The sequence below is a fragment of the Pseudocitrobacter sp. RIT415 genome (genome assembly GCF_003057695.2).
In the GTDB taxonomy this organism is placed as follows: domain Bacteria; phylum Pseudomonadota; class Gammaproteobacteria; order Enterobacterales; family Enterobacteriaceae; genus Pseudocitrobacter; species Pseudocitrobacter faecalis.
In genome coordinates this window covers 1-57,331 of the sequence record NZ_QBJC02000028.1, presented here as the reverse complement: position 1 = coordinate 57,331, position 57,331 = coordinate 1, and the positions used below count along the sequence as shown (strand labels likewise).

Here is a 57,331-nt window from a genome sequence, read left to right as displayed (position 1 = left end):
CGCGTTGTTACGAGCGCGCGGTGTGATTAAAGAGTAAAAGGTTGTAAGCACAGCCACTGAAAGCGCTACGAAATGATATCCTGAACTCTTCGTATAGTTAGTCGGATTGGCAGGATGAACGACAAGGCTTTCACTTTTCAGACATTGCACCCGGATACCATTATCGATGCGTTATTCGATCAGGGTATTCGGGTGGATTCTGGCCTTACCCCGTTAAACAGCTATGAAAACCGGGTTTATCAATTTCAGGATGAAGATCGCCGCCGTATGGTGGTGAAGTTCTATCGTCCCGAACGCTGGTCGGCTGACCAAATCCTGGAAGAGCATCTCTTCGCCCAGGAACTTCTTAATGATGAAGTGCCTGTAGCCGCCCCCATCGCTTTCAACAACCAAACGTTGCTGACCCATCAGGGATTTTACTTCGCCGTCTTCCCAAGCCTGGGTGGCCGCCAGTTTGAATCCGATAATCTGGATCAAATGGAGTGGGTTGGGCGTTATCTGGGTCGTTTGCACCAAACCGGCCGTAAGTCTCGCTTTGTCGCCCGCCCGGAAATTGGCGTGAAAGAGTATCTTATTGAGCCACGCGCCATTTTTGAACATTCCGCTCTGGTCCCCGCCGCGTTGAAAGAACGTTTTCTGAGAGTGACCGACGATCTTATTGATGCCGTGATGGCACAGTGGCATGGCCGCTCTAACACGCTGCGCCTGCATGGAGATTGCCATGCCGGGAATATTCTCTGGCGTGATGGGCCGTTGTTTGTTGATTTGGATGATGCGCGTACCGGCCCCGCGGTACAGGATCTGTGGATGTTGCTGAATGGCGATCGTGCCGAGCAACGGATGCAGATGGAAATGATTGTTGAAGCCTACGAGGAGTTCAGCAATTTCAATCTGGATGAATTAGCCCTGATTGAACCTTTACGCGCGATGCGATTGGTTTATTATCTGGCGTGGATTATCAGGCGCTGGGATGACCCTGCGTTTCCTCAGAATTTCCCCTGGCTTACCGGGGAAGATTTCTGGCTGCGGCAGATTTCGATATTTATTGAGCAGGTGAAGGTTCTGCAGGAACCCCCTCTTCAGTTAACGCCAATGTATTAATTTGACATATTCAGGAGAGAATTCGTTATGAAAAAGATTTGGCTTGCGCTGGCAGGTATGATTCTGGCATTCAGCGCTTCCGCTGCTCAGATTACCGACGGCAAACAATACACCACCCTCGATAAACCGGTTGCCGGCGAGCCGCAGGTGCTGGAGTTCTTCTCGTTCTACTGCCCGCACTGCTATCAGTTTGAAGAAGTGCTGCATGTTTCCGATACCGTGAAACAGAAACTGCCGGAAGGCACCAAAATGACCAAATACCACGTTGAGTTCCTGGGCCCATTGGGCAAAGATCTGACTCAGGCGTGGGCGGTAGCGATGGCGCTAGGCGTGGAAGATAAAATCACTGCGCCAATGTTCGAGGCCATTCAGAAAAAACAGACTGTCCAGAACGTCGCTGATATCCGCAAGGTCTTCGTCGATGCTGGCGTGAAAGGCGAAGAGTACGATGCTGCATGGAACAGCTTTGTCGTGAAATCCCTGGTAGCACAGCAGGAAAAAGCGGCCGCTGACCTGCAATTGCAGGGAGTGCCGGCAATGTTTGTTAACGGTAAATATCAGCTGAATCCACAGGGTATGGATGCCAGCAACATGGAAATCTTTGTTCAACAGTATGCGGACACTGTAAAACAACTTATTGAGAAAAAATAAGTTTAACTAATAATATATATGGCTCGCAAATTATTGCGGGCCTTTTTTTATCTGCTAAATAAACACATTCTGATAATTCGCTTTTTCGCCTGATAAATATACAGCCCCCAGATATTCTTTTATATAATGCCCGCACACATTAATTAGGGATGATTGTTATGAAAAAGAGTGTCGTGGCGGCGGGCGTGGTAGTGGCTTTAGGTGTATGTTGGATGGGGAGCGCATGGTATACCGGTAAACAGATCGAACCGAAAGTTGCTGATTTTGTCTCTTCATTTAATCAGGCCAGTAAAGCGAAGTCATCAAAAAATGGGGATGACATTAAGTTACAAGGAATTCACCAGCGGCTTGCTGAGTTCTCATTTTCAGGTGGTGCTGACATTTGAACATGGTGCCGAAGCCAGCGGCATCAAAGCCGGGCAAAACGTTGCGTTTGACGTTGATGTTGACCATGGCCCTTTCCCGCTTTCCTCGCTGGCGAAAGGTAGTCTGGCCCCGGCAATGGCAGCAATGAAGGTGTCGCTGGTTAACGGTGAGATCACCAAACCCCTCTTTGATGCGGCCAAAGGACACTCGCCAATTGATGCAAATATTCGTGCAACTTATGATAAATCTATCGCGACCCAGGTTGTAGTGGCGCCAGCCTCTTATTCCGATACCAAAACCACGTTTGCTTTTGACGGCGGTGAATTTAATGTCTCAGGCGAAAATTCACTGCTCACGGATGCACAGATTAATGGGCAGTTAAAAAACATTGTTATTAGCCAGGATAGTAATGATGTGAAAATTTATTCAGACTCCATGACTATTACGTCAACGGGTAATAAGGTTGATGATAATATCACTGTTGGTCATGCTGATGTATCACTGAATAAGATACGAGTAAACTCCAGGGGCAAAGATTTAATACAGATTAATACCTTCACCGGAACAGGCGCTTTGGCATTATCCAGTGATAAAAAGCACATTAACTATACTCAGGAGTATGCCATCAAGGATTTGATTCGGGAAAAACAGAATCTGGGAAGCGGTAAAATTGCTCTGGTGTTAGAGAATCTCGATCCTGTTGCGGTTCGCGAGTTGTTCACTAATTACAACGCGGAACTGAGTAAGTCTATCGTGGCGAATCCTGCACCAGGTAAAGATGAAGACGCGATGGGTGAGGTCAGTTTGAAACTGCTCACGAAGTATATCGCCAACATCCAGAAAAGTGAGCCAGTCATCAAACTCCCGATTAGCTGGAAAAATGACAAAGGCGAAATGACGGCTAATGTTAATATCGCCATTGCCGATCCGGTTAAAGCAAAATTCACGCCTGGGTCCTTAACCGAATCCGTAGACCAGAATGTCAAAACCATCACGGCAAACGTCATGCTGCCTGTGGATGTTATCACCTATACCGCTAAGCAAGTTAAGCTAGCAGAAGGTAAGGATGATGCCTCCGCACAAAAACAAGCAGAGAAAGACGTTAACAACTTCACGACGCTTGGCAAAATGATGGATCTCATCAGCGTGGACGAAAAAGCGGCGAAGCTTGATTTCGAATATCAGCAGGGCAACGTTGTCTTTAATGGCAAAGAGATGACGGCGGAAGAGTTTATGGCGCGGGGCGGTCGTTTCCTGCAATAAGCTGATTATCTCGCCTCCTGTTATTCAGGAGGCGAGATAAAGACATTATTTCTTCTGCGGGTGCGGCGTAATTAGCGATGTCAGCAGCGTATCTTTCTCTTCCCACAGAGCATTCAACCACTGCTGGAAACGGCGCTTAAAGTTCTTGTCCGAGACATAATCACCGTGTAATTCATCCGCTACTGGCAACAGATTCACGCGTACCACAATGCGCGTCAGCTTGCCACTCAGCATGTCAAAAAACGGGCTGTCGTTGTTTTCCGGGTAACACAGCGTGACGTCGAGCAATTTATCAAACTGCGCGCCCAGTACGCTCAGCGCCATCGCAATACCAGCCGCTTTTGGCGGCAGCAAATTTTTATACGGCGAGCGGGTCTGGCGGCGCTTCTCTTCGGTAAAGCGTGAGCCTTCGACAAAATTCACGATAGTGGTGGGATGTGTACGAAATTTCTCGCAGGAGCGGCGCGTGGTTTCAACATCTTTTCCACGACGTTCCGGATGGCGGATGAGATAGCTGTGCGAATAGCGGCGCATAAACGGCATATCCAGCGCCCAACAGGCGAGCCCGATAAAGGGAACCCAGGCCAGTTGCTGTTTCAGGAAATACTTATTCATCGGGATGTGCTTACGGAAAATCACGCACAGCACCACGATGTCGGCCCAGCTGTGGTGATTACAGATAAGCAGATACCAGTTCTTTTTGTTCAGCTTTTCCAGCCCCTCAATTTCCCACTTCAGATGCGGGTTGAGATGCAGCAGTGCTGCCAGGCCTTCGCACCAGCAGTACATCATGAAATTGCAAAAAACGGAGACAGAGCGCCAGATTGCCGGGATGGGCAAAATAAGCTTAACAAGCCCGGCGATGATGATCGGCACCGAACACAATATGGTGAGTAAAATAGTAAGCGCGATACTTATGGGAAGCGTTATCGCCGCGAGAAATCTCGACATAATTTGTTTATTCAGATAGTTAGTCATTAAACGCGCGCAGGCAAAACGCACAAGAGGCTGATTTTATCAGAAAACACACCAAATGATGGGTCTTACCAGAACAGAAAAATAACCTCTGCTTATATCCACACAGGATAAATTGTCACCACAGCGTGTTTTTCACGGCAGATCCATTTTCAAGTAATTGAAAAATATAGGTTATTAATGATTTTCATAAATGCAAAAGATCACACGTTATTAGCATCATAAAACTATGCACAAAGTTATCCACAGATTTGTTTTGCGAGTGATCCAGAAGATCTGCAAATCTTTTCGCGTAAATGGGGCGAAAAACTCATGTTTTCATGCTGTCTGTGGCATCCTTTAACCATAATCTGATAAACAGGCACGGAAATTATGGTTCAGATCCCCGAAAATCCCCTTATCCTCGTTGATGGCTCCTCGTATCTTTACAGGGCGTATCATGCTTTCCCACCGTTGACCAATGGCGCAGGCGAACCGACCGGCGCGATGTATGGCGTGCTGAATATGCTGCGCAGCCTGTTGCTGCAATATCAGCCGACACACGCTGTTGTGGTGTTTGATGCGAAGGGTAAAACCTTCCGTGACGAACTGTTTGAGGATTACAAATCTCACCGCCCACCAATGCCTGATGATCTGCGTGCGCAGATCGAGCCGCTGCATGCAATGGTGAAAGCCATGGGGCTCCCGCTGATGGCCGTATCGGGCGTCGAAGCGGATGATGTGATCGGCACGCTGGCGCGCGAAGCGGAAGCGGCGGGTCGCCCGGTGTTGATCAGCACCGGCGATAAAGATATGGCGCAACTGGTCACGCCGGGTATAACCCTGATTAACACCATGACGAATACCATTCTTGGCCCGGAAGAGGTGGTGACCAAGTACGGTGTGCCGCCGGAACTCATCATTGACTTCCTCGCGCTGATGGGCGACTCCTCGGATAATATTCCGGGCGTGCCGGGTGTGGGAGAAAAAACAGCCCAGGCGCTGCTTCAGGGACTGGGGGGGCTGGATACCCTTTATACCGAGCCGGATAAAATCGCCGGGCTGAGCTTCCGTGGCGCGAAAACGATGGCCGCAAAGCTTGAGCAAAATAAAGAGGTGGCCTATCTCTCTTACAAACTCGCGACCATCAAAACCGACGTTGAGCTGGAGCTGACCTGCGAACAGCTGGAAGTGCAGCCACCTGCGGCTGAAGAGCTGCTGGCTCTATTCAAAAAATATGAGTTCAAACGCTGGATAAGCGATGTTGAGTCAGGAAAATGGTTACAGGCGAAAGGCGCGAAGCCGACGAAATCCGCTGACAAACCGGCGGACACTATCGTGGTGGAGGAAGACGTCGAAACCAACGCCACCCTGAGCGCCGATAACTATGTCACGATCCTGGATGAAGCGACGTTAGTTGAATGGATTGAGAAACTGAAAAAAGCGCCTCTGTTTGCTTTCGATACGGAAACGGACAGCCTTGATAATGTCTCTGCCAATATGGTTGGCCTGTCGTTCGCAACTGAACCCGGCGTTGCCGCGTATGTGCCTGTCGCGCACGATTATCTTGACGCGCCAGAACAGATTTCCCGCGAACGCGCGCTGGAACTGCTCAAACCGGTGCTGGAAGATGAAAAATGCCTGAAAGTCGGGCAGAACCTCAAATATGACCGCGGGATCCTTGCGAACTATGGCATTGAGCTGCGCGGGATTGCTTATGACACCATGCTGGAATCCTACACGCTGGATAGCGTTGCGGGCCGCCACGATATGGACAGCCTTTCTGAGCGCTGGCTGAAGCACAAAACGATTACCTTTGAGGAGATCGCCGGCAAAGGCAAAAAGCAGCTCACCTTTAACCAGATTGCACTGGAAGAAGCGGGCCGTTATGCGGCGGAAGACGCTGACGTCACGCTGCAGTTGCATCTGAAAATGTGGCCGAAGCTGCAAAAGGAGAAAGGGCCGCTGAGCGTCTTCGAAAATATCGAAATGCCGCTGGTGCCGGTGCTGTCGCGTGTGGAACGCAACGGCGTCAAGATTGATCCGGCAGTGCTGCATGCACATTCACAGGAGATTGCGAAACGGCTGGTGGAGCTGGAACAGAAGGCCTTTGAGGTCGCCGGTGAAGAGTTTAACCTCTCCTCACCGAAGCAACTGCAAACGATTCTGTTTGAAAAACAGGGGATTAAACCGCTGAAGAAAACCCCGGGCGGCGCGCCGTCTACGTCAGAAGAAGTGCTTGAGGAGTTGGCGCTGGATTATCCGCTGCCAAAAGTTATTCTCGAATATCGTGGCCTGGCGAAGCTGAAGTCCACTTACACCGACAAACTGCCGTTGATGATCAACCCGAAAACCGGGCGCGTGCATACCTCCTATCACCAGGCTGTCACCGCAACGGGGCGTCTCTCCTCGACGGATCCCAACCTGCAAAACATTCCTGTACGTAATGATGAAGGGCGTCGCATTCGACAGGCATTTATCGCGCCGAAAGATTACGTGATTGTCTCTGCGGACTACTCACAAATCGAACTGCGCATTATGGCGCATCTATCGCGTGATAAAGGCCTGCTGACCGCATTTGCCGAAGGGAAAGATATCCACCGTGCGACGGCGGCGGAAGTCTTTGGCCTGCCATTAGAGAGCGTCAGTAGCGAACAGCGTCGCAGCGCGAAGGCGATTAACTTCGGTTTAATCTACGGCATGAGCGCGTTTGGCCTCTCTCGCCAGCTCAATATCCCGCGTAAAGAGTCGCAGAAGTACATGGATCTCTACTTTGAGCGCTATCCCGGAGTGATGGAGTATATGGAGCGCACCCGTGCTCAGGCGAAAGATCAGGGTTATGTTGAAACGCTGGATGGTCGTCGGCTTTACCTCCCGGACATCAAATCCAGCAACGGCGCGCGTCGTGCCGGGGCTGAACGCGCCGCAATCAACGCTCCGATGCAGGGCACTGCCGCAGATATCATCAAACGAGCGATGATTGCTGTGGATGCCTGGCTTGAAAGCGAAAAACCGCGCGTGCGCATGATTATGCAGGTGCACGATGAGCTGGTGTTTGAAGTGCACAAAGATGATGTGGATGCCGTGTCGAAGAAAATCCATGAACTGATGGAAAATAGCACCAAACTGGATGTGCCTTTGCTGGTGGAAGTAGGCAGCGGCGAAAACTGGGATCAGGCGCACTAACCGTTCGGCGACTAAGCGCTTTTTTGGTAAGTAAGCAACATAACTTATAGCGTTTTGTGATGAACATTAGAATTCGCTATGTAATGAGTGAAAAAAAACTACAAAAAGTGCTTTCTGTGACCCAAAAAAAAGAGTAGAGTTAGTCGCGTAGGGTACAGAGGTAAGATGTTCTATCTTTCAGACCTTTTACTTCACGTAATCGGATTTGGCTGAATATTTTAGCCGCCCCGGTCAGTAATGACCGGGGCGTTTTTTATTGGGCGAAAGAAAAGCCGCCGGATGGCAGCTTTGCGTGAAATCAGGGTCGGGCAATCGCGCCCGACGGCAGAATGATTACTCTTCAGCTTCTTCAGCCGCCACTTCCGGCGGGATCTCACTAAACCAGGTGTCCAGCTTCTGACGCAGCTTATCTACACCCTGTTTTTTCAGTGATGAAAACGCTTCAACCTGCACATCACCGTTGAAGGCGAGCACAGCTTCGCGCACCATGTTGATCTGCGCTTTTCGTGCGCCGCTGGCAAGTTTATCGGCTTTGGTCAGCAACACCAGCACCTCAATCTCACTGTCTACGGCCCACTGAATCATCTGTTGATCAAGATCTTTCAGCGGATGGCGGATGTCCATGAGGATCACAATCCCCTTCAGACACAGACGTTTTTCCAGGTACTCACCCAGCGCACGCTGCCATTTGATTTTCATCTCCTCCGGCACTTCTGCGTAACCATAGCCCGGTAAGTCGACCAAACGTTTACCGTCAGCCACTTCAAACAGGTTAATCAACTGCGTACGGCCAGGTGTCTTGGAGGTACGGGCCAGGCTTTTCTGGTTCGTCAGCGTATTGAGTGCGCTGGACTTCCCGGCGTTGGAGCGGCCTGCAAATGCCACTTCGATTCCAGTATCAGAAGGTAAATGGCGGATATCTGGCGCACTGGTCACAAAATGCGTCAGTTGATAATTCAGGTTAATCAAAACGGTCGTCTCCGTTAAATCGGGCAATGCTGGCGATTATACCCGATCGGTAAAAAAAGGCTGATTTTCCTCAGCGAGTCTACAGGATGTAAGCAAAACCCCTACACTTTGTGAGATATTGCCCATAGTCCCTATGCGAATTTTCAGAGAAGTTTGAGAAGAAAAAATCGCTAAAAATAGATAAATCATAGAGTTAATGTTGGGGAAAACTCTGATTTTATATTTATGTGCCGTTTCGCTGCTTGTTAGTTTAGCTCAACAAGGTAAAGTATCACTCATTGGCGAGGACGCCGGAAGGATTTCTAACTCAGGATGAGGGTCAGGAGCGCCAGGAGGCGAAGACTTAGGATTGTCAGGATGACAAACGTCCGGAGACGTAGCGAAAGGAAATGGAGCAGTACAGGGATTGTTCCAGGCTAAAGGAAAGACAGGGTGTGTCGGTAGCTAACATGGAATGTAGCGCCCGTTGAGGGTGGAGAGTCAGAAAAAGGCGACAGATTACTCTGTCGCCTTTTTTCTTTGTTGGTATTCTGCTAGATTCCGCCTCAATTCTATACTGAATAAAACGGCCATAAGACAACACCATGAAAAAACCAACATCTGCACCGCGTGCCAAAACGCGCCGCAAAACCCGTGAAGAACTGGACCAGGAAGCGCGCGATCGTAAGCGCCAGAAGAAGCATCGTGGCCATACGCCGGGCAGCCGTGCAAATGGTGGCGGTGAATCGGGTCGCGCAAGCCAAAAAGGTCAGGAAAAAGATCCCCGTATTGGCAGTAAAAAACCTGTTCAGCTGGGCGTTACCGCTGCGCAGACAACAACCCCTCGTCAGCAAAAACCAAAAAGTGAGAAACCTATGCTTTCACCGCAGGCTGAGCTGGAGCAGTTAGAAACGGATGAGCGTTTGGATGCGCTGCTGGAGCGCCTGGAAGAAGGCGGAAAACTGAATGCTGAAGAGCAAAGCTGGGTCGATGCCAAACTGGACAGAATCGACGAACTGATGCAGCAGCTTGGCCTCTCCTACGACGATGACGAAGAAGAAGAGGAAGAAGAGGGCAAGGAAGACATGATGCGTCTGCTTAAGGGCGGAAACTAACGTTTGCACGCAGTTGGTTTCCCGGTTCTGCTTATATACACAAAAGCATTCACAGTGCGTCCAGGCGGCAAGCGAGTGAGTCCCCAGGAGCGTACAAAAGTACGTGACGGGGGCGAAAGCACGCAGCCAACACAGAGGCAATGTGAATGGTGACGTGTATAACCCTTCTGGTTATATGTTATCTGGTGTGGTTATTCGTTAAACTACAACGGTTGTCGCGGCGTCAAAAACGGCTGCGCAACCGGCTAATGGCTCAACAAGGAGCCAGGCCGGCACGCCGTCGTCGTTAGCGACGTCACTGGAAGGAGTAAGCATGTCTGTGCAGTTAATCGACTGGGATCTGGCCCTGATCCAGAAATATAACTATTCCGGGCCTCGTTACACTTCGTATCCCACCGCGCTGGAGTTTTCCGACGCGTTTGGCGAGAGCGAATTTCTGAATGCGGTTGCGCGATATCCTGAGCGGCCGCTGTCGCTGTACGTGCATATCCCGTTCTGCCACAAACTCTGCTATTTCTGCGGCTGCAATAAAATTGTCACACGCCAGCAGCATAAAGCTGACCAGTATCTCGACGCGCTGGAGCAGGAAATTCGCCATCGCGCACCGTTGTTCACCGGGCGCAATGTCACCCAGTTGCACTGGGGCGGCGGCACGCCAACCTATCTAAACAAAGCGCAAATTACGCGCCTGATGACGCTGCTGCGTGAGAACTTCCATTTTGCCGCTGACGCTGAGATCTCTATTGAAGTTGATCCGCGTGAAATCGAACTGGACGTGATCGACCATCTGCGTGCCGAAGGCTTTAACCGCCTGAGCATGGGCGTACAGGACTTCAACAAAGAGGTTCAGCGTCTGGTGAACCGCGAGCAGGACGAAGCGTTTATCTTTGCACTGCTGAATCACGCCCGTGAGATCGGCTTTACCTCAACCAACATTGACCTGATCTACGGCCTGCCAAAACAGACGCCGGAAAGCTTTGCCTTTACGCTTAAACGCGTGGCGGAACTGAACCCGGATCGCCTGAGCGTCTTCAACTACGCGCACCTGCCGACGCTGTTTGCCGCGCAGCGTAAAATTAAAGATGCAGATTTACCGACTGCTCAGCAGAAGCTGGATATCCTGCAGGAAACGATCGCGTCGCTCACTGACGCCGGTTACCAGTTTATCGGCATGGATCACTTTGCCCGCCCGGATAACGAGCTGGCCGTTGCTCAGCGTGAAGGTGTGTTGCATCGTAACTTCCAGGGCTACACCACGCAGGGTGATACCGATCTGCTCGGTATGGGGGTATCCGCCATCAGTATGATTGGCGACTGCTACGCCCAGAACCAGAAAGAGCTGAAGCTCTACTATCAGCAGGTCGATGAACGCGGCGATGCGCTGTGGCGTGGGATTGCTTTAACGCGTGATGACTGCATTCGTCGTGATGTGATTAAAGCGCTGATTTGTAATTTTCGCCTGGATTACGCCGCGGTTGAGCAGCAGTGGGATTTGAATTTTGCTGACTATTTTGCAGAAGATTTAAAACTGTTGGCACCGCTGGCGAAAGATGGGCTGGTGGATGTGGATGACAAAGGAATTCAGGTGACGGCAAAAGGTCGTCTGTTGATTCGTAATATCTGCATGTGCTTCGATGCTTATCTGCGGCAGAAAGCGCGGATGCAGCAGTTCTCACGCGTGATTTAAGCTATTACCGGGCCTACAACGCCTCGTTGTTTGTAGGCCCGATAAGCGAAGCGCCATCCGGCGCAACGCGGCGCTACTCCATCCCCAGCTCTTTCAGCTTGCGCGTCAGGGTATTACGCCCCCAACCCAGCAACCGCGCCGCTTCTTGCTTATGCCCCTGAGTATGACGCAGGGCAGTGGTGAGCAATGTACGCTCCATTTCCGGCTGTGCTTCCGATAACAGATTTTGATGACCGGATCGCAACGCGCGATCGGCCCACTGCGCCAGCAGCGTCGCCCAGTTATCCGGCTGTGTGTGGGTCGTGCCATCCGGAACGGTGGTTTCAAACAGTTCGCTCGGCAGATCCTGAATCAACACTTCCTGGCCTGCGGCCATCACCGTCAGCCAGCGGCAGGTATTTTCCAGCTGGCGCACGTTGCCCGGCCACGCCAGACGCGTCAGTGCCGCCTCGGTTTCCGGATGCAGCAGTTTGACTTCTACGCCCAGTTCGCGTGCGGCAATTTGCAGGAAGTGACGCGCCAGGCGCGGAATATCTTCCCGACGCTCGCGCAGCGGCGGCAGGTGCACGCGAATCACGTTCAGGCGGTGGAACAAATCCTCGCGGAATTTCCCCTCCTGTACGCGCAATTCCAGGTTCTGGTGGGTCGCCGCGATGATGCGCACATCCACTTTTACCGGCGCATAGCCGCCGACGCGATAAAACTGCCCATCGGCTAGCACGCGCAGCAGACGTGTTTGTACATCGTTGGGCATGTCGCCAATTTCGTCGAGAAACAGCGTGCCGCCGTCAGCCTGCTCAAAACGTCCCTGACGGACGGTGTTCGCGCCCGTAAACGCGCCTTTCTCGTGGCCAAAGAGTTCAGATTCAATTAAATCTTTCGGTATCGCCGCCATATTCAGAGCGATAAACGGCGCTTTTGCACGTGGGCTGTGGCGATGCAGCGCATGCGCGACGAGCTCTTTACCGGTACCGGATTCGCCGTTAATCAGCACGCTTATTGATGAACGGGAGAGTCGCCCGATAATGCGAAAGACGTCCTGCATCGCCGGTGCTTCACCGATAATATCGGCAGTAGGCCCGAATGCGGGCACGTCGCGCGGCTGCTGTTGTTCCTGATAGTGGCTGATGGCACGTTCAACCAGCGCTACAGCCTCATCGATATCAAACGGTTTGGGCAGGTAATCGAACGCGCCTTGTTGATAAGCGCTGACCGCCGCATCGAGATCCGAATGGGCGGTCATTATGATGACCGGGAGCATCGGATGGCGCTGTTTAATCTGCTTGAGCAGCGCAAGGCCGTCCATGCCTGGCATACGAATATCCGACAGCAGCACGTCAGGCGTTTTGGTGGTGAGCGCGTCCAGCACCTCGTTGCCGCTTTCAAATGTGGTACAGCTTAAGCCCGCCCCGGTGAGTGCGCGTTCAAGCACCCAACGGATGGAGCTATCGTCATCTACGACCCAGACTATCCCTCGTTGCATAAACACACCTTATTTTCGAATTGGCAGGTAAACCGAAAACTCGGTATGGCCTGGCCAACTGGTAAATTCAATTTTGCCGGAATGCTGATCGATCAGGCTGCGGGCGATAGATAAACCCAGCCCGGTGCCGCCTTCGCGGCCACTCACCATTGGATAGAACAGCGTGTCCTGTAAATGGGACGGAATACCCGGCCCGTTATCTTCAACGTCAATGCGTGCCGCCAGGCGATAGCGCTCGCCGTGCAGCGTTAGCTGGAACGCGGTGCGCGTGCGCAGAATGATTTCGCCGCCTTCTGGCCCTAACGCCTGCAACGCATTGCGAACAATATTCAGTAATACTTGTTCAATCTGGTCGGGATCGTGCGGTAACTCCGGCAAACTCGGGTCGTAATCACGCACCAGCCGCACGTTATCCGGCAGCTCCATCGACACCAGCGAAAAGACGCGTTCGGCCACTTTGTGGATACTTTCGGTTACGTGCATCCCCGGCTGTTGCGGCCCCAGCAGACGATCGACCAGGTTGCGCAGGCGGTCAGCCTGCTCAATGATCATTTTGGTGTATTCAGTGAGCGACGGGTCGGGCAGTGCTCTGCTTAAAAGCTGCGCCGCGCCGCGTAAGCCACCGAGTGGGTTTTTTATCTCATGGGCTAAGCCACGGACTAAATCGCGCGCCGCAATCTGTTGCGCATGCTGGAGCTGCTCCTGGCTCAGGCGACGTTGATTATCCATCGGGGCCATCTCCAGCAAAATAAAGCCGTCAGGCAGCCGCTGGGCCGTCAGAGAGAGGATATGTGAACGTCCGTCGATCACCAGCGTCACTTCGTTATCCGTGAAGCCCTGGCCTGTTTGCAGGCTCTCCTGCATCAAACCGATATTTAATGAGAAATAGCTCAGCAGTTCCGGTAATGGCGTACCGAACAGTTTTCGTGAGCTTTGCGCCAGCAGTTGCTGCGCCGCAGGATTAGCGTAATGCACCGCCAGGTCATCATCGACCAGCAGAATGCTATTAATTAAAGAATTGAGGATCTGCCCAGCATCGGGCAGCGCGCCGGTTGCCATTTAGCAGTCTCCTTTGATTGCACTGTTTTAGTGCATTATAGCTGGATGGACGGGAAAAAGGCGCTAACTACGCGTTTTCGTGGAGAAAAAAGCCCATCCAGAGATGGGCTAAACGTTCCACGGCAACAACTTACTCAGCTTGTTCTTGCCGCCAGGCGGCGACAAGAAGTGGGCGGAGAATGACTAACGTAAATTAAACGCTGTAGTACAGCTCGAACTCTACCGGGTGCGGCGTCATACGTACGCGGTCATCTTCTTCACGGCGCAGCGCGATGTAAGCATCGATGGATTCGTCAGTGAACACACCACCGGCTTTCAGGAACTCGCGGTCCAGATCCAGTTCTTTCAGTGCTTCTTCCAGAGAACCAGCAACCTGTGGGATCTCTTTCGCTTCTTCCGGCGGCAGGTCATACAGATTTTTGTCCATTGCTTCGCCCGGATGGATTTTATTCTTGATACCGTCAAGGCCAGCCATCAGCAGTGCTGCGAAGCACAGGTACGGGTTAGCTGCCGGGTCCGGGAAGCGCACTTCGATACGACGCGCTTTCGGGCTGGTAACAACCGGAATACGGATGGATGCGGAACGGTTACGCGCAGAGTAAGCCAGCATAACCGGCGCTTCATAACCCGGAACCAGACGTTTGTAGGAGTTGGTAGTCGGGTTCGCCAGGGCGTTGATCGCTTTCGCGTGTTTAATAACACCGCCGATGTAGTGCAGCGCCTGCTCAGACAGACCTGCGTATTTGTCGCCAGAGAACAGGTTTACGCCGTTCTTAGACAGAGACATGTGGCAGTGCATACCGGAGCCGTTATCGCCAAACATTGGTTTTGGCATGAAGGTCGCGGTTTTACCGAAACGGTGCGCAACGTTGTGAACCACATATTTGTAGATCTGAATTTCGTCCGCTTTTTTGGTCATGGTGTTGAAGCGGGTGGCGATTTCGTTCTGGCCCGCCGTTGCCACTTCGTGGTGGTGAGCTTCAACAACCAGGCCCATTTCTTCCATGATCATACACATGGTAGAACGGATGTCCTGAGAGGAATCGACCGGCGGAACCGGGAAGTAACCGCCTTTCACGCCTGGACGGTGACCTTTGTTACCACCTTCGTATTTGGTGGAAGAGTTCCACGCGCCTTCGATATCGTCGATAGCCACGTGAGAACCGGAAATGGATGCGCCGAAGCGGATGTCATCGAACAGGAAGAATTCTGGTTCTGGCCCGAACAGTACGGTGTCGGCGATGCCAGTAGAGCGCAGGTATTCTTCCGCGCGTTTCGCGATGGAGCGCGGGTCACGGTCATAGCCCTGCAGGGTACCTGGTTCCAGGATATCGCAGCGGATAATCAGTGTCGGTTCTTCGTAGAACGGGTCAATGAGTGCGGTAGATGCGTCCGGCATCAGAACCATGTCAGATTCGTTAATGCCTTTCCAGCCGCCGATAGAGGAGCCGTCAAACATTTTGCCTTCTTCAAAGAATTCAGCATTAACCTGATGGGAAGGGATAGTGACGTGCTGTTCTTTACCTTTGGTATCGGTGAAGCGCAGATCGACAAACTTCACTTCGTGCTCATTCAGCATCGTCAAAACGTGTTCAGCGGACATACTTTACATCTCCCGGATTTGTCATTGTCGTCGTGGTAACGAGGTCTTCAAACACTTCTTAAAAGTGGCGTTGTTGCCCTGAAATATATAAAGCGAAATCTGTGCCAACTTTTAAATTACCCCCAAAAGGCGCTATCATGCGCATCATAGTGCAAAAGGGCTGCACCACGATGGTGTCATTGCACCAGTATAGTGCTTGTATGTGAACATAAAGCACCATATTGGTGCAATTTGCGTTAAGGTGCCCTTTTTTCGCTCCGTGAAAGCGATCACAAAGGAACTCTGCAATACTTGTTTGCGGAGGATGTTTGTGATCCTGTTTTGTACTGCGATTAATCCGTGTACAATAACGCGCTATTTCTAATGCCCGAGGCAAAGTTGTGATCGAAAATTTGCGTAACATCGCCATCATCGCGCACGTTGACCATGGTAAAACTACCCTGGTTGATAAGCTGCTGCAGCAATCCGGTACGTTTGATGCACGTGCCGAAACTCAAGAGCGTGTGATGGACTCCAACGATTTGGAGAAAGAGCGTGGGATTACCATCCTCGCGAAAAACACCGCTATCAAATGGAATGACTACCGTATCAACATCGTTGATACCCCAGGGCACGCCGACTTCGGTGGTGAAGTTGAACGTGTAATGTCCATGGTAGACTCCGTGCTGCTGGTCGTTGACGCATTTGACGGCCCGATGCCGCAGACGCGCTTCGTGACCAAGAAAGCCTTTGCCTATGGCCTGAAACCTATTGTTGTTATCAACAAAGTTGACCGTCCTGGCGCGCGTCCTGACTGGGTTGTTGACCAGGTATTCGACCTGTTCGTTAACCTGGATGCGACCGACGAACAGCTGGACTTCCCGATCGTTTACGCCTCTGCACTGAACGGTATCGCGGGTCTGGATCACGAAGACATGGCAGAAGACATGACCCCGCTGTATCAGGCGATTGTTGACCATGTTCCTGCACCGGACGTCGATCTCGACGGCCCTCTGCAGATGCAGATCTCCCAGCTGGACTACAACAGCTATGTTGGTGTTATCGGTATCGGCCGTATCAAACGCGGTAAAATCAAACCGAACCAGCAAGTCACCATCATCGATAGCGAAGGTAAAACCCGTAACGGTAAAGTCGGTAAAGTTCTGACTCACCTGGGTCTGGAGCGTATCGACAGCGATATCGCTGAAGCGGGTGACATCATTGCGATCACCGGTCTGGGTGAGCTGAACATCTCTGACACCATTTGCGACACGCAAAATGTGGAAGCGCTGCCGGCCCTGTCCGTTGATGAACCGACCGTTTCTATGTTCTTCTGCGTAAACACCTCTCCGTTCTGCGGTAAAGAAGGTAAATACGTCACGTCTCGCCAGATCCTTGATCGTCTGAACAAAGAACTGGTTCACAACGTGGCGCTGCGCGTGGAAGAAACGCCGGATGCTGACGCATTCCGCGTGTCTGGTCGTGGTGAACTGCACCTGTCTGTTCTGATCGAAAACATGCGTCGCGAAGGTTTCGAAATGGCGGTTTCCCGTCCGAAAGTTATCTTCCGCGAAATCGATGGCCGTAAACAAGAGCCGTTCGAGAACGTAACGCTGGACGTTGAAGAGCAACATCAGGGTTCTGTAATGCAGGCTCTGGGTGAGCGTAAAGGCGACCTGAAAAACATGAATCCAGATGGCAAAGGCCGCGTACGTCTCGACTACGTGATCCCAAGCCGAGGCCTTATCGGTTTCCGTTCAGAATTCATGACCATGACTTCTGGTACCGGTCTGCTGTACTCCACCTTCAGCCACTACGACGATGTTCGTCCGGGTGATGTGGGTCAGCGCCAGAACGGCGTACTGATTTCCAATGGTCAGGGTAAAGCGGTTGCATTCGCACTGTTCAGCCTGCAGGACCGCGGTAAGCTGTTCCTGGGTCACGGTGCAGAAGTTTATGAAGGCCAGATCATCGGTATTCACAGTCGTTCTAACGACCTGACTGTAAACTGTCTGACCGGTAAGAAACTGACCAACATGCGTGCGTCTGGTACTGACGAAGCAACGGTTCTGGTTCCGCCGGTTAAAATGACGCTGGAACAGGCTCTTGAGTTCATCGATGACGACGAACTGGTAGAAGTTACCCCAACTTCTGTCCGTATCCGTAAACGTCACCTGACCGAGAACGACCGTAAACGTGCAATGCGCGGTGCGAAAGAAGAGTAATTCTCCTCTTTCACGCATGAAAAACCTGCCAGCGATGGCAGGTTTTTTTTTGCCTTCACGTCACGGCAAGCGCATTTATAATCCCCTTTTGAAGGCAAGGGCTACTGTCTCTGGTAGAGGCGTGATTACACGCTGAATGTTCATTATTTTTTAGGATAATGGCCTCACACTTATCCTGTATACGCCATAGTCAAACTACTCCTTTCCCGCTACAGTTAATTTTCCACGGCGAGAAAGGAGGCAAAAATGCTCTATATCTTTGATTTAGGTAATGTGATTGTCGATATCGACTTCAACCGCGTTTTTGGTGCGTGGAGCGATCTGACCCGTGTGCCGTTGGCCACGCTCAAGCAGAGTTTCACCATGGGCGAGGCTTTTCATCAGCACGAACGCGGTGAAATCACTGACGAAGCTTTTGCACAGGCGATTTGCCATGAAATGGATTTACCGTTGAGCTATGAGCAGTTCTCCCATGGCTGGCAGGCGATTTTTGTTTCGCTGCGCCCGGAGGTGATTGAGATCATGCATAAACTGCGCGAGCAGGGGCATCGCGTGGTGGTTCTCTCTAATACCAACCGGCTGCATACCACGTTCTGGCCGGATGAATACCCGGAAATTCACGCCGCGGCGGACCATGTTTATCTGTCGCAAGAGATGGGGATGCGTAAACCGGAAGCGCGTATCTACCAGCGGGTGCTTGAAGAAGAAGGGTTTTCTGCCGCCGATACGGTCTTTTTTGATGATAATGCCGATAATATAGAGGGAGCCAATCAATTGGGGATCACCTCTATCCTGGTAACGGGGAAAGAGACAATACCTCGCTATTTTACGAAGCAGTTATGTTAAAAACCGTTCATCAAAAAACGATTCATCATACCCGGTCACTGGTGGCGTGGGGGAAGTTCCTCTGGCGGCGCATTGACGAAGATAATATGACGACGCTGGCCGGGAATCTGGCCTATGTGTCGTTGCTCTCACTGGTACCGCTGGTGGCCGTCGTGTTTGCGTTGTTCGCCGCTTTTCCAATGTTTTCTGAAGTCAGCGTTCAGATTCGGCACTTTATTTTCGCCAATTTTATTCCGGCAACCGGTGACGTTATTCAGCGCTACATTGAGCAGTTTGTCGCCAATTCCAACCGTATGACAGCGGTCGGGGCCTGCGGGCTGATTGTCACGGCGCTGCTGCTGATGTACTCCATTGATAGCGCGCTGAATACCATCTGGCGCAGCAAGCGCGTGCGGCCAAAGGTCTATTCGTTTGCGATTTACTGGATGATCCTTACGCTTGGGCCATTGCTGGCAGGGGCTAGTCTGGCGATTAGCTCATACCTGCTATCGTTGCGCTGGGCGAGCGAGTTCAATAGCGCGGTGGATAACGCACTGCGTATATTTCCGCTGCTGCTGTCGTGGATCTCCTTCTGGCTGCTCTATAGCGTGGTACCGACGACGCGTGTGCCGAACCGCGATGCGGTTATCGGTGCGCTGGTGGCGGCAGTGCTTTACGAGCTTGGCAAAAAAGCGTTTGCGTTATATATCACCGCGTTCCCTTCCTATCAGCTAATTTACGGCGTGCTCGCCGTTGTGCCTATCCTGTTTGTCTGGGTCTACTGGACCTGGTGTATCGTCTTGCTTGGGGCGGAAATAACTGTCACTCTCGGGGAATACCGAAAACTTAAAACAGAACAACAAGAAGCAGACCAACCATGATTGCATTGATTCAACGCGTAACCCGGGCCAGCGTCACCGTGGCGGATGAAGTGACGGGCGAAATCGGGCCTGGACTTTTAGTGTTATTAGGTGTCGAAAAGGATGACGACGAACAAAAAGCCAACCGCTTGTGCGAGCGTGTGCTGGGTTATCGCATCTTCAGTGATGCGGAAGGCAAGATGAATCTCAACGTGCAGCAGGCGGGCGGAAGCGTGCTGGTGGTGTCGCAGTTTACGCTGGCGGCCGATACCGAACGCGGTATGCGTCCGAGCTTCTCTAAAGGCGCAGAGCCGCAGAGAGCGGAAGCGCTGTATGAATACTTCGTTGAGCGTTGTCGCCAGCAAGAGATGAACACCCAAACCGGGCGATTCGCTGCCGATATGCAGGTTTCGCTGGTCAATGATGGCCCCGTTACCTTCTGGTTGCAGGTATGAACCAACTTCCAGTGAGGTTACGGGCGACAAAAGAGAGTGCAGCTATGTATCACCTTCGAGTGCCGCAAACGGAAGAAGAGTTAGACCGCTACTATCAGTTCCGCTGGGAGATGTTGCGTAAACCCCTTCATCAGCCGAAAGGTTCTGAGCGTGACGCCTGGGATGCGATGGCTCACCACCAAATGGTAGTGGATGAAGAGGGCAATCTGGTCGCGATCGGGCGGCTCTACATCAATGCTGATTTTGAAGCCTCGATTCGTTTTATGGCGGTGCATCCGTCCGTGCAGGATAAGGGCCTCGGCACGCTGATGGCGATGACGCTGGAGTCCGTCGCACGTCAGGAAGGTGTGAAGCGCGTAACCTGTAGCGCGCGTGAAGATGCGGTTGAGTTCTTTGCCAAACTGGGGTTTGTGAATCAGGGCGAAATCACTACGCCCACCACTACGCCCATTCGCCATTTTCTGATGATCAAACCGGTGGCTTCGCTGGATGACATTCTGCATCGCGGCGACTGGTGTGGGCAGCTTCAGCAGGCCTGGTATGAGCATATCCCCCTCAGTGAAAAAATGGGCGTGCGCATTCAGCAGTATACCGGGCAGAAATTTATCACCACCATGCCGGAGACGGGCAATCAAAATCCGCACCATACACTGTTTGCCGGAAGCTTGTTTTCGCTGGCAACGCTTACCGGTTGGGGCCTTATCTGGCTGATGCTGCGTGAACGACACCTGGGCGGCACTATCATCCTTGCCGATGCGCATATCCGTTACAGCCATCCCATCAGCGGTAAACCGCAGGCGGTGGCCGATCTCGGTTCACTGAGCGGCGATCTGGACCGATTAGCGCGAGGCCGTAAAGCGCGCGTGCAGTTGCTGGTGGAGCTGTCCGGTGATGACAAACTCGGGGCCGTGTTTGACGGGACTTTCATTGTGCTTCCCGCGAAGCCGTTTGGTGCGTATGAAGAAGGGGGGAATGAGGAGGAGTAGCCTTAATCGATAAAGGTTTCGGCAGGGAGTTTAAAGCGTTCTGAAAGTGCTTTTATATGCCGGACGGTTAGCGATCTGCGTCCATTAAGGATATTGCTGATATTGGATTTTGAACCTAACTCGCGGGTTAAATCAGCGGGTTTAAGCCCGTGTTGATCCATCAGCGTACGTAGCATCGCAACACCGGTAAGCGTATTGTCCAACATTTCATTGAGATGGGAAAATTCAGGGGCACTCCGCTCGTACTCACCTATTCTTGACGAAAGTAGCTCAAATAAAGGGGTATCGATCTGGTCTTGATCAACAAGAAACTCTATGAGTTCTAACGCCTTAAGGTATTCCCTCTCACTACAGGTCTCTCCCATTAAGGGAATGGACTGTAATGCCAGCATAAAGGCGTTCACCAGTTCCTCGGCATGTTGTTTATTCAGCATCTGAGTATGTCTCATCTTCATTCTTTATGACCTCGGTAGAAGTGATTCAGTCTTTCATATTCCAGATGGGTGACAATATGCTTTACGAAAAGCTTCTGAAACCTGAAATCAATGTAGGCAATGAGTCTCAGATGATTACCGGCGATATCAATGACCCACCATTTGTTTCTGTATTTAAAGTTATCCAGTGAAGTGAGCTGCTCACGCATTTCGAGCGGTGTACTGAAGGTTCTTTTTTCGAGCACATTCAGTAAATCAGCGATCGATTGAGCGCAATGCGGAAAATGCTCTATTGCCTCATTGAAAGGCTTTCGGCTGATGACGTGCATGCTTCAGTTTCCCTACTGAAGTTTTCAACCTGAAAACATTTTAGCGCAGAGTGCATAGTTTTCAAGATGAAAACAGAATGAAGTCTGTATCCGGAATTATCTCCCCACACGATACGCCACATCCCTTACCGCATCCCTCGCGGCACGACTTACCCCACCCAGCTGGAAAAAGCCATGAATCACCCCAAGATACTGCTGACAGGTGCACACCACGCCCTGTTCCGTCATTCGCTGGTACAGCGCTTTTCCTTCATCACACAGCGGATCAAATTCCGCCGTGATGATATGCACGGGCGGCAGGCCGCCGAAATCGTCTCGCCACAGCGGGCTGGCCTCCGGATGGCGCCGATCCACTCCCGGTAGATAGATTTCATAGCCGCTAAGCAGTGTATCGCGGGTGATGATGTAATCCTTTCCGTTGCGAACATAGCTTTCGAAGTGCGCTGTTGCATCCACCATGGGATAAATCAGGATAAGCTGCCTGGGTCGCCAGCTACCGGCTGCTTTGAGTCTCAGCGCCGTGACCAGCGCCAGATGCCCGCCAGCGCTGTCGCCAGCAAGGGTAACGCGGTCTTTATCAATGCCAAATAACCCGGCATGTTCCCACACCAGCTCCGCTCCCCGCTGTGCGTCATCATGCGCAGCGGGAAAGGTGTACTCAGGCGCTAACCGATACTGAACGGCAATCACCCGGCATCCACCAAGCACCGCCAACTGGCGCAGTTGATTATCGTGAGTTGCAAAGCCACCGCTGATAAAACAGCCGCCGTGGTAGTAAATAACCGTCGGGAGATGGGCCGGGCTTTGTAGTGGTGAATAGACACGAAACGTCATCGCTTCCAGCTCAATGGTTTGGATAGAGACGAATGACTCTGTTTCACCCGCCAGGGCCGTACTGGCGAGATAGCCCGCCCTCCGTTCATCAATACTCTGCTGTCGAGCAGACGGGCGGCCCGCGGCAATAAACGCCTCAACCTGCTCAGCGATACCTTTTTCCAGCACCATGTTGAAATCCTTTTTGCTGTATGAATGTACAGTTTATACGCTGGCTTTTCGCTGATGGGAAGAGGGGAAAGGCGATAAGTATGAATTTTGGAAAGCGGCTCGCAGAAGGGAAATAGTGAGCGCGGGAATGTGGTTTTGCTGGTTCCAGGGCGGTAGGCTATTCAATGAATGGTGTGCGTCAATGGCGTACATTAAATGGTTGTCACTCTAAGCCAATGGCGTATTATTATGATCTTCATCGAAACGGATTTTTTTACTGAAGATGTTCAAAAGCTATTGAATGACGATGAATACGGTCGTCTCCAGATTTTTCTTACATTGAATCCTCATCATGGCGACATCATTCCAGAAACGGGCGGTTTGCGAAAAATTCGGTGGGTAGCGGAGCGAACAGGAAAGCGGGGCGGCGTGCGCGTTATTTATTATTATCGCGCTTCAGAAAGTGAGATCCGATTCCTCCTAATCTATAAAAAAGGAATTAAAGATGATCTTACCGCCCAGGAAAAGGCGATGCTGCGAATGTTAAATGCGAGGTGGTAGATGGATAAAGCGTTGTTTGAGCGGTTAGCCCAAAGCATGGCTCAGATGAATGAGATTGTTGCTGGTGAGCGTAAACCTTCCAGGGTTTTTCACATTGATGCGCTTAAAATTAAAGAGATTCGTCATGCATCTGGTTTATCTCAATCTAAGTTTGCTGAACTGATATCCGTCAGTGTAGATACTCTGCGTAACTGGGAACAAGGTCGCCGTTCGCCTACCGGGCCCGCGAAAGCATTGCTGCGTGCGATTGCTAACGATCCACAGCATGTTATTCAGGCGCTGAGTCGATAAGGAAGTGAAAGATATGGCAAGCAGAAAACAGAGGCATTCAGAACTCATGTGAAAGCGGTATTGTGCCGCCTGTACAGGAGTTTCGTGATGGTCCGAAATCGGGCGACTTTCGCCGCCCGATAATGCAGAAAGTTTACTCTCCCTCTCCCGGGAACAGGAACGGGTTAATAGAGCTGCGGGCGAACCCTTCTTGCTCCATTCGCGCATCCAGTACCAGTGAGGCGAGGTCGTCGGCGACGGCTTCCACTTTCGGGTCTTTTTCCTGGTACAGAATCTTCAGGTAAGTGCCGCAGTCGCCACAGCTTTCCGCTTTGATCGCTGCCTGTTCGTTATCAAGAGACCAGTAGTGCAAATCGCGGCTCTGCTCGCAGTTGCTGCATTTCACGCGCACCACATGCCACTCGGTTTCACACAGATTGCAGTGCAGATAACGCAGGCCCTGCGTCGTGCCAATTTGCACCACGCTGGAGACCGGCATTGAGCCGCATACCGGGCAGTATTGGCGCTGTTCGCCATATTCTGCACGGGCTTTACCGGGGATCAGGCTGGCCATTTGCGCCCAATAGAGCGACAACGCCGCCCAGATGAACGGCGCTTTATCGCTGCTCACGGACGCAAAGTCAGATGCAAACAGCGCGCTGGCCATCTGCTCCAGTTCTTGCTCAGACGCTTTTTCCAGATTCTCGATCACCGCTAATGCGGGCCCGGTCATTTCCGGTTTCAGCTCAGCAATCATTGAGCGAAGCAGGGTATGCCAGTGCTTATCGCGCGGCAGAACGTGAATATCCAGCGGCGGCTTGCCCTGGTCGTTCGCTTCTTTAATGCGCGCGGTAAGATCCATCTGTAACGGATGGTCGTACAGCACCACTTCCTGCGCGTGGGCAATCAGCGCCGCGAAGCGCAGGTAATCACCCAGCGGATTGTTCTCGGCCAGCTCGCGCAGACGATCGGCGCGGCGATTGTAGAGGTTCTTGAGTCTGGGGAATAACAACGGCGGAATATACTCCGCCGTGCGTTTCTCGCTCGAACCCAGCTCATCTTGCGGGATTATGCGAATACTCATTCAGATGACTTTTCCTGTTTCTGGCGGACTTCACGGTACCAGCGCGGGTGATGTTTCTTCGCCCACGTACGGGTAACCCATCCTTCCACCATCGCGGTAATGGTGCCTTTCACCCAGAGGGCGGCGTAGATATGCACCATGATAACCACAATTAACGCGACTGCGGCAAATGAATGCAGCATTAACGCAAATCGGATCACCGGGATTGAGAAAGCAGGCGCAAAGTACGGACGCCAGATAATCACACCGCTTACCAGCAGCAGGACCAGGAAGATAATCGCCGCCCAGAATACGCATTTCTGGCCGAAGTTATAACGCCCGGTGTCACCCACTTCCTCGTTGACGACGATCTTACGAATATTCTTCGCCCAAAAGATATCATCCCGATTGATTAGATTGTGGTGCCAGTAACGGAAAAACATGATGATAAACGAGGCAAACATGATGACGCCCACAAACGGGTGCAGAATACGCGCCAGTTGCGGAGTCCCCATAATTTGCATCAGCCAGTTGAAGGAGGGGAAAAAGAACCCCAGCCCGCTCACCGCCGCCAGGATGAAACAGAAGGCGGTGACCCAGTGGTTGATACGTTCCGGCGCGGTGTAGCGCACGATGGTGTCACGTCGTTTCATTTGCGCACCTCGTCTTTCTCTTCATGCAGATTGTCTTCTTCCTCTTCCGCACGGTTCGGGCCGACACCGACGTAGTGGAAGATGCTCGCTGCAAACGTTGCGGCAAAACCGACCGCCGCCAGCGGTTTCCAGATACCTTTCCAGAATTTCACCGTGGCGCTGATTTCCGGGTTTTCCGGCAGGCCGTGGTACAGATTCGGCTTGTCGGCGTGGTGCAGCACGTACATCACGTGTGTACCGCCAACGCCTGCCGGATCGTACAGGCCGGCGTTGTCATAACCACGGGTTTTCAGCTCGGCGACGCGTTCGCCCGCCAGCGTTTTCATATCCTCTTTGGAACCAAAGTGGATAGCGCCGGTTGGGCAGGTTTTCACACAGGCCGGTTCCTGCCCGACGTTCACGCGGTCAACGCACAGCGTACATTTGTAGACGCGGTTGTCTTCCGGGTTCAGTCGCGGCACGTTGAACGGGCAGCCCGCGATGCAGTAGCCGCAGCCAATACACTGTTCAGACTGGAAGTCGACGATGCCGTTGGCATACTGAATGATAGCGCCTTCCGCCGGACACGCCTTCAGGCAGCCCGGATCCGCGCAGTGCATACAGCCGTCTTTGCGGATAAGCCATTCCAGTTTGTCGTTTTGCTCCACTTCCGAGAAACGCATCACCGTCCAGGATTTGGCGGTCAGATCCGCCGGGTTGTCGTACACCCCGACGTTACTGCCGATCTCATCACGGATGTCGTTCCACTCTGAGCACGCCACCTGACAAGCTTTACAGCCGATGCAGGTGGTCACGTCGATAAGCTTCGCCACTTCCTGCTGGTGGTCCCGCGCCTGAGGCGCGGGGGTGAAACCGTTAGTCGCGGAACGACGGATAATATCTTGCGATTGATAAGCCATAGGTCGTCTCCGTTACACCTTTTCCACGTTTACGAGGAAGGACTTAAACTCCGGCGTCTGCGTGTTCGCATCACCGACGAATGGCGTTAACGTATTGGCGATAAAGCCTTTCTTCGCAACCCCTTCGTAGCCCCAGTGGATTGGAATACCGATGGTATCGATATCTTTCCCGTCCGCTTTCAGCGTGCGAATACGTTTGGTCACCACCGCCTTGGCCTTGATGTAGCCACGGTTGGAGGAAACCTTCACGGTATCGCCATGGGCAATGCCGAGTTTATTCGCCAGCTTCTCGCCAATCTCCACGAACTGTTCCGGCTGTGCGATGGCATTGAGCAGCGCATGCTTGGTCCAGTAGTGGAAGTGCTCGGTCAGGCGATAAGTGGTACCCACATACGGGAACTTATCGGCTTTACCCAGCGCTTCAGCATCGCCTTTAAAGATACGTGCGGCAGGGTTGGAGATAACGTTCGGGTGCAGCGGGTTGGTTCCCAGCGGCGTTTCAAACGGCTCGTAGTGTTCCGGGAACGGACCTTCTGCCATCTTATCGAGGGCAAACAGGCGACCCATCCCTTCCGGCTGCATGATGAACGGCCCAACGTTGCTGCCAGGTGCGGCGGCACTGTAGTCAGGAATATCCATCCCGCCCCATTTCGCGCCATCCCATTTCAGAATCTGACGTTTTGGATCCCACGGATTACCCTGCGGGTCAGCGGATGCACGGTTATACAGAATGCGGCGGTTGAGTGGCCACGCCCATGCCCAGCCTAGCGTATTACCGAGGCCTGACGGGTCGGCGTTATCGCGACGCGCCATCTGATTGCCTTCAGGCGTCCAGCTTCCGGCGAAGATCCAGCAACCGCTTGAGGTGGTGCCGTCATCGCGCAGATGCGCAAACGTGCTGAGTTGCTGGCCTTTTTTCACCAACACCGCACCGGTTGCCGGGTCGATAATATCGGCCAGCGCTTTACCGTTGCTTTCCATCGCCACTTCTTCGGACTTCGGCTCGTGCGGCGTGGAGTAGTTCCACGTCATGCTCAGCACCTGTTCCGGGTTCGCGCCGCCCTGTTCGGCATACATCTTGCGCAGACGCAGGAAGATACCGGCAAGGATTTCACCATCGGTGATGGATTCGCCCGGGCCGTCTGCGCCTTTCCAGTGCCACTGCAACCAGCGACCAGAGTTGACGATCGAGCCGTTCTCTTCCGCGAAGCAGGTCGATGGCAGGCGGAACACTTCGGTCTGAATCTTCGACGGATCGACATCGTTCGACTCACCGTGGTTCTGCCAGAAGGTAGACGTCTCAGTATTGAGCGGATCGATGGTCACCAGGAACTTCAGTTTCGACAGTGACGCGACCACTTTATTTTTGTTCGGGAACGACGCCACCGGGTTGAAGCCCTGGCAGATATAACCGTTCACCAGACCCTGGTTCATCATTTCGAAATATTGCAGAACGTCGTAGCCTTTGTCCCACTTAGGCAGCAGGTCGAAGCCCCAGTCGTTCTCTTTCGTCGCTTTGTCGCCAAAGAAGGCTTTCATCATCGAGACGAAGAATTTCGGATAGTTGCCCCAGTAGTTCACCTGACCTTCCAGCAGCGGTTTCGGCGTGTTGGCGGCAAGGTAGGTTTGCAGGTCGGTTTGTTTCTCGCTTGGCAGCGTCATGTAGCCCGGCAGGCTTTGTGACAGCAGGCCAAGGTCGGTCAGACCCTGAATGTTGGAGTGACCGCGCAGGGCGTTCACGCCGCCGCCTGCCATGCCCATATTGCCGAGCAGCAACTGGATCATCGCCATGGTGCGGATGTTCTGCGCGCCGATGGAGTGCTGTGTCCAGCCAAGGGCATACAGGAACGACGCGGTTTTATCATGCGCGCTGGTTTCTGCGATGTACTCACACACTTTCAGGAAGTCGGCTTTCGGCGTACCGCAAATCTGCTCAACCACGTCCGGCGTATAGCGGGAAACGTGCGTTTTCAGCAGGTTCCACACGCAACGAGGGTGTTGCAGGGTGGTATCACGTTTGGCGAAGCCGTTTTCATCCAGCTCATAGTTCCAGCTGGTTTTATCGTACTTGCGTTTTTCCGCGTCGTAGCCAGTGAACAGGCCATCTTCAAAGCCAAAATCTTCACGCACGATCAGGCTGGCGTTGGTATAGGCTTCGGTGTATTCGCGGTTGAATTTTTCATTGTTCAGCAGGTACAGCATCACGCCCGACAGGAACGTAATGTCAGTACCGGAACGGATCGGCGCATAGAAGTCGGCCACCGACGCTGTACGCGTGAAACGAGGATCGATCACAATCAGCTTCGCGCCGTTGTGAATTTTCGCTTCCATCGCCCAGCGGAACCCTACAGGGTGAGCTTCAGCGGCGTTACCGCCCATCACCACGATCAGGTTGGCGTTCTTGATGTCGACCCAGTGGTTGGTCATCGCACCGCGACCAAATGTTGGAGCAAGACTTGCTACCGTTGGTCCGTGTCAGACACGCGCCTGGTTGTCGACCGCGAGCATACCCAGCGCGCGGGAGAATTTCTGTGTTAAATAGCCGGTTTCGTTGCTCGACGCGGATGCACACAGCATCCCGGTGGAGAGCCAGCGGTTAACGGTCACGCCTTCGGCGTTCTGCGCAACGTAGTTGGCGTCGCGGTCTTCTTTCATCAGCTTCGCGATGCGGTCAAATGCCTCATCCCAGCTAATTTTCTGCCATTTATCGGAGCCTGGCGCGCGATATTCCGGGAATTTCAGGCGGCTTTCGGAGTGGATGAAATCCACCAGGCCTGCGCCTTTCGGGCAGAGCGCACCACGGTTTACCGGATGATCCGGGTCACCTTCGATATGGAAAATGGACGCTTTAGCGTTTTTTGCGCCATCGCCGAGGCTGTACATCAACAGCCCACAGCCGACGGAACAATATGTGCAGGTGTTACGGGTTTCACGGGTGCGCAGCAGCTTATATTGCCGCGTTTCCGCCAGTGCAACGCTTGGGGCAAATCCCAGCGCTGCTGCCGTGGTGCCTGCCATACCGCCAGCGCAGATCTTAAAGAACTGCCTTCTGCTGACCTGCATGGTTCGCTCCTTGTTTCGACATTGTCATTGCTTGTAATTTTTCTTCGCCGCGTGCGCCGCAAAGATGCTGAATAGTTAGCGTCCTCAGCTCCTGGAGGGCGTTGACTCAGAATACCACAATTTCGGTAGGCTTGTTCCAATGCGGTTAACGGCGAGTGAACAGAATTTGCGCGCATTAACATTGAATTGTGATGTTGATCGCATTTAAAGCGAATTGCGTGCAAAAAATACCATGCGTTTAACGTGGTTAACTCATTGGTGGTAATTATTTTTTCACGGCGTTTTTGCTAAGAAAGGATGAGCGAAACTGAAGATTGAGTGTTATTGCACCAGAAACTTGATCCATAATAAGCCCTGATTCCCTCCGGATGTGATGGAATAGACGCCTCTCCTTTTCCGTCGTTGTTCAGAGTAATTGCCGTGTTTAATGTTAAAGATGAAGTCAAACCATCGTCGCAACTTATCGGTGCCGTCGAGCGTTCTGTCTTCAGAAGGCCACAGATTATGCAACCTACTCAGGATATTCTTGCTGAAGAAATTCCCGTTGCCCTGGTCTACAACGGCATCTCTCACGTCGTGATGATGGCGACGCCGAAAGATCTGGAAGCTTTTGCCATTGGGTTTTCGCTTTCAGAAGGCATTATTGAGCACCCACGGGAAATTTTTGGAATCGAAGTCACCCAGGCTTGCAACGGCCTGGAAGTGCAAATCGATCTCTCCAGCCGCCGTTTTATGGGTCTTAAAGAACGTCGCCGCGCACTGGCCGGGCGCACCGGCTGTGGTGTCTGCGGCGTTGAGCAGCTCAACGACATAGGCAAACCCATCAAGCCGTTGCCATTTACCCAGACGTTCGACCTTTCACATCTCGATCACGCACTCAAACATTTAAATGATGTGCAGCCGGTGGGCCGCGAAACCGGCTGTACCCATGCCGCGGCGTGGGTTATGCCATCGGGTGAGCTGGTGGGCGGGCATGAAGATGTGGGCCGTCATGTGGCGCTGGATAAACTGCTGGGCCATCGTGCGAAAGAGGGCGATCGTTGGCAGCATGGCGCCGCACTGGTTTCCAGCCGCGCCAGCTATGAGATGGTGCAGAAATCCGCCATGTGTGGCGTCGAGATCCTGTTCGCCGTCTCTGCCGCGACGACGCTTGCTGTGGAAGTGGCCGAACGCTGCAACCTGACGCTGGTGGGTTTTTGCAAACCGGGCAGAGCGACGATTTATACGCATCCGCAGCGATTAACGGGTGAATAATAATCAATCAAAAATTTTGACTAAGACTGGCAAATCCTTCCGCTTTTAGTTGGTGATGAATCGACCTATCATTTATCACATCAAGGCACGGTGCCTTACTCAAACACCTAAGTGAAAGGGTTTATATCATGAAAAGCATCAAAACTTTTGTCGCTGTTATCGCTCTGTCTGCTTCTTTTGGTTCTTTCGCTGCACAGACTGTTACCGCAACGGCTTCCACACTCGACGGCGCTGAAGCAAAAATCGCTGCAAAAGCTGAACAGGCTGGCGCATCGTCTTACAAAATTACTCAGGCTTTTACCGGTAACCGCGTGCACATGACCGCAGAACTGAATAAATAAGCCAACGTTATTGTCGAAAGAGCGCCCTCGGGGCGCTTTTTTTTAATGTATTCCCGCCAACCGCAGCAACCCCGTGACGATCGCCGCCGCGAAAATCACCACGATTAACGGGCACTTTCGCCACGCCAGAAATACCGCAAATCCCACACCCAGAACGCGTGCCAGACCGGCAAAATGTTCCCCTTCATAAAAGGTCGTCGCCAGCGCCACGGCAAATAACAACGTGGTTGCGGCATCGGATAACAATGCCTGAGAACGCTCAGAGAACTGCAAACGTCCACCCAGCTTCGCACCGCCCAGGCGCATTAAATAGGTGCCCGCAGAAAGTAGAGCGATCCCAAGAATAATCAGCGTGGTGTCACCCATTATTTTTTCCTCGCCAGTAAGCCGAGCATTGAGAGCAGGACGGGTAAGCCGACCGGCGCGAAAGGGACGGAAGCCAGCGAAATAGCTGCTCCGCTGGATGCGCGAATAAGCGACGTTTTACTTTTCTTCAGTGCCGGAAGCACTAACGCCAGCAGAATCGCCGGGAATACGGCATCGAGGCCGATAGTCTCCGGAGAGGGAAGGAGTTTGCCGACACCCGCGCCCAGCAACGTTCCTGCCGGCCAAACGAAAGCGACGCCCAGCCCGCATAGCCAGAACGCGGCTTTACGCTGTTCTGGCGTCGGTTGTGACAGGCCGAAAACGACGCTTTCATCATTCATAATGTGGCAGCCGAGAAAGCTCAGTATGCGTTTACCCACCAGATCGCGTACGGTGATACCGAACGGGAAATGACGTGCGTTGACCAACAATCCCGCCACGGCTGCTGCAAGTGGGTTGCCGCCGCTGGCAACGATGCCGATAAACATAAATTCAGATGCGCCCGCCAGTACGGTGAGCGAAAGAATGAGCGGCACCCATAGCGGAAAACCGTATGCCATTGCCAGTGAGCCGTAGGAAACCGCGACGATCCCGACGGCAAGACAGACCAGGAATATGGCTTTTAAGGTGTCGCTTTTCAGGCAACCGAAATGTTTTTTAAACATGATTGTTGGCTATATCGAACGAGTTTCCATTATAATGAACGCAACGAAGGGGCTTTTCAAGATAATCAATCCGTTCGATCAATAGGATAAGGAAGTGGCATTATGACGCAGCCAATCAGCGTGATCGCAAAGAGTCTGGTACGCGAGCGTATGAGAACAGGGCTGTCTTTGGCGGAAATCGCTCGCCGTGCCGGCATTGCGAAATCGACGCTCTCCCAGCTCGAAGCAGGGAATGGTAATCCTAGCCTGGAAACGCTGTGGTCGCTCTGCGTGGCGCTGGATATCCCCTTCAGCCGCCTGCTGGAACCACAGGTGCAGAAAACGCAGGTCATTCGTCGGGGCGAAGGAGTGAAAGTGCTGGCAGAGCAGGCGAACTATCAGGCGACGCTGTTGGCGACCTGCCCACCGGGCGCGCGTCGCGATATTTACCTGCTGACGACGCAGCCGGGCGCCGATCGTATCTCGCAACCCCATCCTGTCGGTTCGGTCGAACATATCATTGTGACGCAAGGGCGTGCGCTGGTGGGGCTAACGGACGCTGCGGAAGAGTTAAGCGCTGGCGATTACATCTGTTACCCCGGCGATCAGGAACATATCTTCAAAGCGCTGGAACCTGATACCCTGGCGATTCTGGTCGCCGAGCAAAATTAACTCGTCGTGCGTACGTCTGTGCGCACAATTATATATTTCACCTATTATAGTAAAATAATAATTCATTTTATTTATATGAGTTATTTATTGAATTTTAAAATTAATAAATTTAGAAAATATTAATAATCACTCGCTTATTTAAATTTGTTTTCAGTGTTATCTCGCTCACGATCTCAACGTTCTTTGCGTTTACTTAAGGAACTATTTGACTAATATTTATTAGCTCTTGAGACGTGGAAGGCCTAATCAAAAGAATTGATGTAGTTACGTTATTTCGCGTCCGGGACTCTAATAAAAGAATATTCATCACTGTGATATAAAATAGATGAATAAAATCGCGCAGAGTTTTGCTAATTATTAGTTATCTCAAGGAAAGCGAATAATGAAGAAAACAACATTATCTATCGCCATTGGGCTGTTGTTGGTGGCAAATGCAGGTGTAGCAAAAACCCATTCTATGACGCTGGAACAGCGTCTGGAGATGTTGGAAAACCGTCTTGAAGCGGCCGAAAACCGTGCGACGCAGGCAGAAAATAAAGTTCAGCAGCTACAGGTACAGCAGGCCGCTGAAATTAAAGAAATCAAGGCCGCTCAGGGAAATACTCCTGTAAATGGGCAGCAGCCTGCGGAAGAGACGGCAAAAAATGCGTCTAAACCAACGCTGACGTTGACAGGGTATGGCGACATCAAATTCTACGGCGACGTGGAATTCAACATGGATGCTGAAAGTAAGCACGGCGTGTTGGCGGCAACTAACGGTAATTTTAAGCCAGACGACTCCAACGAACAGTGGAACCTGAATGGCCGTATTCTGCTTGGCTTTGACGGTACTCGCCAGTTAGGTGATGGTTACTATGCTGGCTTCTCGGCTCAGCCTTTGGGTGATATGGAAGGTGTGGTCAATATCGATGATGCGGTCTTCTTCTTTGGTCGTCAGGACGACTGGAAAATTAAAGTTGGCCGTTTCGAAGCCTACGATATGTTCCCCCTCAATCAGGATACCTTTGTTGAGCATTCAGGCAACACCGCCAATGATCTGTACGACGACGGTAGCGGCTATATCTATATGATGAAAGAAGGTCGCGGTCGTTCTGATGCCGGTGGTAACTTCCTGATGAGTAAACAGCTTGATAACTGGTACTTCGAGCTTAACACCCTGTTTGAAGATGGTACGTCTCTGTATAGCGAAAATGATGGGAAACATTCCTACCATGGCCGTGAGATGGTGCAACAGAAAAACGTTATCTATATGCGTCCGGTTGTCGCTTATACCCAGGATGAATTTACGGTTTCTGCGGCGATGGAATCCAACGTTGTTGATGGCGCATATGGTTATGAAGGAAAAAATGGCGAGATTATCGACCAGTCTGACCGTACCGGCTATGGCTTAACCATGACCTGGAACGGTCAAAAAACCGATCCAGAAAATGGTATTGTGGTTAACCTGAACACCGCATACCTGGATGCCAACAACGAAAAAGATTTCACTGCGGCGGTTAACGCCCTGTGGAGAAACTTTGAGTTGGGTTACGTTTATGCGCATAACACCATCGATGATTATGCTGGCCTGATTAAACACGATGATGACGACTGGATTTATAACGAAGGTACCTACGATATTCACACTATTCACGCGTCTTATTTGATTCCGAATGTGATGAATATGAAAAACTTCAACGTTTATCTCGGCGCATATTACTCAATGATCAATAGCGATAATAGTAATGCTGACGGCTACACCGAAAACGACGATCGTTACGGCGCACGCGTTCGCTTTAAATATTACTTCTAAGTTTTATTCCCTAAAAAGCGCCTGCTCGCAGGCGCTTTTTACTTACCCACCCAGTTATTTTTGACTCTGAATTTATCGGCGCGATTATAGCTGCACGAATAATTAAACAAACTCCCATCATCCAGTTTTGTCGTTCCCGTGACTTTAAGCATGGGTGAATTCACGGCAACATCCAGCAGCGATGCCAGGGTTTCATCAAAAAGACTGGCCTCAATCACCGAATTATAGAATTTAATCTTCTTGTTGGTGAGTTGCTCAATATATTCATACAATGAACCTTTATCCAGCACCGACGCGGGAATAACCGGAATAACAGCCTGTACGATCCAGGAGTCTTCCACTAATACCGGAACCGCATCGATCAGGCGAACGCGGCGTATCGCGTGAACCTGCGCATCTCGGGTAAGATTCAGGCCGTTAATAACATGTTCTGGTGCGGTGATTAGCTGCTGGCTCACCAGGCGGCTGGTGATATTCGCTTTGCTGCCAAATTCGCGTGAGAAACCCAGAAAAGCATCGCTCGGGCCATCGTTAAGGAAATAGACATTCTCGGCGAGGGTATTTGCCACAAACATGCCTTTACCGTGGATCCGCTCGATGAAGCCTTCCTGTTCCAGCATATGCATCGATTTTTGAATCGTCACGCGGGTCACGCCATAGACCGGCGCCAGTTCTCGCTCGGAGGGCAATTTATCCCCGACCTGATATCGTCCGCTGAGAATATCGTCTTTGATACTGTTTTTTATTTCAATGTATCGGGCAGCCATGGAATGCGCAGTCATCGGTGAATAAGAGGCTGCCAGTGTATCACCAGAAGTCGTAAGGGCGCGTGCTCGCGCCCCTGTTTTCACTGTTTTTACTGAGAGACTTCGGCACTTTCCTGTGCCAGTTGTTTTTTCTCCAGCATCTTAAAGAACGGGAAGTACATCACCGCCGAGATGATAACCATACAGCCCGACCAGATGGCGGCAGGGATATTGCCTCCGGTAGCGAAATAGCCGTTGAGGATCGGTGGCATCGTCCAGGGGACAAGCTGCACGGGTTTGCCAATAATACCGTATGACATCAATAGCCAGGAGCAGGTACAGATGACCAGCGGCGTGGCGATAAGCGGAAGCATCATCAGCGGGTTTAACACCATTGGCACCCCGAATATCACCGGTTCGTTGATGCAAAACAGCGCCGGGCCGATGGAGACGCGGCCAATGGATTTGTAATAGCGGCTTTTTGACAACAGCATTGCCAGCACTAACCCCATCGTCGCGCCGGAGCCGCCCGAGCAGATAAAAATGGTATAGAAACCTTCCGCGCTGATATGGGGTACGGGTTGATGCGCCAGCCACGCTTCCGTGTTTTCGGCGATGAACTTGAGGAAAATCGGCCCTGTAATCCCTGACAGTACGTTAGTGCCATGAATGCCGCAGCACCATAACAGAGAGATCAGTGCAACCAGCGTCAGCATGCCCGGCAGCGTATCCAGGCCCATTACCAGAGGGCTCAGAATCGCGGTAAAGAAGGCATTGATGTCGAAATTTAATACCACTCTTACCACCCAAATTAGCGCCAGGCACACACAGGCAGGCGCCAGACTCACAAAAGATTGCAACACGGCAGGAGGAACGCCGTCTGGCATCTTTATGTAGAGTTTGTGGGAAATAAAAAAGCGGACAATATAGACCGTTAGCACCGACAAAATGATGGCGGAAAACAGACCGGACGCACCGAAATTGTTGACGTTAATCTTATGGTTTTCATCAAGTTGAGACAGCAAAAATACGGCAACGGTAATGCAGGTACAGCTCAACCCATCCAGCTTATAGTGTTTGGCTAAATCGTAGCTGATCCCGATGGCGGCAATCAGTCCAATGGCGCCAAAGGTCGCCTGTACGGGGATACCCAGTAGCGTGGCATAGTTGCCCAGAAAATCGCTCCAGCCGGGAATCGGCAAGTTGGCGATGATCAGAAAAACGCTACCGGCAATGATAAACGGCAGGGTAAAAGCGATGCCGTTGCGCACAGAAACCAGAATGACGTTATTGCCAATACGCATTAAAACGGGGACAAGTCGTGCTTCCAGAAAAGTATTCATATTTACTCCCTGTAAATAGCCATGTGATTTACAGCGTGTATTGCGGAAGGAAGTCGCGATTTGCCGCTAAATAATCGAGCAGAATTTTTTCAGCAATCTCTACCGATGGCACCAGCGGGTGCGCCGCCAGCGCCAGCAGCGCCGTGTGCTGATTGCCGGTTATCGCCGCTTCTACCGTTAACTCTTCAAAGGCTTTTACGCTCTGAATAAGCCCTTTCACGGCAACGGGCAGGTGACCATAGGCCAGCGGGTGCGCGCCGTTACAGTCGATCATCGCGTTGGTCTCGATCACAGCGTCATCGGGGAGATCCGGGGTCGATCCCTGGTTAGGCGTGTTCACCACGTGGATCTCACGTTTGTTGTTATAAATTGAGCTGATTATTGAGCAGGCTGTATCGGAGTAAAGCGCGCCACCGCGTGCTGAAAGCGCAGCGGGTTTTTCACACAGATTGGGGTTGCAATAAAGCTCAAAGAGCGATTTTTCGATGGCCAGCGATTGTTCTCCACGCGTCCCCACGCCGCGTTCGAGGTCTTCCAGTTCATGCGCTACCATTTCCCGATCGAGATAGAAATATTTCAGGTAAGAGAGGGGGTAGAGTTTCAGTGAGCGAATAAAATCAGGCGGTAAGCCGACATCAGGAATATTGTTAAGCTGGTTCGCCCCCACGCCCTGCGCGAGCTTTTCAATAAAATCGTCACTCACGTCTTTGCCCTGGACTGTTATCTGGTCGGCGAAAATCAGATGATTTAAGCCCATCACCCTGGCGTACACGTCTTCGCGTTCAACGCCGTAAGCGCCTGCGATATCACGCATCATGCTGTTCGCGCCGCTGCAAATACCTAATGAGCGAATGGGGCTGTGTTTCGCAATGGCTTCGGTCACGATACCCGCCGGGTTTGTAAAGTTAATAAGCCACGCATCCGGGCAGTATTTTTCCATTTCACGACACAGGTCTAGCAGTACAGGAATGGTGCGCTGCGCTTTCATAAATCCGCCTGGGCCGGTGGTCTCCTGGCCCAACACGCCATAGCGCAACGGGATTTTTTCATCCTGAATGCGTGCCGCCAACTGGCCTACACGAATTTGGGTGGTCACAAAATCCGCCCCCGCGAGCGCTTCGTCGAGCCGTGTTGTCAGATGAACGGTCATCGCGATACCCGCCTTTTTGACCATTCTCTGCGCCAGCGCGCCGACAATTTCCAGCTTCTCTTTCCCCGCTTCAATATCCACCAGCCAGTATTCACTCACCGGTAATTCCTGGTGACGGCGGATAAAACCGTCAATTAATTCAGGGGTGTAACCCGATCCTCCACCGAGGGTGACCACTTTCAGTTTTTTCATTTCTCGCTCTCCGTATTAACTGGCGTATGCCAGTTTTGGCGAAACATAGCACACACCCTAAAGTGAGCTTCGCGAGATTTGTCACATAATTGATTATTTCGTTCGCATATAAAAAAGCCCCGCGCAGAAGGCGCAGGGCGGGGGAAAGGCGGCAGGGTTAATCGAGATAGAATACCTCTTTCAATTCTGTGCTTACCGGGCTGTTGTCCGGATTCGCTGGCATTACCTCGGTCATATATTTCCACCAACGCTGACACACATCGGTGTTTGCCACCGCGTTCCAGCGCTCTTCCGATTCAATCTCAACAGTCGCGAAAAGCAGGTTACGCGCTTTATCGAGATAAATGGCGTAATGGTGCGCACCGTGGGATTTCAGCGTCGCTTCCAGTTCCGGCCAGATAGGATTATGACGGCGCTGATACTCTTCATGTGCGTCGGCATGCACCTGCATCACAAAAGCTTTGCGGATCATAATGCCTCCAGATACAGTTCGCGCACCTCATCACGGCTGGCGGTGCGCGGGTTACATGGGGCGCAAGGGTCAGCCAGGGCTTTGTCCAGCCAGCCTTCGATATCCGCTTTGGTAACGCCCAGCTTGCTGAAACCTTCCGGAATGCCAACACGCGCGCTCAGTTTACGAATCGCGTTGATAGCTTCCATGCTGGCTGCTTCATCACTCATCCCGCGGGTTTCAACACCCATTGCCTGCGCGACGCGTGCAAAACGCGCGACGGCGTTCGGGCGGTTAAAGTTTTCGATGATCGGCAGCAGGATGGCATTGCATACGCCGTGCGGCAGATTGTGCGTTGCGCCCGGCTGATGTGCCAGCGCATGCACCAGGCCGAGCCCCGCACTGTTAAACGCCATCCCCGCCAGATACTGACCAAACGCCATCTGCTCGCGGGCTTCCAGGTTATGACCATCATCGACCGCTTTCGGCAGCCAGAGAGTGATCAGACGAATGGCTTCCAGCGCGTTGGCGTCAGTCAACGGATGCGCGCCAACGGAAACGTAAGCTTCAATCGCGTGGGTTAGCGCATCCATACCGGTGGCGGCGGTGACGGACGCGGGAATGTCCAGCATCACGCTGGCGTCATCTACGGCGATATCCGGGATAATATTGGAATCGATAATGACTTCTTTCACCTGGCGCGCGGTGTCGATGATCACGGCGTTGCTGGTCATCTCGGCGGCGGTGCCTGCGGTAGTGTTAATGGCAACCAGAGGCACGCCCGCATTTTTGACTTTTCCCACGCCTGAGTAGGCGGTAGACCGGCCAGGGTTGGCGGTCAAAATTTTGATCGCTTTGGCGGTATCGATAGGGCTGCCGCCGCCAAAGGCGATGATGAAATCACAGTTCGCGTCCTGATATGCCGCAAAGCCTTTTTGCACCAGCTCTTCAGTGGGGTTAGGGAACACTTCATCGAAAAGATGGTAAGACATATTCTGCGCATCAAGTGCGGTAAACAGGCTATCCAGCAGACCCAGCTTCACCAGTTGCCCGTCGGTGACCACCAGCGCTTTGCCCCACTGTTTGCCAGCGACCAGGTTGACCATATCGGCAATCGCGCCCGCACCGTGCAGGCTGATTTTGGGAAGCGCCAACATAAAGCTCATGATATTTCTCCTTAAATTAAAAGCCCTATGTCCGGCGGCAGCCACTGTCGCCGGGCGTGAGCGGATAGGTTAGAGCGCGAGCGCGCTGGCGAGCGGGGTGACGCCAAAGCGTTTGCCAAGCGCAATCAGTTCTTCACGCGTGATGGTCTGTTTCATGCCGCCCATGGAATAGACCTTCACCAGCACTTCTGCGGATTTCTCGGCGGTATCGATCAAACCAAACGCCTCGTCCAGCGTCGGCCCACTGCCGAATACACCGTGGAACGGCCACAGCACCAGCGAGTGTTTCTGCATTTCGACGGCAGTCGCCTGGCCGATTTCGTCCGTGCCCGGCACCATCCACGGCAGAATGCCCACGCCGTCCGGGAATACCACCAGACATTCGGTGCTGCCTTCCCACAACTGGCGGGTGATCACGTCGGTGCGGTTTTCCAGCACGTAGGTCAGGGCGATCAGGTTGGTGGCGTGGCAGTGCATGATCACGCGATCTTTACCGCCAGTCGCTTTGATGCGCTCGCAGTGTGACAGGAAGTGAGCCGGTAATTCAGACGTCGGCACTGCCTCATGGGTTAAGCCCCACAGGATGTGATAGCCCGCACCGTCGCTGTCCACTTTCACCACGCCAATATTGGCGGCTGGATCGAGCTGAACATTGCGGAAGAATTTACCGGAACCGGTGACGATAAATGGCGTGTTCGCCAGCAGCGGCATCGGTTGGCTGAGCGCGATATAGCGCGGTTCTTTGTGGAAATCAGCCTCGTAAGGGGCGATATCGGCATCGTCCAGACGCAGCGTCAGGTTGCCGCCGTTACGTTCGTCCCAGCCTTTCAGCCAGGCGTCAGAGGTGGCTTTGATCATGCCCTGGACGAACCAGGATTGAGTGATGGATTGCATAGTATTCGAGTTCCTGTTCAGGCGGGGCGGGGTTTACCCCTCACCCTAACCCTCTCCCACAGGGAGAGGGGATTGTCCGGTTTCGGTATTCACCCTCTCGCTAAGGGAGAGGGGACTGTTTGGTTTTCACCCTCTCCCTCAGGGAGAGGGCCGGGGTGAGGGTTGTTTACCCGCGTTTACTCAAAATCTCTTTTTCGTACGCGCGCACGTTTTCCAGCCACTGGCTGCCCGCTGGCGTATCGTGACGCTGGCAATACATTTCCCACACCGCCTGCCACGGCAGGGATTTCTGCTCTTCCAGCAGCGCCAGGCGTGCGGTGTAATCGCCTTCCGCTTCCAGCTTACGCAGCTCATCGACGGGCTCCAGCAGAGCGCGCAGCAGGGCTTTCTTCATGTTGCGGGTACCGATAACCCACGCCGCGATGCGGTTGATGGAAGCATCGAAGAAGTCGAGGCCGATGTGTACGCGGTCGAACAAATCGTTGCGCACGATTTCGCTCGCGATAGCCTGGGTTTCGTCATCCAGCAGCACCACGTGGTCGCTGTCCCAGCGCACCGGGCGGCTGACGTGCAGCAGCAGACGCGGCACGTAAAGCATGGCGGAGGAGATTTTGTCGGAGATCACTTCCGTCGGGTGGAAGTGGCCTGCATCCAGACACAGCGCGGTCTGACGGCTGGCGGCGTAGCCCATATAGAATTCGTTAGAGCCCACGGTGTAACTTTCCGCGCCAATACCAAACAGTTTGCTTTCAACCGCATCGATGTGGTGCGCCGGATCCAGTTTTTCGCTAATCACTTCATCCAGCGCGTTCATCAGACGCTGACGCGGTGCCAGACGGTCGACGGTAATGTCTTTCATGCCGTCCGGGATCCAGATATTCATCACCGATGGTGTGCCCAGTTGCTCACCGAAGTAAGCGGAGATGCGGCGGCTGGCCTTGCAGTGGTCAATCCAGAACTGACGAATTTTCGCATCCGGATGAGAGAGCGTGAAACCGTCAGCGCTCAGCGGGTGCGAGAAGCAGGATGGGTTAAAATCGAGTCCCAGTTGATTCGCTTTCGCCCACTCTACCCAGTTTTTAAAGTGTTCCGGTTTAATCTGGTCGCGGGAAACCGGGGTTTCGGATTCGAGATAGATCGCATGCAGATTCAGGCGTTTTGGCCCCGGGATCAGGCTCAGCGCCTGCTCCAGATCGGCACGTAATTCCGTCGCGTTGCGTGCTTTGCCAGGGTAATTCCCTGTTGCCTGAATCCCGCCGGTCAGGCTACCTTCCGGATTTTCAAAACCGGCGACATCATCGCCCTGCCAGCAGTGCATGGATACCGGCAGGCGATCGAGCTGACGCAGGGTCTCTTCGACGTCGATGCCAATGGCGGAATAACGCTGTTTCGCCAGTTCCCAGGCTTGTTCAAGTTGAGTGGTCATGCGCAAAGCTCCTTTGTCAGTCGTTTTTGCTGAAACTGCGCAACGTAGCGGGCAATTTCATGTTCAGAGTTAGGGGTAAAGGTGGTCAGGCCATAGTTACCGGTCACCACCTGACGGAAATCATCTACGGTGCCCAGCTCTTCGAGCGTCATCAGCTGTACGCCGATATTGCCGAGCGTGGAGGCCTCAATTGGGCCCGCCACCACTGTCACACCGCAGGCGTCGGCACAAAGCTGGTTGAGTAAGTGGTTCTGGCAACCGCCGCCAACGACGTGTAGCTGGCTGAACGGTTTGCCGCGCAGTTGCGCCAGTTCGTTCAGAATGTCGGCGTAAAGCAGGGCAAGGCTGTCGAAAATACAGCGCGCGAGTTCGGCAGGGCGCTGCGGCACCGGCTGTGCGGTTTCGCGGCAGGCAGCCTGGATTTCCGCGCTCATATTGTCCGGGTTAATAAAACGGTCGTCATTGGGGTTGATCAGGAAACGGCAGGCGCCGAGTTTTTCCGTTTCGGCAATCAGTGCGGGCAGGTCACTGATGTTCTGCTCTTTAATCACACGCTGAAGCAACCACAGCCCCATGATGTTTTTCAGCACGCGGTAACGCCCTTCCGCGCCGCCTTCATTCGTGATGTTGGCTGCCAGTGCATATTCGCTGGTATACGGCGTGGTGCTTTCAAAGCCCATCAACGACCAGGTGCCGGAAGAGAGATAGGCGGCGTCTTTGTTCGCCAGCGGCGAAGCAATCACGGCGCTTGCCGTATCATGGCTCGCGACGGCCACCACCGGGATTTTGTTGCCCAGCGGGCAAATCCAGTGACCGATCACGTTGCCAGGGTGCGTTGGTGTACCGAACCATTTTGGCGATGCGCCGGTCCAGTTAAGCAGGTCTTCATCCCAGTTATCGGTCTGAATATTGACCAACTGCGTGGTGGTCGCGTTGGTATATTCCCAGTTCATGTTGCCGGTGAGGCGATAGCTGAAGTAATCGGGGATCAGCAGGGCATGTGCGACCTCAGCGGCAACTTCTGGCTGCTGTTCTACCAACGCGCGTAGCTGATAGAGCGTATTAAACGGCAGGAACTGAATGCCGCTGCGGCGATAGATTTGCGCTTTACCGAGCTGTTCAATCGCCCGCGCCATCACGCCATCGGTGCGGCTGTCGCGATACGAGACCGGCAGGCCAACGCGCTGACCGTCGCGGTTAAGCAGCACGTAATCCACGCCCCAGGTGTCGATACCGATGCTGTCGATCAGGATGCCCTGCTCGCAAACTTTGTTCAGGCCGATGCGAATTTCCGCTTCAAGCCCGTCGATATCCCAGGTATCAAACCCATCCTGCTTTTGCAGGCAGTTCACAAAACGGTGGATCTCGTGCAGCGAGAGCGTGTGTTGTTTATTGTCGTAGCGGGCGAGCATCACGCGACCGCTGGATGCCCCCAAATCGACGGCCACACAATGGCGAAGAGTCATGGCTGGAGTCCTTCTTAATGTCATTGGACCCAGTCTAAGAAGCGCGTGCGAGTGTGACCTTCTCATCACTGACAGCAAAATGGGCGGCTGGCAAGAAAGCAAAGGTAGACGTGAGAGAGGTCACAATTTCCGCTAATCCCCCCGTATTTCGTGGGTGTGACGCTCTCCGCAATTCCCAATCTTTCCCAGTATTTCTTGAAAAAACGACTGGATTTGCGCTCTTTACTGTCGAAATTTTAAGGTGAGGTCAGCCACCCCCGATTACTATCCTGATAACTTTTCTCATTTAGTGGGGGCGTTATGACCGTATTGCACAGTGTGGATTTTTTCCGTTCAGGTCGTTTACCTGTGGCGATTGAACCGCGACTTCCGCAGCCCGCTTTTCCTGAGCATCATCATGATTTTCATGAAATTGTGATCGTTGAACAGGGAACCGGTATTCACGTATTTAACGGCCAGCCGTATACCATTTGTGGTGGCACTGTCTGTTTTGTTCGCGATACGGATCGCCACCTTTATGAGCACACCGATAACCTTTGCCTGACCAATGTTCTCTATCGTTCACCGGAGGCGTTCCAGTTTCTTTCCGGGCTCGATCAATTATTGCCGCAGGAAACGGAAGGGAATTACCCCTCCCACTGGCGCGTGAGCCAGAGCACGCTGCAACAGGTGCGTTTTATCCTCGAACAAATGGCGCAGGTGGATGACAGCATGGACGCGGCAACGCTCGCCAATCGCGAAATTCTCTTTATGCAACTGCTGGTGCTTCTGCGTCGTGGGACGCAGGTTGCAGGCGGGATGGATAGTGACGCACGTCTGAACCAGTTAATGGCCTGGCTGGAAGAACATTTTGCAGAAGATGTCTGCTGGGAAGCGCTGGCGGAGCAGTTTTCGTTGTCTCTTCGCACGCTTCATCGCCAGCTTAAACACTCGACGGGCCTGACGCCGCAGCGTTATCTGAATCGGCTGCGTTTGATTAAGGCCCGCCATCTGCTGCGCCATAGCGACGAAAGCGTGACGGATATTGCCTATCGCTGTGGCTTTGGCGACAGCAATCATTTCTCTACTCTGTTTCGTCGGGAATTCGACTGGTCACCGCGCGATATTCGCCAGGGGCGCGATGCCACCTTGCAGTAACGCGGCGGCTATCAACGTTTTCGCAACGTAGAACTGCGACAATGGTGCGTTATAAGTCGTGAGGTATGGCAGTGTCGGGTCACTTAGTTCTGCGAAAAGAGGAATTCTTTGCCCGCCCCGGGCAGGCGGTGGCGGTGGCCGATCGTTATCCGCAAAACGTCTTTGCCGAGCATACCCATGAGTTTTGCGAGCTGGTACTGGTCTGGCGCGGGAACGGCCTGCACATGCTCAACGATCGCCCTTATCGCATTACGCGCGGCGATCTCTTCTACATTCGCGCGGAAGATAAACACTCCTACGCTTCCGTTAACGATCTGGTTTTACAAAATATTATCTACTGCCCTGAGCGACTGAAGCTTAATCTGGACTGGCAAAGCTACTTACCCGGCCTGAACGGTAGCGCCTGGACACCGCACTGGCGGATGGGCAGTAACGGTATGACACAAACGCGGCAAATCATTACCCAACTGGAACATGAAAGCCGCAAAGATGAACCGCTGGCGAATGAAATGGCCGAGCTGCTTTTTGCGCAACTGGTGGTCTCTTTCAAACGTTATCGCTACGCCACGGATAATCTGGAAGCGACGCAAAGCGAGGCGTTGCTCGACCGCTTGCTGAGTGCGCTTGCCGGAAGCCTGAACCGGCCTTTCTCGCTGGATCGCTTTTGTTCGCAGGAAGGGTGTAGCGAACGCGCGTTGCGCCAGCAATTCCGTCAGCAAACTGGTATGACTGTGAATCACTATCTGCGTCAGCTGCGCATCTGCCATGCTCAGTATTTGTTGCAGCATACAGATTTGATGATCGGTGAGGTGGCGATGCAGTGTGGCTTTGAAGACAGCAACTACTTTTCGGTAGTGTTTAACCGCGAGGTGGGGATGACGCCAGGTCAGTGGCGTCATCGTAACGGAGTGGTTGCCTGATTAACTCGCCATACCCAGCCCAACAATATTCGCCGCGATGATAATCACCACGCAGCCGACACTCAGAACGCCGACCGGACGGCGACCTGCGTTGCTCCACTCTTTCAGCACCAGCCCAACCAGACCACCGCAAAGCACGTAGAAGCTCATGTGCAGCATCCAACTGATGTATTCATACTGCGCCGGGATTTTGGCGTGGCCCCAGGCGTAGAAGAAGAACTGCAAATACCACATCAGGCCGCCCAACGCAGAGAGTAATACGTTGGTGATGATCAGCGGTTTTGCCAGCGAGAAGTCAGCTTTTACCGACAAGGTTTTCACTTTTGCCAGACGAATGAAGCAGAAGCCGAGGTTAATCAGCGCGCCGCCGCCCATGATAACGACGTAGCTTGGCAACGCGACGTAAAGAGGATCGACGCCCAGCGCGGCAGCGGCTTCGTGCATCGGTTTTGCGGCGCTCATCGCGAATGACATCCCCGCTGAGAAGATGCCGCACATTACCGCCAGTACCAGTCCTTTCTTGAGGTTAAAGTCTGCCGCTTTAATGCCCATGTTGCGCTCTTTCAACTGGCCTGCGCGCGTGACGATGCCTACGCCAATCAGCGCAACCAGCACGCCGAGCAGCGTCATACGGCCACCTTTGGTGTTGATCAGTACATCAAAGCTACCGTTCAGAATCGGCGTCATTAGCGTGCCGACAATCAGCGTAATGCCAATCGCAATCCCGATGCCCATTGACATGCCGAGATAGCGCATCGTCAGACCATAGTTGATATTGCCAATCCCCCACATCGCGCCGAAGAGAAAGACCGGCATCAGGGTTGAGGCACTAAACGAGCCGTAGTAGGCCCAGAAATTGGGTAACAGCAGGGCACTGATTGTCCAGGGGAGGATAAGCCACGATACGGTGCCGCCAACGGACCACATCGTCTCCCAGGACCAGTGTTTGACCTTCTTGAAGGGGGCATAGAAACAGGCTGCACTGGCTGCGCCTATCAAATGCCAGAAAATGCCCATCATAATCGCATTATTCATTATTGTTTCCTCAACGGTTTATTGTTGGTTCAGGCGTCCTGCCAACTCGTTGAGCTTAAAAAGTATGCGATTTAATAACCTTCCGTTAATTGCCACGGTGAATCAAAAAATGACCACCAGAGCAATGTCGTAGTGAGTGGCTTCACACTTTTACATTCTGTGCAGAAAGCGAGGCGGTTGTGCCTTTTTCATTGATAGGCAATGCTTTTCTGCGCTATAAGCCCCGTAAAATCAGGCACATAACAAAATGTTATAACCTTATAAAAACTACGGCATTGATAATCATTTTCAATATCATTTAATTAACTATAATGAACCAACTGCTTACGCGGCGTTAACACTTTGCCGCCCGACAATAATGGAGAAGATTATGAGCTATACCCTGCCATCACTGCCTTATGCATACGATGCTCTGGAACCGCACTTCGATAAGCAGACGATGGAAATCCATCACACTAAACACCACCAGACCTACGTGAATAACGCGAATACCGCGCTGGAAAGCCTGCCGGAGTTCGCTTCCCTGTCTGCGGAAGAACTGATCACCAAACTGGACCAGATCCCGGCTGAAAAAAGAACCTTCCTGCGTAACAACGCCGGCGGCCACGCGAACCACAGCCTGTTCTGGAAAGGCCTGAAAAAAGGCACCACCCTGCAGGGTGACCTGAAAGCGGCTATCGAGCGCGATTTCGGTTCCGTTGACAAATTCAAAGAAGAATTCGAAAAAGCGGCGGCGACCCGTTTCGGTTCCGGTTGGGCATGGCTGGTGCTGAAAGGCGACAAACTGGCTGTGGTTTCTACCGCTAACCAGGACTCCCCGCTGATGGGTGAAGCTATCTCTGGCGCTTCCGGCTTCCCGATCGTGGGCCTGGACGTTTGGGAACACGCTTACTATCTGAAATTCCAGAACCGCCGCCCGGACTACATCAAAGAGTTCTGGAACGTGGTGAACTGGGACGAAGCTGCTGCACGTTTCGCGGCTAAAAAATAAGTTCTGAGCTCATAGTAAGCCCCTGAAGGTTTGCCTTCAGGGGCTTTTTTTGTCCTGATTTTAAGGAAAAGATTGAATTTCCCCCTGCAACCAGCGAGCCTTTAAGCAGTGATTCCGAGGAGCAGGGTGACGAAATGCATTATCCGGTTGAGGTTTTTATTGGCACGATCCGCGACTACGACGGCAGCCGCCCGAGTGCGATTGCCAAAGTGCAGGTAGACGGCGAGCTGACGCTGACTGAGCTGGGGCTGGTGGGCGATGAGCAGGCAGAGAAAAAAATCCATGGCGGGCCTGAGCGCGCGCTGTGCCACTATCCCCGCGAACACTACGCAGAGTGGATGCGCGAATTTCCAGACCAGGCCGATCTCTTCTATGCGCCAGCGTTTGGCGAAAATCTTTCCACTCACGGTTTAACCGAAAAAGAGGCTTTCATCGGCGATATCTTCCGCTGGGGCGAGGCGTTGATTCAAATCAGCCAGCCGCGTTCACCCTGCTTTAAGCTGAACTACCATTTTGGCATTGCCGATATGTCCTCGCAGATGCAAAGCCGGGCGAAAGTTGGCTGGTTGTATCGCGTAGTCGCGTCAGGGCAGGTGTCGAGCGACGCACCGCTGGAGCTGGTTTCGCGGCTAAGCGAGGTTTCCGTGCATGAAGCGGCAGCGATTGCCTGGCATATGCCGTTTGATGAAGAGCAATATCATCGGTTGATGTCGGCTGCGGGGCTGTCAACAAGCTGGACAAGAACCATGCAGAAGCGGGTACTTAGCGGCAAAATTGAGGATAATTCGCGCAGATTGTGGGGGAAGTAGGGTGTGTTCGTGCGGTTTGATGCCCTCACCCCGGCCCTCTCCCACAGGGAGAGGGGGAAAACCGCACATGCTTGACTATGGGCTCAAACGGTCCCCTCTCCCACAGGGAGAGGGAGAAAACCGCACATGCTTGACTATGGGCTCAAACGGTTCCCTCTCCCTGCGGGAGAGGGTTAGGGTGAGGGGGCCCTCATCCCTACGTCCGCTTATACAACGGCAACCAAATCGTTAACCGCAACCCGCCGAGCGGGCTGTCATCGGCCTTCACCCAGCCACGATGCTGCTGGATAGCGGCTTCAACAATCGCCAGGCCAAGACCGGTGCCGCCGGATTCACGGTCGCGGGCTTCATCGGTGCGATAGAACGGACGGAAGATTTGCTCTCTGTCCTCCGGGCTGACACCCGGGCCATCATCGTCAACGTTTACGGTGATACCATCTTTATCGACTGCAAACGCCACGGCGATTTTGGTATGCGAGTAACGCAGAGCATTGCGTACGATATTTTCCAGCGCGCTTTCCAGCGCATTCGGGTTACCGTACAGCGGCCACGGGCCCGGCGGGTAATCAATGCTGAAGGATTTGCCCATCTGCTCTGCTTCAAACGCCGCGTTATCCAGCACTTCTCCCCACAGCTGATTCGCTTTCATCGTCTCGCTGACCAGCGCGTTATTCGCCTGATTACGCGACATTACCAGCAGATCGTTGATCATGCTGTCCAGACGCTGCGCTTCGGTTTCAATACGCTCCAGCTCTTTGCTCTCGCCGCTGCGGCGACGCAATAATGCGGTGCCCAACTGCAAACGCGTTAACGGCGTGCGCAACTCGTGGGAGATATCAGAAAGCAGGCGTTGCTGCGACGTCATCATGCGTTCCAGCGCCGTCACCATCTGGTTAAAGCTGGTACCTGCGGCTAAAAACTCCTGTGGCCCGGCTTCCAGTTCAGGGTGCTGACGCAAATTCCCCTGGGCAACTTCATCGGCTGCATTCTTCAACTTACGCGCCGGTTTCGCCAGGCTCCACGCCAGCCATAACAGCAGTGGGGAACTGACTAACATCGTCACGATAAGCAGCAATAACGGGCGGTCAAACAGCAGGTTGATAAAATCTGACTGTGAACTGCTGGCCGGTCGAATCAGGTATAACTGGTAATTATCTTCCCCATCGCGGATAGAGAACGGGCCGACCAGCTCAACGCGGCCATATTTTTTCTTCTGCGGGTGATCTGAGTTATCCGATTGGCCGATAAAGTTGCGAATGATCTGCATTTCGCTGCGTTCTGCGCCGATCACGCGGCCTTCGCTGGTCACCAGCAGAAGACGTTGACCCGGCGGTGCCCACTTATCAATGGCACGGAAAAGGCGACGCCACCACATCAAATCATTCGGTGGGTCTGCCGCTAACTCTTCCTCAACATGCTGCTCGATCATCATCCCCTGGCGCTGCTCGCTGTCCAGCAGCTCGGTCATCTGACGAGAATCGAGCTTCGGTAGCATCAGAACCAGCATCAGCACCAGCGCCAGTGTTAACCAGAAAATGGCGAAGATGCGTGCGGTCAAACTTCCTATCATGAAGCGGATACCATCAGATAACCGCGACCACGCAGGGTTTTAAACCACGGATGCCCATCTTTACGCTCTGGCAGTTTGCGGCGCAGATTAGAGATGTGCATATCGATAGCGCGGTCGAACGGAGTTAAGCGCTTGCCCAGCACTTCCTGACTAAGGTGTTCACGAGAAACCACCTGGCCGAGGTGCTGTGCCAGCAGGTAAAGCAGGGTGAATTCCGTGCCGGTCAGTTCAAGAACCTGCCCATCAAAGCTGGCTTCCTGGCGCCCCGGATTCAGGCTCAGGGAATCGACTTCAACGGTTGGTGAACCAACGTCGCTGTTTTGTTGCTGTTCGCTCCAGTGCGAACGACGCAGAATCGCACGTATACGCGCAACCAGTTCGCGATCGTTGAACGGCTTAGGCAAGTAGTCATCTGCGCCCAGTTCAAGGCCCAGAACGCGATCCAGCTCGCTTCCGCGCGCGGTAAGCATAATAACGGGGGTCTGGTGTGTCTGACGAAGCTCTTTAAGCGTGTCGATACCGTTTTTCTTCGGCATCATCACATCGAGCAAAAGCAGGTCGATGCTGTCGTCCAGAAGTGCCAGCGCCTGTTCACCGTCATGGGCTACCAGAACGTTGAACCCTTCCATGTCGAGCAACTCCTTTAACAAGGAAGTAAGCTCGCGGTCATCATCAACTAATAAAATTTTATTCATATTTTAAATACCTCCGAGGCAGAAATTACGTCATCAAGGCCCGCTAATCCATGACTTTACGTTGTTTTACACCCCCTGACGCATGTTTGCAGCCTGAATCGTAAACTCTCTCTCGTTGAATCGCGACACAAAAGTTTTTGGGAGCAAGTGATGCGCAATGTTATCGCTGCCGTCATGGCCTCAACACTGGCGCTAAGTGCTACTAGCCAGGCAGCTGAAGTCGTCACCAGCGTTAACTGGCATCCCGCTGAGGGTAGCACGCAGCGTAGCAGTCAGGGTCATATGTTTGACGGCATAAGTTTAACCGAACATCAACGTCAGCAGATGCGAGATCTGATGCAACGAGCCCGGCATGACCAGCCGCCCGTTAATGTTAGCGAAGTAGAGACGATGCATCGTCTCATTACAGCAGAAAAATTTGATGAAGCCGCGGTACGCGCTCAGGCAGAAAAAATGGCGCAGGAGCAGGTTGCCCGCCAGGTAGAAATGGCGAAAGTGCGCAACCAGATGTATCGCCTCCTTACGCCAGAGCAGCAAGCGGCTTTAAATGAGAAACACAAGCAACGTATGGATCAGTTGCGTGAGGTTGCCGGGATGCAGAAAAACCCAACGACAATGTTATTTAGTAGTACCCGTAGCAACCAGTAACAAACCCTGTTTTTCCTTGCCATAGACACCATCCCTGTCTTCCCCCACATGATGTGGGGGTTTTTTTTGCCCAATTTTTGCCACCGCCTCCGCTATACTAGCCGCAGAATGAATGGCAGGAGCGTTTATGAATCAATCATATGGCCAGCTCATCAGCCGCGCAGCGCTTGCCGCGACAGTGATGGCCTCTGTGTTACTTTTGATCAAAATTTTTGCGTGGTGGTACACCGGTTCCGTCAGTATTCTGGCGGCCCTGGTGGATTCGCTGGTGGACATTGCGGCATCGCTGACCAATCTGTGGGTGGTGCGTTATTCGCTGCAACCCGCCGACGATGAGCACACCTTCGGCCACGGTAAAGCAGAATCGCTGGCGGCACTGGCGCAGAGCATGTTTATTTCCGGTTCAGCACTGTTTCTTTTCTTAACCGGCATCCAGCATCTGGCACAGCCGCAGGAAATGAATAAACCGGGCATTGGTGTGCTGGTGACCGTTGTTGCGCTGGTAAGTACGCTGTTGCTGGTCTCATTCCAGCGTTGGGTGGTTCGTAAAACGCAAAGTCAGGCGGTAAGGGCGGATATGCTTCATTATCAGTCTGATGTTATGATGAACGGTGCAATTTTAGTCGCGCTGGGGCTTTCCTGGTACGGTTGGCATCGCGCAGATGCGCTGTTTGCATTAGGAATTGGCATCTATATTTTATATAGCGCATTACGTATGGGTTATGAGGCGGTTCAGTCTTTGCTGGATCGTGCATTACCCGACGGAGAACGTCAGGAAATTATCGACATCGTGACCGCCTGGCCCGGGGTAAGCGGTGCACACGATCTCAGAACGCGGCAGTCAGGGCCGACCCGCTTTATTCAGATCCATCTGGAAATGGAAGATAACCTACCCTTAGTTCAGGCACATGTGATTGCTGAACAGGTGGAGCAGGCTATTTTGCGTCGTTTCCCGGGATCCGATGTGATTATTCACCAGGATCCGTGCTCAGTTGTCCCGGATGGTGGCAGGAGCGTTTGAACTTTCGTAAGTCGTTGTAAAAGTGTGGGGTCGATCGGCATTTTTTGTTCAAATAACCGCCATTTGGCCTGACCTGAATCAATTCAGCACGAAGCACTTGATATACTATCTGTAATAAGGTCGTTCTCTCCCTACAGGGAGCGCTTCGGGCAGAAGAATTAATTATTAGCATTCCTAAGTTCAGAGGTAGTCATGATTAAGAAAATCGGTGTGTTGACAAGCGGCGGTGATGCGCCGGGTATGAACGCTGCCATTCGTGGTGTTGTGCGCGCTGCGTTAACGGAAGGTCTGGAAGTATTTGGTATCTATGACGGTTACCTTGGTCTTTATGAAGACCGTATGGTTCAGCTCGACCGTTACAGCGTCTCCGATATGATCAACCGTGGCGGTACCTTCCTCGGTTCAGCGCGTTTCCCGGAATTCCGTGATGAGAATATCCGCGCTGTGGCTATCGAAAACATGAAAAAACGCGGTCTGGATGCACTGGTCGTTATCGGCGGTGACGGCTCCTACATGGGTGCCATGCGTCTAACCGAAATGGGCTTCCCGTGCATCGGTCTGCCGGGCACCATCGACAACGATATCAAAGGCACTGACTACACCATCGGTTTCTTCACCGCACTGAGCACCGTGGTTGAAGCGATTGACCGTCTGCGTGACACCTCTTCTTCTCACCAGCGTATCTCCGTTGTTGAAGTGATGGGTCGTTACTGCGGCGACCTGACCCTGGCGGCAGCGATTGCCGGTGGTTGTGAATTCGTGGTTCTGCCGGAAGTTGAATTTAACCGTGACGACCTGGTAGCAGAAATCAAAGCCGGTATCGCGAAAGGTAAAAAACACGCTATCGTGGCGATTACCGAACATATGTGTGATATCGATGAGCTGGCGCACTTCATTGAGAAAGAAACGGGTCGTGAAACCCGTGCAACCGTTCTGGGCCACATTCAGCGCGGCGGCTCCCCGGTGCCTTATGACCGTATTCTGGCTTCCCGCATGGGGGCGTATGCCATTGAACTGCTGCTGCAGGGCTTTGGTGGCCGTTGCGTCGGCATTCAGAACGAAAAATTGGTTCACCACGACATCATCGACGCTATCGAAAACATGAAGCGTCCGTTCAAAGGTGACTGGTTAGACTGCGCGAAAATGCTCTACTAATCCGAGTGGATTACCGAAGGGCGTACAGCCCGACGTAATAAAATGGCCTTCCCTGCCGGGAGGGCTTTTTTTTGCCTTCATTTTAACGCGGTGATCGTTCGAATAATTATCGTATCGCTAAGGGCAAGGGTGATTGGGGGCGAGAGGTGGGTGACACTTCAGGACAAAAGGGGAGCAAACTGGCGGAAGATCACAGGAGTCGAACCTGCCCGGGACCGCTGGCGGCCCCAACTGGATTTGAAGTCCAGCCACCTCACCGGAGATGACGATCTTCCGCGCCTCGATTGCTACATGGAGGCGGGGCGCATTATAGCTACTTTCAGGCATTTACCACATCTTTTAATGCACCTTTTTTGGATTCATTTGGCACATCTCCCGCCAGTGAATCTTCGCCACAGTACAAAATCCCATAAAATCCGCAAGTTACACTTCGACACATTCTCTAGTCCTACACCGATCACAGAAATTAAGAAACGTAATTTGATAACGAGATATCGGAATTCATCTTAGCGAACGGATGGTTTACAAAAACCGTAACCGGTACCAGCGTGGAGTCGGCTCAAGAAGGATTTCGGCATGAAGAGCGAAGTTTTATCCGTCAAAGAGAAGATTGGCTATGGCATGGGCGACGCCGCCAGCCATATCATTTTTGATAACGTCATGTTGTACATGATGTTTTTTTACACCGATATTTTCGGTATTCCTGCCGGTTTTGTCGGCACAATGTTTCTGCTGGCGCGTGCGCTGGATGCTATTTCCGACCCCTGTATGGGCCTGCTGGCTGACCGTACGCGTAGCCGCTGGGGTAAGTTTCGTCCGTGGGTGTTGTTTGGCGCGCTGCCGTTCGGCGTGGTGTGTGTGCTGGCATACAGCACGCCAGACCTCAGCCTGAACGGCAAAATGATTTACGCCGCCGTAACGTATACGCTGCTGACCCTACTCTATACCGTGGTCAATATCCCTTACTGCGCGCTGGGCGGCGTGATCACTAACGATCCGACACAGCGTATCTCGCTGCAATCCTGGCGCTTTGTGCTGGCAACGGCGGGCGGCATGCTCTCTACCGTGCTGATGATGCCGCTGGTGAACTTAATCGGCGGCGAGGATAAAGCCCTCGGTTTCCAGGGCGGCATTGCCGTTCTGTCGGCGGTTGCGTTCCTGATGCTGGCGTTCTGTTTCTTCACCACCAAAGAACGTATTCAGGTGCCACCAAGCACTACTGGCATGCGTGAAGATCTGCGCGATATCTGGCAGAACGATCAGTGGCGCATCGTCGGCTTGCTTACCATTCTGAATATTCTTGCCGTCTGTGTGCGCGGTGGCGCAATGATGTATTACGTTACCTGGATTATGGGCTCTCCGGCGCTGTTTACCGCCTTCCTGACCACCTATTGCGTCGGTAACCTGATTGGCTCCGCAATGGCTAAACCGCTCACTGACTGGAAATGCAAAGTGAGCGTCTTCTGGTGGACTAATGCCGTTCTGGCGGGTCTGAGCCTGGCGATGTTCTTTGTCCCCATGAATGCCAACGTACTGATGTTCGGCTTTATTTTCGTGATTGGCGTGTTGCACCAACTGGTCACGCCGATTCAGTGGGTGATGATGTCCGACACCGTCGACTACGGCGAGTGGTGCAACGGTAAACGCCTTACCGGTATCAGTTTTGCAGGCACGCTGTTCGTGCTCAAGCTGGGCCTGGCGTTAGGCGGCGCGATGATTGGCTGGATGCTGGCAGGTGGGGGCTACGATGCGGCTGCGAAAGTGCAGAATAGTACCACCATCAGCATCATTATCGCGCTGTTTACTCTCGTCCCTGCGATTTGCTATCTGCTGAGCGCCATTATTGCGAAACGCTACTACACCCTGAAAACGCCGTTCTTGCTGAAAATTTTGGGCGAGCTGGCGCAGGGCGCACGTCGCAATCAACAAGAATTTGAACATGTACCCGAATCAAAATCATTACAGAGTTAAGAGGACGAACTATGAAAATCAGTGATGGAAACTGGCTGATCCAACCGGGGCTCAATCTTATCCACCCCATCCAGGTGTTCGATGTCGAGCAGCATGGCAATGAGATGGTGGTTTATGCCGCGCCGCGCGATGTACGTGAGCGTACCTGGCAACTGGATACTCCGATGTTTACGCTGCGCTTTTTCGCCCCGCAGGAAGGCGTGGTGGGTGTGCGTATCGAGCACTTCCAGGGCGCGTTAAACAACGGCCCGCACTATCCGCTGAACGTCCTGAAAGATGTGAAAGTCGAGATGCAAAACACCACCGATTTCGCTGAACTGAAAAGCGGCAATCTGAGCGTGCGCGTCACTAAAGGGGAATTCTGGTCGCTCGATTTCCTGCGTAACGGCGTACGTATTACCGGTTCTCAGGTGAAAAACAATGGCTACGTGCAGGATAGCAATACCGGTAAAAACTACCTGTTCGAGCGTCTGGATCTGGGCGTAGGTGAAACGGTTTATGGCCTGGGCGAGCGTTTTACCGCGCTGGTGCGTAACGGTCAGACGGTGGATACCTGGAACCGCGACGGCGGTACCAGTACTGAGCAGTCCTATAAAAACATTCCGTTCTACATTACCAACCGCGGTTACGGCGTGCTGGTGAATCACCCGGAAAACGTCTCGTTCGAAATCGGCTCCGAAAAAGTCTCTAAAGTGCAGTTCAGCGTGGAAGGCGAATATCTGGAATATTTCGTTATCGACGGCCCAACACCTAAAGAGGTGCTCAATCGCTATACCCGGTTCACTGGTCGCCCGGCGTTGCCGCCAGCATGGTCGTTCGGCCTGTGGCTTACCACGTCGTTCACCACTAACTACGATGAAGCGACTGTGAACAGCTTTATCGACGGTATGGCTGAGCGCAACCTGCCGTTACATGTTTTCCACTTTGACTGCTTCTGGATGAAAGCCTTCCAGTGGTGTGATTTCGAGTGGGATCCGGTGACCTTCCCTGACCCGAAAGGCATGATTCAACGCCTGAAAGAGAAAGGGCTTAAGGTCTGTGTGTGGATTAACCCGTACATCGGCCAAAAATCACCGATCTTCAAGGAACTGAAAGAGAAGGGCTATCTGCTTAAACGCCCGGACGGTTCCCTGTGGCAGTGGGATAAATGGCAGCCTGGCCTGGCGATTTACGACTTCACCAACCCGGATGCTTGCCAGTGGTACGCCGACAAGCTGAAAGGCCTGGTGGATATCGGCGTCGATTGCTTCAAAACCGACTTCGGCGAACGTATTCCGACGGACGTTCAGTGGTTCGACGGTTCCGATCCGCAGAAAATGCATAACCACTACGCCTTTATCTACAACGAACTGGTGTGGAATGTGTTGAAAGACACGGTGGGCGAGGAAGAGGCGGTACTGTTTGCCCGTTCCGCGTCCGTGGGCGCGCAACAGTTTCCGGTTCACTGGGGCGGTGACTGCTATGCCAACTATGAATCGATGGCAGAAAGCCTGCGCGGCGGCCTGTCGATCGGCCTCTCTGGCTTCGGCTTCTGGAGTCACGATATCGGCGGCTTCGAAAACACCGCCCCGGCGGATGTCTACAAACGCTGGTGCGCATTCGGCCTCTTCTCAAGCCATAGCCGCCTGCACGGCAGCAAATCCTACCGTGTACCGTGGGCGTACGATGAAGAGTCCTGCGACGTGGTGCGCTTCTTCACCGAAATGAAGTGCCGCATGATGCCGTACCTCTATCGTCAGGCGGCGCTGGCGCACGAGCAGGGTACGCCGATGCTGCGCGCAATGATGCTGGAGTTCCCGGACGACCCGGCATGCGACTACCTCGACCGCCAGTATATGCTCGGCGACTCCGTTATGGTGGCGCCGGTGTTCTCGGAAGCGGGCGATGTGCAGTTCTACCTGCCGGAAGGCCGCTGGACGCACCTGTGGCACAACGATGAAGTACAGGGCAGCCGCTGGCATAAACAGCAGCACGACTTCCTGAGCCTGCCGGTATACGTTCGCGACAACACCCTGCTGGCACTGGGCAACAACAGCCAGAAACCAAACTACGCGTGGCATGAAGGCACTGAATTCCAGCTCTTCTGTCTGGATGATGGCCGGGAAGCGATTTGCACCGTTCCGGCGACGGATGGTTCAGCCGCATTCACCCTGAAAGCGGTACGGGCGGGTAATACCATCACGGTGACTGGTGAAGGCAACGCGCGTGATTGGACGCTGTGCCTGCGCAACGTGCAGCAAATTAGCGGCATTAAGGGCGGCGCACATGCGGGAAGTGAGTTGGGTGTGGTGGTGAAAGCGGAAGGGGGTGAGACAGTGATTCATCTATGAGGGGGCACCCTCACCCTAACCCTCTTCCTGAGGGAGAGGGAACGGATAGAGCATAACGTTAAGACCTGCGCCGGTTTTCACCCTCTCCCTCAGGGAGTGTACGGTCCGGGGACATGGTAGACAGGTGTTCGGGGACATGGTGAA

The 57,331-nt window shown here is 52.8% G+C and carries 53 protein-coding genes and 1 tRNA gene (1 of these 54 cut by a window edge); 28 read left to right on the top strand and 26 right to left on the bottom strand.

Going from position 1 to position 57,331, the window contains the following annotated elements; genetic code table 11:
* The 5 genes from DBY68_RS20815 to DBY68_RS20795 form a co-directional block, all read left to right on the top strand.
* On the top strand, positions 1-37 hold the 3' portion of the coding sequence (locus DBY68_RS20815) for a YihD family protein (protein WP_015966571.1). 233 nt of this gene lie to the left of the window's left edge; the window shows 37 of its 270 coding nt (coding positions 234-270); the start codon falls outside the window, past its left edge; its stop codon occupies positions 35-37.
* A 77-nt stretch (positions 38-114) separates the two neighbouring features.
* The gene (locus tag DBY68_RS20810) at positions 115-1,101 is read left to right on the top strand and encodes a serine/threonine protein kinase (RefSeq protein WP_108477086.1); all 987 of its coding nucleotides are present in this window, start codon (positions 115-117) and stop codon (positions 1,099-1,101) included.
* Between the two features lie 27 nt (positions 1,102-1,128).
* A complete protein-coding gene (gene dsbA / locus DBY68_RS20805) occupies positions 1,129-1,752 on the top strand; it encodes a thiol:disulfide interchange protein DsbA (protein WP_108477085.1) in 624 nt (207 codons plus the stop codon).
* 158 nt (positions 1,753-1,910) lie between these two features.
* Positions 1,911-2,138, top strand: coding sequence for a DUF945 family protein (locus DBY68_RS20800; RefSeq protein WP_158529136.1), 228 nt, complete (start codon positions 1,911-1,913; stop codon positions 2,136-2,138).
* The gene (locus DBY68_RS20795; protein WP_233503915.1) at positions 2,101-3,381 is read left to right on the top strand and encodes a DUF945 family protein; all 1,281 of its coding nucleotides are present in this window, start codon (positions 2,101-2,103) and stop codon (positions 3,379-3,381) included. Before DBY68_RS20800 ends, DBY68_RS20795 begins: the two co-directional genes overlap by 38 nt.
* A 45-nt stretch (positions 3,382-3,426) precedes the next feature.
* Here DBY68_RS20795 and DBY68_RS20790 read toward each other — a convergent pair whose 3' ends face one another.
* Positions 3,427-4,332 (bottom strand): acyltransferase, encoded by a 906-nt coding sequence (locus DBY68_RS20790; protein WP_108477092.1) that lies wholly within the window; start codon positions 4,330-4,332, stop codon positions 3,427-3,429.
* A 396-nt stretch (positions 4,333-4,728) separates the two neighbouring features.
* On the opposite strand from DBY68_RS20790, the gene polA reads away from it, so the two are divergent.
* Entirely contained in the window at positions 4,729-7,521 is a 2,793-nt protein-coding gene (gene polA / locus DBY68_RS20780; RefSeq protein ID WP_108477082.1) for a DNA polymerase I, read from the top strand.
* A 333-nt stretch (positions 7,522-7,854) separates the two neighbouring features.
* Here polA and yihA read toward each other — a convergent pair whose 3' ends face one another.
* Positions 7,855-8,490 carry a ribosome biogenesis GTP-binding protein YihA/YsxC gene (gene yihA, locus DBY68_RS20775; protein ID WP_108477081.1) on the bottom strand — a complete coding sequence of 212 codons (636 nt, stop codon included), beginning with the start codon at positions 8,488-8,490 and terminating at the stop codon, positions 7,855-7,857.
* A gap of 584 nt (positions 8,491-9,074) precedes the next feature.
* Here yihA and yihI point away from each other — a divergent pair.
* Both yihI and hemN read left to right on the top strand, forming a co-directional pair.
* Positions 9,075-9,584, top strand: a complete 510-nt coding sequence (yihI, locus tag DBY68_RS20765; protein WP_108477080.1) for a Der GTPase-activating protein YihI — start codon at positions 9,075-9,077, stop codon at positions 9,582-9,584.
* Positions 9,585-9,897: 313 nt separating this feature from the next.
* Positions 9,898-11,271, top strand: a complete 1,374-nt coding sequence (hemN, locus tag DBY68_RS20760; RefSeq protein ID WP_108477079.1) for an oxygen-independent coproporphyrinogen III oxidase — start codon at positions 9,898-9,900, stop codon at positions 11,269-11,271.
* Between the two features lie 73 nt (positions 11,272-11,344).
* Here the strand turns inward: hemN and glnG are convergent, their stop codons facing one another.
* The 3 genes from glnG to glnA form a co-directional block, all read right to left on the bottom strand.
* On the bottom strand, positions 11,345-12,754 hold the full coding sequence (gene glnG / locus DBY68_RS20755; protein WP_108477078.1) for a nitrogen regulation protein NR(I): 1,410 nt from the start codon (positions 12,752-12,754) through the stop codon (positions 11,345-11,347).
* Positions 12,755-12,763: 9 nt separating this feature from the next.
* Positions 12,764-13,813: a nitrogen regulation protein NR(II) gene (gene glnL, locus DBY68_RS20750; protein ID WP_015966561.1), complete on the bottom strand. Its 1,050-nt coding sequence runs from the start codon at positions 13,811-13,813 to the stop codon at positions 12,764-12,766.
* Positions 13,814-14,006: 193 nt separating this feature from the next.
* Positions 14,007-15,416 carry a glutamate--ammonia ligase gene (gene glnA, locus DBY68_RS20745; protein ID WP_015966560.1) on the bottom strand — a complete coding sequence of 470 codons (1,410 nt, stop codon included), beginning with the start codon at positions 15,414-15,416 and terminating at the stop codon, positions 14,007-14,009.
* A 380-nt stretch (positions 15,417-15,796) separates the two neighbouring features.
* Between glnA and typA the strand changes: the two genes are divergently transcribed.
* The 5 genes from typA (at position 15,797) to fabY (ending at position 20,746) form a co-directional block, all read left to right on the top strand.
* Entirely contained in the window at positions 15,797-17,620 is a 1,824-nt protein-coding gene (gene typA / locus DBY68_RS20735; protein WP_108477077.1) for a ribosome-dependent GTPase TypA, read from the top strand.
* 246 nt (positions 17,621-17,866) lie between these two features.
* Complete coding sequence (gene yihX / locus DBY68_RS20730; RefSeq protein WP_108477076.1) at positions 17,867-18,466, top strand: glucose-1-phosphatase; 600 nt, start codon at positions 17,867-17,869, stop codon at positions 18,464-18,466.
* Complete coding sequence (locus DBY68_RS20725) at positions 18,460-19,326, top strand: virulence factor BrkB family protein (RefSeq protein WP_108477075.1); 867 nt, start codon at positions 18,460-18,462, stop codon at positions 19,324-19,326. The genes yihX and DBY68_RS20725 overlap by 7 nt, the downstream gene beginning before the upstream one ends.
* The gene (gene dtd, locus DBY68_RS20720) at positions 19,323-19,760 is read left to right on the top strand and encodes a D-aminoacyl-tRNA deacylase (RefSeq protein WP_108477074.1); all 438 of its coding nucleotides are present in this window, start codon (positions 19,323-19,325) and stop codon (positions 19,758-19,760) included. Before DBY68_RS20725 ends, dtd begins: the two co-directional genes overlap by 4 nt.
* 44 nt (positions 19,761-19,804) lie before the next feature.
* A complete protein-coding gene (gene fabY / locus DBY68_RS20715) occupies positions 19,805-20,746 on the top strand; it encodes a fatty acid biosynthesis protein FabY (protein ID WP_158529134.1) in 942 nt (313 codons plus the stop codon).
* Positions 20,747-20,748: 2 nt separating this feature from the next.
* On the opposite strand, the gene DBY68_RS20710 is transcribed toward fabY, so the two are convergent.
* The 3 genes from DBY68_RS20710 to DBY68_RS20700 form a co-directional block, all read right to left on the bottom strand.
* Positions 20,749-21,195 carry a helix-turn-helix domain-containing protein gene (locus DBY68_RS20710; protein WP_199538680.1) on the bottom strand — a complete coding sequence of 149 codons (447 nt, stop codon included), beginning with the start codon at positions 21,193-21,195 and terminating at the stop codon, positions 20,749-20,751.
* Between the two features lie 2 nt (positions 21,196-21,197).
* Entirely contained in the window at positions 21,198-21,509 is a 312-nt protein-coding gene (locus DBY68_RS20705) for a type II toxin-antitoxin system HigB family toxin (RefSeq protein ID WP_108477071.1), read from the bottom strand.
* Positions 21,510-21,605: 96 nt separating this feature from the next.
* Positions 21,606-22,514: an alpha/beta hydrolase gene (locus DBY68_RS20700; protein ID WP_108477070.1), complete on the bottom strand. Its 909-nt coding sequence runs from the start codon at positions 22,512-22,514 to the stop codon at positions 21,606-21,608.
* Between the two features lie 228 nt (positions 22,515-22,742).
* Between DBY68_RS20700 and DBY68_RS20695 the strand changes: the two genes are divergently transcribed.
* Entirely contained in the window at positions 22,743-23,054 is a 312-nt protein-coding gene (locus DBY68_RS20695; RefSeq protein WP_108477091.1) for a type II toxin-antitoxin system RelE/ParE family toxin, read from the top strand.
* On the top strand, positions 23,055-23,345 hold the full coding sequence (nadS, locus tag DBY68_RS20690; RefSeq protein WP_015966547.1) for a NadS family protein: 291 nt from the start codon (positions 23,055-23,057) through the stop codon (positions 23,343-23,345).
* Positions 23,346-23,478: 133 nt separating this feature from the next.
* Here nadS and fdhE read toward each other — a convergent pair whose 3' ends face one another.
* The 4 genes from fdhE to fdnG are packed head-to-tail and all read right to left on the bottom strand — an operon-like array spanning position 23,479 to position 29,002.
* Positions 23,479-24,408 (bottom strand): formate dehydrogenase accessory protein FdhE, encoded by a 930-nt coding sequence (gene fdhE, locus DBY68_RS20685; RefSeq protein WP_108477069.1) that lies wholly within the window; start codon positions 24,406-24,408, stop codon positions 23,479-23,481.
* Positions 24,405-25,040: a formate dehydrogenase cytochrome b556 subunit gene (gene fdoI / locus DBY68_RS20680; protein ID WP_015966543.1), complete on the bottom strand. Its 636-nt coding sequence runs from the start codon at positions 25,038-25,040 to the stop codon at positions 24,405-24,407. Before fdoI ends, fdhE begins: the two co-directional genes overlap by 4 nt.
* The gene (fdxH, locus tag DBY68_RS20675) at positions 25,037-25,939 is read right to left on the bottom strand and encodes a formate dehydrogenase subunit beta (RefSeq protein WP_108477068.1); all 903 of its coding nucleotides are present in this window, start codon (positions 25,937-25,939) and stop codon (positions 25,037-25,039) included. The genes fdoI and fdxH overlap by 4 nt, the downstream gene beginning before the upstream one ends.
* 12 nt (positions 25,940-25,951) lie before the next feature.
* Complete coding sequence (gene fdnG, locus DBY68_RS20670) at positions 25,952-29,002, bottom strand: formate dehydrogenase-N subunit alpha (protein WP_144052279.1); 3,051 nt, start codon at positions 29,000-29,002, stop codon at positions 25,952-25,954.
* 420 nt (positions 29,003-29,422) lie between these two features.
* On the opposite strand from fdnG, the gene fdhD reads away from it, so the two are divergent.
* On the top strand, positions 29,423-30,256 hold the full coding sequence (gene fdhD / locus DBY68_RS20660; RefSeq protein WP_108477067.1) for a formate dehydrogenase accessory sulfurtransferase FdhD: 834 nt from the start codon (positions 29,423-29,425) through the stop codon (positions 30,254-30,256).
* Between the two features lie 128 nt (positions 30,257-30,384).
* Positions 30,385-30,597, top strand: a complete 213-nt coding sequence (locus DBY68_RS20655) for a YdgH/BhsA/McbA-like domain containing protein (RefSeq protein ID WP_108477066.1) — start codon at positions 30,385-30,387, stop codon at positions 30,595-30,597.
* Between the two features lie 42 nt (positions 30,598-30,639).
* Here the strand turns inward: DBY68_RS20655 and DBY68_RS20650 are convergent, their stop codons facing one another.
* The gene (locus DBY68_RS20650) at positions 30,640-30,963 is read right to left on the bottom strand and encodes an AzlD domain-containing protein (RefSeq protein ID WP_108477065.1); all 324 of its coding nucleotides are present in this window, start codon (positions 30,961-30,963) and stop codon (positions 30,640-30,642) included.
* Positions 30,963-31,628 (bottom strand): AzlC family ABC transporter permease, encoded by a 666-nt coding sequence (locus DBY68_RS20645; RefSeq protein WP_108477064.1) that lies wholly within the window; start codon positions 31,626-31,628, stop codon positions 30,963-30,965. The genes DBY68_RS20650 and DBY68_RS20645 overlap by 1 nt, the downstream gene beginning before the upstream one ends.
* Before the next feature lie 102 nt (positions 31,629-31,730).
* Here DBY68_RS20645 and DBY68_RS20640 point away from each other — a divergent pair, with 102 nt between their 5' ends.
* Positions 31,731-32,279: an XRE family transcriptional regulator gene (locus DBY68_RS20640; RefSeq protein ID WP_108477063.1), complete on the top strand. Its 549-nt coding sequence runs from the start codon at positions 31,731-31,733 to the stop codon at positions 32,277-32,279.
* Between the two features lie 382 nt (positions 32,280-32,661).
* Positions 32,662-34,071, top strand: coding sequence for a carbohydrate porin (locus DBY68_RS20635; RefSeq protein WP_108477062.1), 1,410 nt, complete (start codon positions 32,662-32,664; stop codon positions 34,069-34,071).
* Positions 34,072-34,109: 38 nt separating this feature from the next.
* On the opposite strand, the gene DBY68_RS20630 is transcribed toward DBY68_RS20635, so the two are convergent.
* The 8 genes from DBY68_RS20630 to rhaB all read right to left on the bottom strand — a co-directional run bounded on the left by DBY68_RS20630 (position 34,110) and on the right by rhaB (position 42,905).
* Positions 34,110-34,838 carry a GntR family transcriptional regulator gene (locus tag DBY68_RS20630; RefSeq protein ID WP_108477090.1) on the bottom strand — a complete coding sequence of 243 codons (729 nt, stop codon included), beginning with the start codon at positions 34,836-34,838 and terminating at the stop codon, positions 34,110-34,112.
* An 89-nt stretch (positions 34,839-34,927) separates the two neighbouring features.
* The gene (locus DBY68_RS20625) at positions 34,928-36,160 is read right to left on the bottom strand and encodes a PTS transporter subunit EIIC (RefSeq protein WP_108477061.1); all 1,233 of its coding nucleotides are present in this window, start codon (positions 36,158-36,160) and stop codon (positions 34,928-34,930) included.
* 28 nt (positions 36,161-36,188) lie between these two features.
* Entirely contained in the window at positions 36,189-37,502 is a 1,314-nt protein-coding gene (locus DBY68_RS20620) for a 6-phospho-beta-glucosidase (RefSeq protein ID WP_108477060.1), read from the bottom strand.
* A 157-nt stretch (positions 37,503-37,659) separates the two neighbouring features.
* Positions 37,660-37,974 carry an L-rhamnose mutarotase gene (gene rhaM, locus DBY68_RS20615; protein ID WP_108477059.1) on the bottom strand — a complete coding sequence of 105 codons (315 nt, stop codon included), beginning with the start codon at positions 37,972-37,974 and terminating at the stop codon, positions 37,660-37,662.
* Positions 37,971-39,119 (bottom strand): lactaldehyde reductase, encoded by a 1,149-nt coding sequence (gene fucO / locus DBY68_RS20610; protein WP_108477058.1) that lies wholly within the window; start codon positions 39,117-39,119, stop codon positions 37,971-37,973. Before fucO ends, rhaM begins: the two co-directional genes overlap by 4 nt.
* A 69-nt stretch (positions 39,120-39,188) precedes the next feature.
* Positions 39,189-40,013, bottom strand: a complete 825-nt coding sequence (gene rhaD / locus DBY68_RS20605; protein ID WP_108477057.1) for a rhamnulose-1-phosphate aldolase — start codon at positions 40,011-40,013, stop codon at positions 39,189-39,191.
* 166 nt (positions 40,014-40,179) lie between these two features.
* Positions 40,180-41,439 carry an L-rhamnose isomerase gene (gene rhaA, locus DBY68_RS20600; protein ID WP_108477056.1) on the bottom strand — a complete coding sequence of 420 codons (1,260 nt, stop codon included), beginning with the start codon at positions 41,437-41,439 and terminating at the stop codon, positions 40,180-40,182.
* Positions 41,436-42,905: a rhamnulokinase gene (rhaB, locus tag DBY68_RS20595; protein WP_108477055.1), complete on the bottom strand. Its 1,470-nt coding sequence runs from the start codon at positions 42,903-42,905 to the stop codon at positions 41,436-41,438. Before rhaB ends, rhaA begins: the two co-directional genes overlap by 4 nt.
* Before the next feature lie 300 nt (positions 42,906-43,205).
* Between rhaB and rhaS the strand changes: the two genes are divergently transcribed.
* A complete protein-coding gene (gene rhaS, locus DBY68_RS20585) occupies positions 43,206-44,042 on the top strand; it encodes an HTH-type transcriptional activator RhaS (RefSeq protein WP_108477054.1) in 837 nt (278 codons plus the stop codon).
* Positions 44,043-44,113: 71 nt separating this feature from the next.
* Entirely contained in the window at positions 44,114-44,962 is an 849-nt protein-coding gene (rhaR, locus tag DBY68_RS20580; protein WP_108477089.1) for an HTH-type transcriptional activator RhaR, read from the top strand.
* On the opposite strand, the gene rhaT is transcribed toward rhaR, so the two are convergent.
* Entirely contained in the window at positions 44,963-45,997 is a 1,035-nt protein-coding gene (gene rhaT / locus DBY68_RS20575; RefSeq protein ID WP_108477053.1) for an L-rhamnose/proton symporter RhaT, read from the bottom strand.
* Positions 45,998-46,367: 370 nt separating this feature from the next.
* Here rhaT and sodA point away from each other — a divergent pair, with 370 nt between their 5' ends.
* Positions 46,368-46,988 (top strand): superoxide dismutase [Mn], encoded by a 621-nt coding sequence (sodA, locus tag DBY68_RS20570; RefSeq protein ID WP_015966516.1) that lies wholly within the window; start codon positions 46,368-46,370, stop codon positions 46,986-46,988.
* A gap of 134 nt (positions 46,989-47,122) precedes the next feature.
* The gene (gene yiiM, locus DBY68_RS20565; protein WP_108477052.1) at positions 47,123-47,797 is read left to right on the top strand and encodes a 6-hydroxyaminopurine reductase; all 675 of its coding nucleotides are present in this window, start codon (positions 47,123-47,125) and stop codon (positions 47,795-47,797) included.
* 196 nt (positions 47,798-47,993) lie between these two features.
* On the opposite strand, the gene cpxA is transcribed toward yiiM, so the two are convergent.
* Together cpxA and cpxR are read right to left on the bottom strand one after the other, a co-directional pair.
* Positions 47,994-49,367, bottom strand: a complete 1,374-nt coding sequence (gene cpxA / locus DBY68_RS20560; protein WP_108477051.1) for an envelope stress sensor histidine kinase CpxA — start codon at positions 49,365-49,367, stop codon at positions 47,994-47,996.
* A complete protein-coding gene (cpxR, locus tag DBY68_RS20555) occupies positions 49,364-50,062 on the bottom strand; it encodes an envelope stress response regulator transcription factor CpxR (protein WP_015966513.1) in 699 nt (232 codons plus the stop codon). Before cpxR ends, cpxA begins: the two co-directional genes overlap by 4 nt.
* Positions 50,063-50,212: 150 nt before the next feature.
* Here cpxR and cpxP point away from each other — a divergent pair, with 150 nt between their 5' ends.
* The 3 genes from cpxP to pfkA all read left to right on the top strand — a co-directional run bounded on the left by cpxP (position 50,213) and on the right by pfkA (position 52,886).
* Positions 50,213-50,710, top strand: a complete 498-nt coding sequence (cpxP, locus tag DBY68_RS20550; RefSeq protein WP_108477050.1) for a cell-envelope stress modulator CpxP — start codon at positions 50,213-50,215, stop codon at positions 50,708-50,710.
* Between the two features lie 127 nt (positions 50,711-50,837).
* Positions 50,838-51,731: a CDF family cation-efflux transporter FieF gene (fieF, locus tag DBY68_RS20545; protein ID WP_108477049.1), complete on the top strand. Its 894-nt coding sequence runs from the start codon at positions 50,838-50,840 to the stop codon at positions 51,729-51,731.
* A 192-nt stretch (positions 51,732-51,923) separates the two neighbouring features.
* Positions 51,924-52,886, top strand: coding sequence for a 6-phosphofructokinase (gene pfkA, locus DBY68_RS20540; RefSeq protein ID WP_015966510.1), 963 nt, complete (start codon positions 51,924-51,926; stop codon positions 52,884-52,886).
* 180 nt (positions 52,887-53,066) lie between these two features.
* On the opposite strand, the gene DBY68_RS20535 is transcribed toward pfkA, so the two are convergent.
* Positions 53,067-53,161: transfer RNA gene (locus DBY68_RS20535), tRNA-Sec, on the bottom strand.
* A gap of 301 nt (positions 53,162-53,462) precedes the next feature.
* Here DBY68_RS20535 and DBY68_RS20530 point away from each other — a divergent pair.
* Positions 53,463-54,857: a glycoside-pentoside-hexuronide family transporter gene (locus DBY68_RS20530; protein ID WP_108477048.1), complete on the top strand. Its 1,395-nt coding sequence runs from the start codon at positions 53,463-53,465 to the stop codon at positions 54,855-54,857.
* Between the two features lie 11 nt (positions 54,858-54,868).
* On the top strand, positions 54,869-57,187 hold the full coding sequence (gene yicI, locus DBY68_RS20525) for an alpha-xylosidase (protein ID WP_108477047.1): 2,319 nt from the start codon (positions 54,869-54,871) through the stop codon (positions 57,185-57,187).
* The last annotated feature ends 144 nt before the right edge of the window (positions 57,188-57,331 follow it).

What these genes read in the sequence shown, in the direction of transcription:
- DBY68_RS20810 (WP_108477086.1), top strand. Translation starts at nt 115, where the DNA reads ATGAACGACAAGGCTTTCACTTTTCAGACATTGCACCCGGATACCATT.
- dsbA (WP_108477085.1), top strand. Translation starts at nt 1,129, where the DNA reads ATGAAAAAGATTTGGCTTGCGCTGGCAGGTATGATTCTGGCATTCAGC.
- DBY68_RS20800 (WP_158529136.1), top strand. Translation starts at nt 1,911, where the DNA reads ATGAAAAAGAGTGTCGTGGCGGCGGGCGTGGTAGTGGCTTTAGGTGTA.
- DBY68_RS20790 (WP_108477092.1), bottom strand. Translation starts at nt 4,332, where the DNA reads ATGTCGAGATTTCTCGCGGCGATAACGCTTCCCATAAGTATCGCGCTT.
- polA (WP_108477082.1), top strand. Translation starts at nt 4,729, where the DNA reads ATGGTTCAGATCCCCGAAAATCCCCTTATCCTCGTTGATGGCTCCTCG.
- yihI (WP_108477080.1), top strand. Translation starts at nt 9,075, where the DNA reads ATGAAAAAACCAACATCTGCACCGCGTGCCAAAACGCGCCGCAAAACC.
- hemN (WP_108477079.1), top strand. Translation starts at nt 9,898, where the DNA reads ATGTCTGTGCAGTTAATCGACTGGGATCTGGCCCTGATCCAGAAATAT.
- glnG (WP_108477078.1), bottom strand. Translation starts at nt 12,754, where the DNA reads ATGCAACGAGGGATAGTCTGGGTCGTAGATGACGATAGCTCCATCCGT.
- glnL (WP_015966561.1), bottom strand. Translation starts at nt 13,813, where the DNA reads ATGGCAACCGGCGCGCTGCCCGATGCTGGGCAGATCCTCAATTCTTTA.
- glnA (WP_015966560.1), bottom strand. Translation starts at nt 15,416, where the DNA reads ATGTCCGCTGAACACGTTTTGACGATGCTGAATGAGCACGAAGTGAAG.
- yihX (WP_108477076.1), top strand. Translation starts at nt 17,867, where the DNA reads ATGCTCTATATCTTTGATTTAGGTAATGTGATTGTCGATATCGACTTC.
- DBY68_RS20725 (WP_108477075.1), top strand. Translation starts at nt 18,460, where the DNA reads ATGTTAAAAACCGTTCATCAAAAAACGATTCATCATACCCGGTCACTG.
- dtd (WP_108477074.1), top strand. Translation starts at nt 19,323, where the DNA reads ATGATTGCATTGATTCAACGCGTAACCCGGGCCAGCGTCACCGTGGCG.
- fabY (WP_158529134.1), top strand. Translation starts at nt 19,805, where the DNA reads ATGTATCACCTTCGAGTGCCGCAAACGGAAGAAGAGTTAGACCGCTAC.
- DBY68_RS20710 (WP_199538680.1), bottom strand. Translation starts at nt 21,195, where the DNA reads ATGAGACATACTCAGATGCTGAATAAACAACATGCCGAGGAACTGGTG.
- DBY68_RS20705 (WP_108477071.1), bottom strand. Translation starts at nt 21,509, where the DNA reads ATGCACGTCATCAGCCGAAAGCCTTTCAATGAGGCAATAGAGCATTTT.
- DBY68_RS20700 (WP_108477070.1), bottom strand. Translation starts at nt 22,514, where the DNA reads ATGGTGCTGGAAAAAGGTATCGCTGAGCAGGTTGAGGCGTTTATTGCC.
- DBY68_RS20695 (WP_108477091.1), top strand. Translation starts at nt 22,743, where the DNA reads ATGATCTTCATCGAAACGGATTTTTTTACTGAAGATGTTCAAAAGCTA.
- nadS (WP_015966547.1), top strand. Translation starts at nt 23,055, where the DNA reads ATGGATAAAGCGTTGTTTGAGCGGTTAGCCCAAAGCATGGCTCAGATG.
- fdhE (WP_108477069.1), bottom strand. Translation starts at nt 24,408, where the DNA reads ATGAGTATTCGCATAATCCCGCAAGATGAGCTGGGTTCGAGCGAGAAA.
- fdoI (WP_015966543.1), bottom strand. Translation starts at nt 25,040, where the DNA reads ATGAAACGACGTGACACCATCGTGCGCTACACCGCGCCGGAACGTATC.
- fdxH (WP_108477068.1), bottom strand. Translation starts at nt 25,939, where the DNA reads ATGGCTTATCAATCGCAAGATATTATCCGTCGTTCCGCGACTAACGGT.
- DBY68_RS20655 (WP_108477066.1), top strand. Translation starts at nt 30,385, where the DNA reads ATGAAAAGCATCAAAACTTTTGTCGCTGTTATCGCTCTGTCTGCTTCT.
- DBY68_RS20650 (WP_108477065.1), bottom strand. Translation starts at nt 30,963, where the DNA reads ATGGGTGACACCACGCTGATTATTCTTGGGATCGCTCTACTTTCTGCG.
- DBY68_RS20645 (WP_108477064.1), bottom strand. Translation starts at nt 31,628, where the DNA reads ATGTTTAAAAAACATTTCGGTTGCCTGAAAAGCGACACCTTAAAAGCC.
- DBY68_RS20640 (WP_108477063.1), top strand. Translation starts at nt 31,731, where the DNA reads ATGACGCAGCCAATCAGCGTGATCGCAAAGAGTCTGGTACGCGAGCGT.
- DBY68_RS20635 (WP_108477062.1), top strand. Translation starts at nt 32,662, where the DNA reads ATGAAGAAAACAACATTATCTATCGCCATTGGGCTGTTGTTGGTGGCA.
- DBY68_RS20630 (WP_108477090.1), bottom strand. Translation starts at nt 34,838, where the DNA reads ATGGCTGCCCGATACATTGAAATAAAAAACAGTATCAAAGACGATATT.
- DBY68_RS20625 (WP_108477061.1), bottom strand. Translation starts at nt 36,160, where the DNA reads ATGAATACTTTTCTGGAAGCACGACTTGTCCCCGTTTTAATGCGTATT.
- DBY68_RS20620 (WP_108477060.1), bottom strand. Translation starts at nt 37,502, where the DNA reads ATGAAAAAACTGAAAGTGGTCACCCTCGGTGGAGGATCGGGTTACACC.
- rhaM (WP_108477059.1), bottom strand. Translation starts at nt 37,974, where the DNA reads ATGATCCGCAAAGCTTTTGTGATGCAGGTGCATGCCGACGCACATGAA.
- fucO (WP_108477058.1), bottom strand. Translation starts at nt 39,119, where the DNA reads ATGAGCTTTATGTTGGCGCTTCCCAAAATCAGCCTGCACGGTGCGGGC.
- rhaD (WP_108477057.1), bottom strand. Translation starts at nt 40,013, where the DNA reads ATGCAATCCATCACTCAATCCTGGTTCGTCCAGGGCATGATCAAAGCC.
- rhaA (WP_108477056.1), bottom strand. Translation starts at nt 41,439, where the DNA reads ATGACCACTCAACTTGAACAAGCCTGGGAACTGGCGAAACAGCGTTAT.
- rhaB (WP_108477055.1), bottom strand. Translation starts at nt 42,905, where the DNA reads ATGACTCTTCGCCATTGTGTGGCCGTCGATTTGGGGGCATCCAGCGGT.
- rhaS (WP_108477054.1), top strand. Translation starts at nt 43,206, where the DNA reads ATGACCGTATTGCACAGTGTGGATTTTTTCCGTTCAGGTCGTTTACCT.
- rhaT (WP_108477053.1), bottom strand. Translation starts at nt 45,997, where the DNA reads ATGAATAATGCGATTATGATGGGCATTTTCTGGCATTTGATAGGCGCA.
- sodA (WP_015966516.1), top strand. Translation starts at nt 46,368, where the DNA reads ATGAGCTATACCCTGCCATCACTGCCTTATGCATACGATGCTCTGGAA.
- yiiM (WP_108477052.1), top strand. Translation starts at nt 47,123, where the DNA reads ATGCATTATCCGGTTGAGGTTTTTATTGGCACGATCCGCGACTACGAC.
- cpxA (WP_108477051.1), bottom strand. Translation starts at nt 49,367, where the DNA reads ATGATAGGAAGTTTGACCGCACGCATCTTCGCCATTTTCTGGTTAACA.
- cpxR (WP_015966513.1), bottom strand. Translation starts at nt 50,062, where the DNA reads ATGAATAAAATTTTATTAGTTGATGATGACCGCGAGCTTACTTCCTTG.
- cpxP (WP_108477050.1), top strand. Translation starts at nt 50,213, where the DNA reads ATGCGCAATGTTATCGCTGCCGTCATGGCCTCAACACTGGCGCTAAGT.
- fieF (WP_108477049.1), top strand. Translation starts at nt 50,838, where the DNA reads ATGAATCAATCATATGGCCAGCTCATCAGCCGCGCAGCGCTTGCCGCG.
- pfkA (WP_015966510.1), top strand. Translation starts at nt 51,924, where the DNA reads ATGATTAAGAAAATCGGTGTGTTGACAAGCGGCGGTGATGCGCCGGGT.
- DBY68_RS20530 (WP_108477048.1), top strand. Translation starts at nt 53,463, where the DNA reads ATGAAGAGCGAAGTTTTATCCGTCAAAGAGAAGATTGGCTATGGCATG.
- yicI (WP_108477047.1), top strand. Translation starts at nt 54,869, where the DNA reads ATGAAAATCAGTGATGGAAACTGGCTGATCCAACCGGGGCTCAATCTT.